At 64.9% G+C, this 41,491-nt stretch carries 40 protein-coding genes and 2 pseudogenes; 14 read left to right on the plus strand and 28 right to left on the minus strand.

Features of this window, described 5'->3' with window-relative positions:
• From GNZ21_RS04285 to GNZ21_RS04305, 5 genes and pseudogenes are all read right to left on the minus strand, one after another.
• A pseudogene (locus GNZ21_RS04285) lies at positions 1–321 on the minus strand (threonine/serine exporter family protein); the annotation flags it as partial.
• Positions 322–507: 186 nt separating this feature from the next.
• A complete protein-coding gene (locus GNZ21_RS04290; RefSeq protein WP_373868355.1) occupies positions 508–1,278 on the minus strand; it encodes an iron ABC transporter ATP-binding protein in 771 nt (256 codons plus the stop codon).
• Positions 1,275–2,306, minus strand: a complete 1,032-nt coding sequence (locus GNZ21_RS04295) for an iron chelate uptake ABC transporter family permease subunit (RefSeq protein WP_157321661.1) — start codon at positions 2,304–2,306, stop codon at positions 1,275–1,277. The genes GNZ21_RS04290 and GNZ21_RS04295 overlap by 4 nt, the downstream gene beginning before the upstream one ends.
• Positions 2,306–3,343: an ABC transporter permease gene (locus tag GNZ21_RS04300; RefSeq protein WP_373868356.1), complete on the minus strand. Its 1,038-nt coding sequence runs from the start codon at positions 3,341–3,343 to the stop codon at positions 2,306–2,308. The genes GNZ21_RS04295 and GNZ21_RS04300 overlap by 1 nt, the downstream gene beginning before the upstream one ends.
• Before the next feature lie 120 nt (positions 3,344–3,463).
• Positions 3,464–4,528, minus strand: coding sequence for a siderophore ABC transporter substrate-binding protein (locus tag GNZ21_RS04305; RefSeq protein ID WP_157321663.1), 1,065 nt, complete (start codon positions 4,526–4,528; stop codon positions 3,464–3,466).
• A gap of 139 nt (positions 4,529–4,667) precedes the next feature.
• Between GNZ21_RS04305 and GNZ21_RS04310 the strand changes: the two genes are divergently transcribed.
• Complete coding sequence (locus tag GNZ21_RS04310) at positions 4,668–6,083, plus strand: THUMP-like domain-containing protein (protein WP_229659328.1); 1,416 nt, start codon at positions 4,668–4,670, stop codon at positions 6,081–6,083.
• Here the strand turns inward: GNZ21_RS04310 and GNZ21_RS04315 are convergent.
• From GNZ21_RS04315 to GNZ21_RS04325, 3 genes are all read right to left on the minus strand, one after another.
• A complete protein-coding gene (locus GNZ21_RS04315) occupies positions 6,074–6,793 on the minus strand; it encodes a copper resistance CopC family protein (protein ID WP_157321665.1) in 720 nt (239 codons plus the stop codon). The two genes, GNZ21_RS04310 and GNZ21_RS04315, sit on opposite strands and share 10 nt — an antisense overlap.
• A gap of 66 nt (positions 6,794–6,859) precedes the next feature.
• On the minus strand, positions 6,860–7,546 hold the full coding sequence (locus GNZ21_RS04320; protein WP_157321667.1) for a hypothetical protein: 687 nt from the start codon (positions 7,544–7,546) through the stop codon (positions 6,860–6,862).
• A gap of 66 nt (positions 7,547–7,612) precedes the next feature.
• On the minus strand, positions 7,613–9,508 hold the full coding sequence (locus tag GNZ21_RS04325) for a glycoside hydrolase family 3 protein (protein ID WP_229659329.1): 1,896 nt from the start codon (positions 9,506–9,508) through the stop codon (positions 7,613–7,615).
• Between the two features lie 122 nt (positions 9,509–9,630).
• Here GNZ21_RS04325 and GNZ21_RS04330 point away from each other — a divergent pair, with 122 nt between their 5' ends.
• Entirely contained in the window at positions 9,631–10,782 is a 1,152-nt protein-coding gene (locus GNZ21_RS04330; protein ID WP_157321669.1) for a glutamate--cysteine ligase, read from the plus strand.
• Between the two features lie 116 nt (positions 10,783–10,898).
• Here GNZ21_RS04330 and tsaD read toward each other — a convergent pair whose 3' ends face one another.
• From tsaD to glmS, 19 genes are all read right to left on the minus strand, one after another.
• Positions 10,899–11,975, minus strand: a complete 1,077-nt coding sequence (gene tsaD / locus GNZ21_RS04335) for a tRNA (adenosine(37)-N6)-threonylcarbamoyltransferase complex transferase subunit TsaD (RefSeq protein WP_157321671.1) — start codon at positions 11,973–11,975, stop codon at positions 10,899–10,901.
• Positions 11,972–12,496 carry a ribosomal protein S18-alanine N-acetyltransferase gene (gene rimI / locus GNZ21_RS04340; protein WP_157321673.1) on the minus strand — a complete coding sequence of 175 codons (525 nt, stop codon included), beginning with the start codon at positions 12,494–12,496 and terminating at the stop codon, positions 11,972–11,974. Before rimI ends, tsaD begins: the two co-directional genes overlap by 4 nt.
• A gap of 141 nt (positions 12,497–12,637) precedes the next feature.
• Positions 12,638–13,339 (minus strand): tRNA (adenosine(37)-N6)-threonylcarbamoyltransferase complex dimerization subunit type 1 TsaB, encoded by a 702-nt coding sequence (gene tsaB, locus GNZ21_RS04345; RefSeq protein WP_188503381.1) that lies wholly within the window; start codon positions 13,337–13,339, stop codon positions 12,638–12,640.
• Positions 13,340–13,370: 31 nt separating this feature from the next.
• Complete coding sequence (locus GNZ21_RS04350) at positions 13,371–14,615, minus strand: alpha-D-ribose 1-methylphosphonate 5-triphosphate diphosphatase (protein ID WP_198345965.1); 1,245 nt, start codon at positions 14,613–14,615, stop codon at positions 13,371–13,373.
• Positions 14,612–15,331: a phosphonate C-P lyase system protein PhnL gene (gene phnL / locus GNZ21_RS04355; protein WP_157321675.1), complete on the minus strand. Its 720-nt coding sequence runs from the start codon at positions 15,329–15,331 to the stop codon at positions 14,612–14,614. The genes GNZ21_RS04350 and phnL overlap by 4 nt, the downstream gene beginning before the upstream one ends.
• Before the next feature lie 22 nt (positions 15,332–15,353).
• Positions 15,354–16,259, minus strand: coding sequence for a phosphonate C-P lyase system protein PhnK (phnK, locus tag GNZ21_RS04360; protein WP_229659330.1), 906 nt, complete (start codon positions 16,257–16,259; stop codon positions 15,354–15,356).
• Positions 16,256–17,143 (minus strand): alpha-D-ribose 1-methylphosphonate 5-phosphate C-P-lyase PhnJ, encoded by an 888-nt coding sequence (locus tag GNZ21_RS04365; RefSeq protein ID WP_157321677.1) that lies wholly within the window; start codon positions 17,141–17,143, stop codon positions 16,256–16,258. Before GNZ21_RS04365 ends, phnK begins: the two co-directional genes overlap by 4 nt.
• Positions 17,130–18,215 (minus strand): carbon-phosphorus lyase complex subunit, encoded by a 1,086-nt coding sequence (locus GNZ21_RS04370; RefSeq protein ID WP_157321679.1) that lies wholly within the window; start codon positions 18,213–18,215, stop codon positions 17,130–17,132. Before GNZ21_RS04370 ends, GNZ21_RS04365 begins: the two co-directional genes overlap by 14 nt.
• Entirely contained in the window at positions 18,215–18,826 is a 612-nt protein-coding gene (gene phnH / locus GNZ21_RS04375; RefSeq protein WP_157321680.1) for a phosphonate C-P lyase system protein PhnH, read from the minus strand. Before phnH ends, GNZ21_RS04370 begins: the two co-directional genes overlap by 1 nt.
• Positions 18,823–19,314, minus strand: a complete 492-nt coding sequence (phnG, locus tag GNZ21_RS04380; protein ID WP_157321682.1) for a phosphonate C-P lyase system protein PhnG — start codon at positions 19,312–19,314, stop codon at positions 18,823–18,825. The genes phnH and phnG overlap by 4 nt, the downstream gene beginning before the upstream one ends.
• Positions 19,315–19,460: 146 nt before the next feature.
• The gene (locus GNZ21_RS04385) at positions 19,461–20,171 is read right to left on the minus strand and encodes a GntR family transcriptional regulator (protein WP_157321684.1); all 711 of its coding nucleotides are present in this window, start codon (positions 20,169–20,171) and stop codon (positions 19,461–19,463) included.
• A gap of 14 nt (positions 20,172–20,185) precedes the next feature.
• Positions 20,186–21,931, minus strand: coding sequence for a phosphonate ABC transporter, permease protein PhnE (phnE, locus tag GNZ21_RS04390; protein ID WP_157321686.1), 1,746 nt, complete (start codon positions 21,929–21,931; stop codon positions 20,186–20,188).
• Positions 21,932–21,956: 25 nt separating this feature from the next.
• The gene (phnC, locus tag GNZ21_RS04395) at positions 21,957–22,817 is read right to left on the minus strand and encodes a phosphonate ABC transporter ATP-binding protein (RefSeq protein WP_157321688.1); all 861 of its coding nucleotides are present in this window, start codon (positions 22,815–22,817) and stop codon (positions 21,957–21,959) included.
• A 98-nt stretch (positions 22,818–22,915) separates the two neighbouring features.
• Positions 22,916–23,959, minus strand: coding sequence for a phosphate/phosphite/phosphonate ABC transporter substrate-binding protein (locus tag GNZ21_RS04400; RefSeq protein ID WP_157321690.1), 1,044 nt, complete (start codon positions 23,957–23,959; stop codon positions 22,916–22,918).
• A gap of 255 nt (positions 23,960–24,214) precedes the next feature.
• On the minus strand, positions 24,215–24,841 hold the full coding sequence (tsaE, locus tag GNZ21_RS04405) for a tRNA (adenosine(37)-N6)-threonylcarbamoyltransferase complex ATPase subunit type 1 TsaE (protein ID WP_229659331.1): 627 nt from the start codon (positions 24,839–24,841) through the stop codon (positions 24,215–24,217).
• Positions 24,838–25,968: an alanine racemase gene (gene alr / locus GNZ21_RS04410; RefSeq protein ID WP_157321692.1), complete on the minus strand. Its 1,131-nt coding sequence runs from the start codon at positions 25,966–25,968 to the stop codon at positions 24,838–24,840. The genes tsaE and alr overlap by 4 nt, the downstream gene beginning before the upstream one ends.
• A gap of 46 nt (positions 25,969–26,014) precedes the next feature.
• A complete protein-coding gene (locus GNZ21_RS04415) occupies positions 26,015–27,553 on the minus strand; it encodes an NAD(P)H-hydrate dehydratase (RefSeq protein ID WP_188503382.1) in 1,539 nt (512 codons plus the stop codon).
• A 57-nt stretch (positions 27,554–27,610) separates the two neighbouring features.
• Positions 27,611–27,961, minus strand: coding sequence for a holo-ACP synthase (locus tag GNZ21_RS04420; RefSeq protein ID WP_188503383.1), 351 nt, complete (start codon positions 27,959–27,961; stop codon positions 27,611–27,613).
• A 25-nt stretch (positions 27,962–27,986) separates the two neighbouring features.
• On the minus strand, positions 27,987–29,852 hold the full coding sequence (gene glmS, locus GNZ21_RS04425) for a glutamine--fructose-6-phosphate transaminase (isomerizing) (protein WP_157321699.1): 1,866 nt from the start codon (positions 29,850–29,852) through the stop codon (positions 27,987–27,989).
• A gap of 97 nt (positions 29,853–29,949) precedes the next feature.
• Between glmS and GNZ21_RS04430 the strand changes: the two genes are divergently transcribed.
• The 5 genes from GNZ21_RS04430 to GNZ21_RS04450 all read left to right on the plus strand — a co-directional run bounded on the left by GNZ21_RS04430 (position 29,950) and on the right by GNZ21_RS04450 (position 34,984).
• Positions 29,950–30,324: a nuclear transport factor 2 family protein gene (locus tag GNZ21_RS04430; RefSeq protein ID WP_157321701.1), complete on the plus strand. Its 375-nt coding sequence runs from the start codon at positions 29,950–29,952 to the stop codon at positions 30,322–30,324.
• A gap of 181 nt (positions 30,325–30,505) precedes the next feature.
• A complete protein-coding gene (coaA, locus tag GNZ21_RS04435; protein WP_188503398.1) occupies positions 30,506–31,492 on the plus strand; it encodes a type I pantothenate kinase in 987 nt (328 codons plus the stop codon).
• On the plus strand, positions 31,492–32,346 hold the full coding sequence (locus tag GNZ21_RS04440) for a M15 family metallopeptidase (protein ID WP_157321703.1): 855 nt from the start codon (positions 31,492–31,494) through the stop codon (positions 32,344–32,346). The genes coaA and GNZ21_RS04440 overlap by 1 nt, the downstream gene beginning before the upstream one ends.
• Positions 32,347–32,421: 75 nt before the next feature.
• Positions 32,422–33,828 carry an adenylosuccinate lyase gene (gene purB, locus GNZ21_RS04445; protein ID WP_157321705.1) on the plus strand — a complete coding sequence of 469 codons (1,407 nt, stop codon included), beginning with the start codon at positions 32,422–32,424 and terminating at the stop codon, positions 33,826–33,828.
• Positions 33,829–34,024: 196 nt separating this feature from the next.
• On the plus strand, positions 34,025–34,984 hold the full coding sequence (locus tag GNZ21_RS04450) for a restriction endonuclease (protein ID WP_157321708.1): 960 nt from the start codon (positions 34,025–34,027) through the stop codon (positions 34,982–34,984).
• A gap of 31 nt (positions 34,985–35,015) precedes the next feature.
• On the opposite strand, the gene GNZ21_RS04455 is transcribed toward GNZ21_RS04450, so the two are convergent.
• Positions 35,016–35,264 carry a DUF433 domain-containing protein gene (locus tag GNZ21_RS04455; protein WP_157321710.1) on the minus strand — a complete coding sequence of 83 codons (249 nt, stop codon included), beginning with the start codon at positions 35,262–35,264 and terminating at the stop codon, positions 35,016–35,018.
• A gap of 63 nt (positions 35,265–35,327) precedes the next feature.
• Between GNZ21_RS04455 and GNZ21_RS04460 the strand changes: the two genes are divergently transcribed.
• The 7 genes and pseudogenes from GNZ21_RS04460 (at position 35,328) to GNZ21_RS04485 (ending at position 41,447) form a co-directional block, all read left to right on the plus strand.
• Positions 35,328–36,860 (plus strand): type I restriction-modification system subunit M, encoded by a 1,533-nt coding sequence (locus GNZ21_RS04460; protein WP_157321712.1) that lies wholly within the window; start codon positions 35,328–35,330, stop codon positions 36,858–36,860.
• A complete protein-coding gene (locus GNZ21_RS04465; protein WP_157321714.1) occupies positions 36,857–38,011 on the plus strand; it encodes a restriction endonuclease subunit S in 1,155 nt (384 codons plus the stop codon). Before GNZ21_RS04460 ends, GNZ21_RS04465 begins: the two co-directional genes overlap by 4 nt.
• Positions 38,012–38,148: 137 nt before the next feature.
• Positions 38,149–38,610 carry a hypothetical protein gene (locus GNZ21_RS04470; RefSeq protein WP_157321716.1) on the plus strand — a complete coding sequence of 154 codons (462 nt, stop codon included), beginning with the start codon at positions 38,149–38,151 and terminating at the stop codon, positions 38,608–38,610.
• Positions 38,607–39,413: a HipA family kinase gene (locus tag GNZ21_RS04475; RefSeq protein WP_308805441.1), complete on the plus strand. Its 807-nt coding sequence runs from the start codon at positions 38,607–38,609 to the stop codon at positions 39,411–39,413. Before GNZ21_RS04470 ends, GNZ21_RS04475 begins: the two co-directional genes overlap by 4 nt.
• A gap of 14 nt (positions 39,414–39,427) precedes the next feature.
• A pseudogene (locus tag GNZ21_RS16275) lies at positions 39,428–39,547 on the plus strand (DUF3037 domain-containing protein); the annotation flags it as partial.
• Positions 39,548–39,952: 405 nt separating this feature from the next.
• Positions 39,953–40,321: a hypothetical protein gene (locus GNZ21_RS15850; RefSeq protein ID WP_229659332.1), complete on the plus strand. Its 369-nt coding sequence runs from the start codon at positions 39,953–39,955 to the stop codon at positions 40,319–40,321.
• A 328-nt stretch (positions 40,322–40,649) separates the two neighbouring features.
• Complete coding sequence (locus tag GNZ21_RS04485) at positions 40,650–41,447, plus strand: HD domain-containing protein (RefSeq protein WP_157321722.1); 798 nt, start codon at positions 40,650–40,652, stop codon at positions 41,445–41,447.
• The last annotated feature ends 44 nt before the right edge of the window (positions 41,448–41,491 follow it).

Genomic DNA, 41,491 nt, shown 5'->3' on the forward strand with positions numbered 1-41,491 from the left:
GACCGCGATGATCGAGGTCTCCACCTCCAGGGCACCGGCACCGTACCGGAACAGCGCCTCACCCAGGTCCAGCACAAAACTGATGGACACCAGCTCCTCTGTCTCAGCGGGCTCGCCGATCAGCTGAGGGTTCTCATACGGACTGCCGGTTAGCCAGTCAAGGATGGGTATCTGCCCGGTGGCCGGGGAGCTGTGGTGAATCACCCGGCGGAAGACGTGGCGGACAGCTCCGGGACGCTCCTGCTCAATACTCTGCGCCGGGGCCTCACCCCGATCCCGCTTGCGGCGGCGGCTGGGCCTGACCACAGACTTATCGGGCATATCCGGCCCTCCCCTGAACCCGTGGGCCACTGATCAGCCCTGTCCGGCAATTTTTCCACGCCGGCAAGACCTCCCACAATAGGAAGTACCCGCTGGTCAGCGGCGGAGAAGTGGGTCCTGGACCGGCGGCTCAGAGGTGACCTGGGACCTCGGCCTGAGACATGCCCCTCGAGCGGCACACGCGGTTCAGTAATAGACGGCCAGCGGACCGTTGGGCCCCTCGATGACCTGCACCTCGGTGTTGAAGATATCGCTGAGCACTTTGTCCTGCATGATCTCAGCAGGGCGGCCGTGCTTGACCACCTGGCCGTTCTTCATCGCCAGGATCCTGTCCGAGTAGTGTGCGGCGAAGTTGATGTCATGCAGCACGATCACGATGGTGCGGCCGAGCTCGTCGGCGGCCCGGCGCAGCTGCTGCATCATCTGTACCGCATGCTGCATATCCAGGTTGTTCAGCGGTTCGTCCAGCAGCACGTAGTCAGTCTGCTGGGCCAGCACCATCGCCACATAGGCCCGCTGCCGCTGCCCGCCGGAGAGCTGGTCCAAGTACCGGTTCTCCAGATCGGTCAGGTCCAGGAAGTCGATGGCCTCGGAGATGTACTTCTCATCCCCCAGAGTCAGCCGACCCCCGGAGTGGGGGAACCTGCCGAATCCCACCAGCTGGCGCACGGTCAGCCGGGTGACAAAGTGGTTCTCCTGGCGCAGCACCGAGAGGATCTTGGCAATTGCCTTGGACGGGGTGGACACCACGTCATGGCCGGCCACGGTGATCTGCCCGTGGTCGATCTCCAGCAGCCTGCCGATCATAGTCAGGATGGTGGACTTTCCAGCCCCGTTGGGCCCCACCAGGGCGGTGATGCCGCCGGCCTCGATCTCAGTGGTCACTGGGCCGATCTGCACCGAATCCCGGGATCCGGCGCTGTAGTCCTTCTGCACTTCGCTCAGCGAGATGCTCACAGGCGCCCCTTTCGCATCAGAACTATCAGGAACACGAGCCCGCCGATGAGCTCAACGATCACGGTCACCGCTCCCCCGGCGTCCCAGACGTGGCGGAGGATGAAGTAGCTTCCGGCCAGGATGGTGTAGCCGAAGAGGAACGCCATCGGCAGCAGCAGCCGGTGGCTGTAGGTGTCGGCGAACTGATAGGCCAGGATGGCTGACAGAAAACCCAGGAACATCATCGGGCCCACCAGGGCAGTGGCGGTAGCCACCAGCACCGAGACCAGCGCCATGATGATGATCAGTTCGCGCTTATAGCTCACCCCCAGGTTCAGGGCTGCCGTCTTGCCCAGGGCCATCACGTTGAGGGTATTGGCCCGCCACCACAGCAGGGCGGTGACCAGCAGCACGATCGGCACGGCGTAGGGCAGGTACTCAGCACGGGCGTTGGAGATGTTGCCGAAGAGCCGGGCGGTAAGCACATCGAAGGTGGAGGGGTCCAGCATCCGCTGCATGAAGTTGGACAGCGAGCCCAGCACCCCGCCGATCACCACACCCACCAGCAGCATGATGTGGATATTGGAGAACCTGCCCGAGAGCAGCCAGGTGTAGAGGATCGTGGCCAGCACCATCATGGCCAGCAGTTGCAGCAGGAACGGCCCCACCCCGACCAGAGCGACGACGCCGCCCACCCCGAACAGATAGGCCGCAGCAGTCTGGATCACGGTATAGAGAGACCCGAAGCCCATGATTCCGGGAGTCAGGATCCTGTTGTTCACTGCGGTCTGGAAGGCCACGGTGGCCACCGCATGCGCCAGGGCCACCACTGCGATGGTCAGCAGGGAGTCCCTGCGCATTCCGGCGATCAGCCACCAGCGCTCGTCGCAGCACGCCACGGGGATGTTATAGCTCATCACCGCCACGGTGAAGCCCACAGCGAGGGTGACCAGGACGGCCATTACCAGCACATAATTGCGCATGTGCTTACTGCTGGTGATGGGCTTGGAGTGCCGCCGGAGGCTCTGGTGCTCTGCTGTCTTGAACATCACCGCGCCAGTCCGCCCTTCCTGCGCTGGCGCAGCAGCAGGGCCAGGAACACTGAGCCTCCGACCAGTCCGAGCACCATGCCAACCGGGATCTCGAAGGGTGCGATGATCAGCCGGCCGATCAGGTCGCAGACCGTGACCGTGCAGATGCCCACCAATACCACCCAGGGCAGGTTGGAGCGCAGGTCATCACCGCGCATCAGAGCTACGATATTCGGCACCACCAGCCCCAGGAACGGCAGGGTCCCGATCACTGTGGCGGTGACTCCGGTGGCCACTGCGACCATGGTGGTGCCCAGGAAGAGGACCACTGCGTAGTTCAGACCCACGTTGGTAGCCATGTCCTTGCCCAGGCCGGCCACGGTGAACTGATCAGCCACCAGGAAGACCAGCACGGCCACCCCGAGCACAATCCACAGCAGCTCATAGCGGCCCTGGACCACTCCGGTGAAGGAGCCCTGGAACCAGATGCCGAGGGTCTGCAGCTTATCGGTCATCAGCGCCAGGTATGTGCTGAAGGAGCTGACCACGGCCCCGAGCATGATGCCGATGATCGGAACGATCAGACTGGACTTCAGCGAGACCCGGCGCAGGAAGGCGAAGAACACCATAGTGCCCACGAAGCTCATGATCACCGCACCGATCATTCGCTCGAAGAGACTCGCATAGGGGAAGAGCCACATCACCAGAATCAGGCCCAGCCCAGCCCATTCGGTCGTGCCCATCGTGGAGGGCTCCACGAACCGGTTCTGGGTCAGCAGCTGCATGATCACCCCGCACAGCGCCATGGCTGCCCCAGCCAGGATCAGGGCGATGGTCCGCGGCAGGCGGGTGACCCAAAACATCCAGAAGTTCTCTGAGTCGCCGAAGATGTCGAATTGGCCCACCAGCAGCGAGAGCGCCACCAAGGCCACGGTGATCAGAATGGCCACCACAAAGGCCGGGGTCCAGAGCCTGCGGTGCCGGCGGGACCGAGGGTCCTCGACCATGATCTCGCGGCTCGTCTGGGCGAGATCCTGCCGCAGGGTGGTGGACATGGGGCTCTTCCGGTGGATTGGAAACGGGCGAGTGCGCTAATTCGGCTCAGTCAATGCTAAGCGAGGCGGACGGTGAGGCCAATTCGTCTCCGTCCGCCTCGCTGCGCGTGCTGCTGGCTGCTACTGAGCTGCCTCCAGAGCTTCCGCGAAGCTCTCGAGGAACTCTGTGTAGGCCTGGATGTCCTCGGTGATGTACATGTCCTGCGGCATGTAGACGATCCGCTCCTCCTGCACAGCGGTGACCTGTTGGAGGGCCGGGGAATCGGCGATGAGCTCCTGTGCCGGGGTGTACTCGGGGTCCTGGGGAGCCATCCCGTCGCGGTCCAGGACGATGATCCAGTCGGGGTTGGAATCGGCGATTGCCTCCACCGAGATATCGTCGCCCTGGTGATCACTGGACTCGTCTTCGACCTCCAGGGCGGGCACCAGCCCGAACTCCTGGAACACCGGGGCCACACCGCGCCCTTCGAGGGGTCCGGCATAGTTGATGTCGCCTCCGGAGGTGACCAGCCCCATCACAGTGTCCTCACCGTTATAGGCGGCCTCCACCCGGTCCAGAGCGGCGTCCAGTTCCGCCACGAGCTGCTGGGCGGTCTCCTCCTCACCGAAGATCTCGCCGAGCTTCTCGGTCTGGGCCTTCATGTTTTCGAAGAAGGTGCTCGGGTCACGGTACCCCTCGTCGAACTGCAGGAGGACCGCGTCATCGCTGAGCAGCCCGGCGATGTCCTCGTAATACTGGGCGTAGCGCTGACCGTTGATCACCAGGTCGGGATCGGCGGCCACAATGAGCTCCAGGTTCGGCTCCCGGTGGTTGCCGGTGTCCAGGATGTCCTCATCCTCGGCGTAGACCTCATGGACATGGGGCTGCATCAGCGACCTGGGGGCTACCGAGAGTTCCACGCCGAACTCCTCCAGAAGCCGGAAGGTCCGGTTGTCGAAGGCACCTACGCTTTGGATCTCCTCGGGGTCGATCTCATGGGTACCAAAGTCATCCTCGACGCTGATGGTGTCCCCGGCGGCCTCAGCGCCGCCGGCCCCACCCTCTCCGGCTGCCGAACCGGCATCCGCGTCATCGGCACTGCCCCCGTTGCAGGCGCTCAGCGCCAGGGCGGCGATTGCTGCCACGGAGAGCAAGTGCAGGGCGCGGGGCTTCTGGGCCCCCGCAGTGCTGGTGTCGAGTGTCATTGAAGGGTTACCTTCCTAAGCGTTATTGAACTTAGCCTGTCCTAAGCGGATATGAAACTACAGTGTTATCTATTGTCCTGCAAGGCCTCAGCGCTGTGTTACATGACTGTTTCACCGGCTTCTGGGTTAGCGTGGACGGGTGCCCGACCCGCTCAAGCCCCTGCTCTCTCCTGAGGTCTGGGAGCTGCTGAACTCACTGCCGGAGTACAGCCGCCGGAGGGCGGATGAGATGAACATCACACTGCGCAGACAGGGCTGGCCGGCAGATACCGTGGCGGCTGTGCTGACCCAGCTCCGGCTGCGGGCAAGGGCCAAGAGCAAGTTCGGCGAGTTCGCTCAGCGGATGCTGTTCACCGAGTCCGGACTGCAGCAGTCCACGCGTCTGCCGGTGGCGGTCCGGCATGCCGGCCGCTTCCGCGCCGCGAGGGTGGACCATGTAGTGGACCTGGGCTGCGGGCTGGGTGCTGACTCCCTGGCCTTCGCCTCAGCGGGGCTGGGCGTCACAGCGGTGGAGGCCGATGAGACTACGGCCGCAGCGGCCTACCTGAATCTGCGGCCCTTCCCAGAGGCTGAGGTGGTGCACGGCACCGCAGAAACCTGGGCTGACGAACACGCCGATTTGTTGACTGCGCACGTTGGGCAACATCCCGGGGTCGAATCTCCCGAGAGTGCTGCACCGACTGCGCAGTCGCCGGAGGCGATAGGAATCTGGCTGGATCCGGCGCGGCGGAACGAACGCTCCCGGATCTGGGACCCTGAGGAGTTCTCTCCTCCGCTGAGCTTTGTCACCGATCTTGCCGCCACCGGAGTGCCCTTAGGGGTCAAGTTGGGCCCGGGGATCCCGCATGAACTGATCCCGCCTGACTGTGAGGCGGAATGGACCTCGGTGAACGGGGAGCTGGTGGAGGTCACGCTCTGGTTCAATGCGCTGACCCGCCGGGATGCTCGGGGCAGCTTGCTGCGCCGCTGCGCCACTGTACTGACAACCTCAGGGAACGACACCTCAGGGCACGACGACGCCCCACCCCAGTCACACCCCGCTTCGCAGCCCACTGCCGCTGAGATCACCTCCACTGCAGACTTCGGGTCGGGGGTTGAGCTGGACCCAGCAGGACCGCAGGGTCTAGCAGGTGTGCTCTGGGAGCCGGATCCCGCGGTGATCCGGGCCGGGCTGGTCGCTGAGCTGTGCGAACAGCTGGGGGGCCGGCTGCTCGACGAGCACATTGCGTACTTCAGCACGGGAACCCCGCTCGGCTCGTCACGGGAGCCTCAGGCGGCGCCAACACCGTTGGCACGGGGGTACCGGGTCATCGAGGTGATGGACTTCTCTGCTAAGCGGCTCAGACGTTGGTGCGCTGAGCAGGGCATCACCAGCCTGGAGATCAAGAAGCGCGGGGTGGACCTGGTGCCTGAGCAGCTGCGTGAGCAGATACTGCCCAAGAAGAAGGCCCGGGGCCCGGCCAAGCACGCCACACTGGTGATCACCCGACTGGGCGATACCCGCCTGGCTGCTGTGGCCGAGCCCCTGGGCAGAGCAGGAGATGCTCAGTCCTGACCAGCCGGTCCGTTCTGCGCTGAGCGCCGGCGCCGGCTTGCGGCGTAGCCCACTGCCCCTGCCAGTACCAGCACCGCTGCAGCCAGCAGGCCCCAGCCGATGATGCCGCCCCAGCCGCCGGAGTCCTGCTCCTCACTGTCGGTCGGGGCCGTGGGAGACTCGTTCTCGGCCTGCTCGGGCTCCTCGGCCGGGACGCTGGTCTCATCCTCGGTCAGCTCGGCCTCGGGCACCTCGGCGCCGTCGTCTTCCTCGGCAGATCCCTCGGGAGTGGCCAGGGCGGCGTCCTCCTCATCCTCGGTCAGCGGGGAGTCCACCTCAAAGTTGAAGCTGCCCTCCTCACTGTGCCCGTCGGAGTAGACCACCCGGTACTGCACCTGATAGTCCCCGTTGGGCAGGGGCTCGGGGATCTCGGTACGCATAGTGGACCCCTCCACCTCGGCCGGCTCCTCGGAGGCCCAGTTCTCATCCTCGGCGTCCAGCAGCCAGATGTCGTTGGTGATGGCCTCCCCTGTGGTGAGACCGGCCCCGGAGAACTCCAGCACCACCTCTGCGGGCGGCTCGGTGAGAGTTTCACCCTCCTCCGGACTGGAGCTGATGAGCGTGTCGTGGGCTTGGGCTTCAGCTGCGATGAGCGCTCCCAGGGCCAGTGCCGCGGCACCGGCCAGGACGGCCGGACGCAGGCGGGCAGGGGCAGTTGATGTGTTGTGCATAGTGATATGAGTGCTTTCTGTCTTGTGAAGGATGGCACCGCAGAGCAGATGCGGCGAATGACGCTGCTACTTCACAAGAGCGGGCGGGCCGCGCAGACTGCGTGGGCCTGCGCCCAGCCAGGAGTCCGTGCCGTTCTCCGGCCCGGCGCAGCTCAGCAGGATCTCTCGCGGCTCCGTACTGGCGGCCGGCTGAGCAGCCAGCAGCCCCCACACCGGGGCGATCCCGAGCTGACCAGCAATGGCCTGAAGCAGCGTCTCGCCGCGTCGCAGCAGCGCATAGGCGAAGACTGCTGCCCCCAGGTGGGCCGCGATCATCGCCGCATCGGTCTGACCGGCCACACTATGCGTGGAGTGCGCAGCGGCTTCCAGCACGCCGGGCGGCAGCGCGACCTCATAGGATATGACCTGCTCGCGGACCGGCATGATCTGCGGTTCCCCGTGATGGTGGTGTGCCCCTGCGGGCAGTCCGGAGTCTCCGGCGGCGGTGGCGGGGAAAAGCGCGAACAGCCCGTGCAGCGCCGCTTGGCTGCTGAGCACCGCTGCGGCTAGGCGCAGGCGGCTGAGCAGCACAGCCGAGAGCTGCACGCACACGGGGATGCTGAACGTAAGAGCAAGCAGGATCACCAGCGGGTGCGGGGCGTGGTGCCCAGCGACAGTATGGGCCAGGGCGGCTGAACCTACGGCGACCAGGGCAGCCAGTCCTCCGCGGATCAGCTTCGCGGGGCCGGCCACCCGGCGCTGCTCAACGGCCATGCCGAAATTCTACAGCTTGTCGAAGTCCTGCCCACGCCGCAGACGGCGTGCCGGCATCAGCCGGAGTCAGCAAGCAGAGTGACCGATGGGGTGCGGGCCCACCTCCACTGGGAGGGCACCGGGAGCTTCAGCGCCGGTGAGCACCTCGACCAGTGCGGAGAAGGACTCTGGGGTGCGGCCGTAGAGGGCGATGGTGGTCCCCGCCGAGGAGTCTGCGAGCGCCTCGGGGCGGTCCAGGGCCACCACGACGTCGCCCGAGCCCGGGGAGCTGCCGCCCAGCAGGGTGACCACCGGCCCCCAGCCGGTCTCCAGGCCGGCCTGCTGGGCCGCGGCGGCCAGCCGGTCTCTGTCCTGCTGGGTACCGCCTTGGATCTGGACCGCCTCGGTGACCAGCTCTGCCTGACACTGGCCCTCCACAAGGGTGATCGCCTGGGCGGCCACCTGCTCAGCGAGCTCTGCTGCAGCCAGCGGCCTCCCCGGTTCACCACCCTCGAGCTGATCCTCGGTGCCCGCCGCCGCTGAGTCCAGCTCGGGCGGCCCGTAGAGCAGCCGGGCTGTCAGCTCCTCCGGAACCTCCACCTCCGGACCTGCTGCCAGCTCTCCGGCGGCCAGCTCCTGCTGCCAGAGCACCAGTGCCACCACCCGTTGGGCGGCCTCGTCCAGCCGGGACTCTGCCAGCTCTCCGGACTCCACTGCGGAGACAATGGCGCTGTGCGCACCTGGTGCGCTGGCCGGCATCAGGATCAGGTCCGCCCCAGCCGCCAGGGCGGTCACCGGTGCCTGGTCCCCGCCGTAGCGGTGGGCGATCGCCGCCATGTTCATGGCATCGGTAACAATCACCCCGTGATGGCCCATCTCCCGAACCTCGGCATATGCCGCCGGGGACAGCGAAGACGGCACGCCCGCCTCCAGAGCGGGCACCTCGATATGGCCCATCATGACCATGGGTGCTCCGGCCTCGATCACCTGGGCGAAGGGCAGCCAGTCACGCTGCCGCAGCTGCTCCACTGAGGCCTGCTGCACCGGCAGAGTGTAGTGCGAATCCTCAGTCACTGAGCCGTGCCCCGGGAAATGCTTGGCCGAGCCGGCAACTCCCGCATCGGCCAGCCCGCGCAGGCTCTGCAGGGCCAGTCCGCCCACCGCATCCGGATCAGCGCCGAAGGTGCGCGAGCCCATAGTGGGGTCCGCTGCACCGATCGTTGTATCAGCGTTCGGGGCGAAGGCAACGGTGAATCCCAGCTCAGCCAGGTCCTGCCCCATCAGCCGGTGCAGCTGACCGGCACGGTGTAATCCAGAACCGTGCAATCCAGAACCGTGTAATCCGGGATCATTCAGTCCGGAACCGTCTGATCCGGCCTCGTCCAGTCCGGCACTGCCCTGCTGCACAGCCCCGAGGGCCATCGGGGTGGGCCATTCGGTCAGTGGTGCCCCGACCCGGGTGACCAGCCCACCCTCCTGGTCCACCGAGATGATTGGGGGCACGGCGCGGTCCTGGCCCCCAGCGCCGCTGAGCGTGCTGATCTGCTCGGTGAGCGCCGCCAAGTCCACAGTGCCTTCGCCGCCGGGGATGTTGTGGCCCATCAGGATCACCCCGGCCAGATGATGCTCCTGGAGCAATGCGACGGCGGAATCGACGTCGGTACCCTGGTATTCGCCGATGATCACCTGGCCGGCACGTTCCTCCAGGCTCATCTCCGCGACCAGCTCGGCGGCTCGCTGCCGGTGCTGCTCCCCCGGTCCGGCCAGCGCGGCCTCCTGCTCCTGCACTGCCGCTGCCCGGGCCGCCTCGGCCTGCGCCCGTTCCTGCTCGGCGATCTCCTCGGCATTCAGCTCAGTGCCCTCCGTGCCGGGCTGTTCAGTGGTACCGGGGCCGGCGTCGTCGTTATCGGGGCTGCCGCAGGAGGCCAGCATCAGGGCAGTACTCAGTGCCACCGCGAGCAGGGGCTGGGTGTAGCGAAACATCCCTATCAGGGTACGGTCTCTGCGCCCGAGTGAGCGTCAAGCAAGCCTGCAGGGATCGTTCAGTCTCGGTCGGTTAAGGTTGAGGCACGTTGCACCGAAGCCTTCCTCACAAGGAGAGACACATGGGACTGCCTTTTGCAGAGTCGGAACGCTCCACGCTGGGCATTGAGTGGGAGCTGGCCCTGGTGGACCGGCAGACCGGGGACCTGCGGAGTGTGGCCGAACGAATCCTGGAGGCCACCCGCGCCGAGCACCCTGAGCTCTCCGGCGAGGATGAGCATCCGTATGTGAAGCAGGAGCTGCTGCTGAACACTGTGGAGCTGGTGACCGATGTCTGCCACAGTGTGGAGGAAGGGGTGGAGCAGCTGCGCGAGACCGCCCGGAATGTGATGAAGCACTGCGAGCCCCTGGACGTGGATCTCTACTGTCAGGGCAGCCATCCGTTCGCCCCGCCCACTAAGCAGCCGGTCACTGATAAGGAGCGCTACAACGAGCTGATCGAGCGCACCCAGTGGTGGGGCCGGCAGATGGTCATCTACGGAATTCACGTGCATGTGGGCCTGGAGGACGTGAAGTACGCGATGCCGGTGGTCAATGCGCTGTGCAACTACAACGCGCATTTCCAGGCACTCTCGGCCTCCTCACCCTACTGGTCCGGGGAGAACACCGGGTATGCCTCCAACCGGGCACTGATGTTCCAGCAGCTGCCCACCGCAGGCCAGTCCTACCAGTTTGAGGAATGGTCCGGTTATGAGAAGGCGGTGGCGGATCTGGAGCACACCGGGGTGATCCGGGATGTCACCGAGGTGCGCTGGGACGTCCGGGCCGTACCGCGGCTGGGCACAGTGGAGCTGCGCATCTGTGACGGAGTGGCCACCCTGGAGGAGATTGGCGCGATCACCGCCCTGTCCCAGTGCCTGGTGGAAGACACTGTCCGGCACCTGGAGAACGGCGGGTCAGTGACTTCCATGCCGCCCTGGTACGTCAAGGAGAATAAGTGGCGTGCCGCCCGCTACGGCATGGACGCGATCATCATCCTCAATGAGCAGGGCGATGAGGAGCTGGTCACCGAGCATCTGGCCAAGGAGCTTCAGCGGCTGGAACCACTGGCCCAGGAGCTGGGCTGCGCCAAGGAGCTGGCGCACCTGGAGACCATGATGGACAAGGGCACCGGCTACCAGCGGCAGCGGCGGGTGGCGGAGACCCATGACGGCGATCTGCGCCAGGTGGTGCTGGACTCCGCCGCGCGGACTCGGACCTCCATCAACGGCTGAGCTGTTCCGGGCGGCGGGCCCGCCACGACCTGGCCCACCTCAACGCTTACGCGTTTACGCGGGGCCCGGAGACCGCGGTTCCCGTCCCGTGCGGGCCACGTCAGGGAGCACTCCGCTCATACGCTGATGCGGTGCACCGGCAGGCTCGAGTCGGCGGGGATCGCCAACGACGACGCCGGCACCCCGGCTGCCACCAGCTGGGCTCCTAGGGCAGCCACCATGGCCCCGTTGTCAGTGCACAGCGGGATGGGCGGGACGGTGAGCTCGATGCCGGCCTGCGCGCAGCGCTGGGCGAGCAGCTCACGCAGCCGGGAGTTGGCGGCCACTCCCCCGCCCAGCAGCAGATTGGTCAGTCTGTGCTCCTGACAGGCGCGCACCGCTTTGGCCGTGAGCACATCCACCACCGCCTCCTGGAAGCTGGCCGCGATGTCTGCGACCGGAATCTCCAATCCCTGGGCCTGGAACTGTTCGGCAGCCCGGGCCACCGCAGTCTTCAGCCCGGAGAACGACCAATTGTGCCGGTGCTTACCAGGGGCTTCCGCAGTGCCCTCGAACTTCGGCATGGTCAGCCCGCGCGGGAAGCGGAACGCTGCCGGGTCCCCGCCCCGGGCAGCCCGGTCGATGGCGGGCCCGCCGGGATAGCCCAGCCCCAGCAGCCGGGCGGTCTTGTCATAGGCCTCCCCGGCGGCGTCGTCGATCGTTGAGCCGAGCAGCTGCACATCATCGGTGAGCGAACCGACCCGCAGAATCTCGGTATGGCCGCCGGAGACCAGCAGAGCGGCTGTATTGGGCGCCAGGGCGGGGCCGGTGGTGTCCGCGCGATCCAGCAGCCCCACCGCCACGTGGGCCACCAGATGGTTGATGCCGTAGAGCGGCTTGCCCGTGGCCAGAGCCAGGCCTTTGGCGGCGGAGAGGCCCACCATCAGTGCTCCGGCCAGGCCCGGACCGGCGGTGACCGCGATCGCGTCGACGTCTTTGAGCTGTACCCCGGCGGTCTCCAGCGCCCGGCGCAGGGTGGGAGTGAAGGCCTCCAGATGCGCCCGGGCGGCGATCTCCGGGATCACCCCGCCGAAACGGACATGGAGGTCCATGGAGCTGGCCACCTCATTGGCCAGCAGCTGTGTGCCGCGGACGATCCCGATTCCGGTCTCATCACAGGAGGTTTCGATGCCCAGGATCAGAGGTTCGCTCATCGGGTACCTCCTGAGCTGGTCTGCTCGCTGCCCACCGGGCCCACCGCCTCGGCGGGCTCCGCCAGGGTTTTGCGCATGATCAGAGCGTGGCCTCCGTCCGGGTAGTAGCTGCGGCGCAGGTGAATCTGTTGAAAGCCGCTGCGCAGGTAGAGCCGCTGGGCCCCTGGGTTATCCCCCCGGACCTCCAGCAGCAGGTCCTCAGCCCCGCGCCGGCGTGCCTCCTCCTCGATCAGACCCAGCAGCCGGCTGCCCAGGCCTCTGCCTTGGGCCTGGGGGGCCACCGCCAAGGTCTGCACATCGGCCAGCGGCAGTACGCACATCATGCCGGCGTAGCCGAGAAGAGCCGCGGGGGCGCCGTCGCGCTCACTCTCCGCCACCCAGTACTTATGCGTGGCACGGTGGGCCGGCACATTCAGCTCGGTCTGGGCGAGCTCATCGTAGAAGAACCGTTCAGGCCAGGCGTCATGCGGGAAGAGCTCCCGCTCCAGGGCCAGTACCCCGGGGACGTCCGCTGCGGTCATCGGCCGAATCCTCAGGTCCGGGGCAGTGAAAGTCTCAGCCACCCGTGCCCCTCCGGAGATTATGTAGCGAAACTGTGGGAACTGCGGCCCTCAAAGCCCGAGTTTCCACAGTTTCGCTACACGATCCTCGCGCCCACAGCATCACAGGCCCACCTTCCGGCTGCCGGCCTGCATCTGGGCAGGCACTTTGGCATCCGAGTCGCGCAGGTAGAGCGGACGGGGGGCGCAGAGCACCCCCTGCAGCTGACCGGTCAGCGCCCCGTGTGCCAGCCGGCCCAGCTCAGCGGCATGCGGTGTCCAGGCCGCGCTGCCGGAGCCGAGTTCCGCCGAACGCAGCTGCTCAGGGTAGAGCCCCACCCCGGCGCCCACAGCGGCCAGCGCGGGAAGCTCAGCGGCGCCGCCCACGAACGGGCCTCCCACCAGCCGGGAGCCCTCCTGATCACTCTCATAGTGCGCCCAGTAAACCTCGCGGCGCCGGGCATCGGTGGTGACCAGGAACTCCCCGGTGATACCGGCATCGACCGCACGCAGGGCCAGCGAGTCCAGGCTGCACGCCCCGTGCAGCGGAATCCCCCAGCCCTCTGCGAGCGCATGGGCAAGGGCTAGCCCCACCCGCAGCCCGGTGAACGGCCCGGGACCGGCCCCGACGACGACGCCGTCCACCTCGGCACCGTCCACCCCCGCCTCGCTCAGTGCTTCAGTAACTGCCGGTGCTAACCATTCGGCATGGGCGTTGGGCTCCTGAGTCTCAGCGGAGTGGAGGACGACGGGGGCGTCGTCGTTATCGGTGCGCAGCAGTGCCAGGGAGGCACCGGCGGAGGTGTCAAGAGCGAGCAGGAGCACCCCACCAGTCTAAGCGGCAGCTGCAGCCCGGTCAGAGATCAGACTTCAGGGTGGCCACTGCCCGGGGCCATTCGCCGGTGGAGTCATCGATCAGAGCGAAGTCGGCGCGCAGTCCCTCGCCGAGGGTTCCGCGGTCATCGAGACCGGCCACACGGGCCGGACCTGAGGTGATCAGGCCCACGGCCTCAGGGAGCGGGAGAATGCCGTGTTTGGCGAGCAGGGCGGCTGCCGCCAACAGACCGGTGGGCAGGTAGTCGGAGGCCAGAGCATCCACCAGTCCAGCCTCGACCAGCTCCCGGGCTGAGATGTTCCCGGAGTGGGAGACTCCGCGCAGGATATTGGGCGCCCCCGCCACAATGGTCAGCCCCTGTTCGCGGGCCGCCTGGGCTGCAGCGCGGGTGGTGGGGAACTCGGCAACGGATCCGCCGCGGGCCGCCAGTGCGGTGATCTCCTCAGGCGAGTCGGGGTCGTGCCCCAGCAGCCGGATTCGTCCCCGTGCAGCTTCCTCGGCGAGCCAGGCCAGATTCGCCTCGCGGATGGGGAGGTTCTGCTCGCGCTCGCGAATCAGACGCTGAACCTGTTCCTGGGCATCAGCCAGATTCAGTCCGTCCGCGTCCATCAGCGAGCGCAGCATCACCTGCGGATCGGCGTACTGGCCCTGCCCGGGGGTGTGATCCTCATGGGAGACCAGCTGGGCAGGCGCGTCCTCGGGCAGTGCGTCCAGCCTGCGCTTCAGGGTCCGGGCTCCCTCCTCTGAGAGCAGGTCCAGACGGTGCAGCACCCGGTGGTCCACCCGGTAGGAGAGGTGTTCCTCCACCGCCAGGCACATCTCCAGGGCCAGATGGGCGCGGCGGGTCAGGCCGCGGGCGGTCTGGTGCTGGAAGGCAGCGCCGTGGAACATCGTGGTGGTGCCTGCCGAGGCGATGCGCCCCTCATAGGATGCCAGCGCGAACTCCAGCGGCACCTCGGCGTGGGCGCGGGGCATCCGCTCACCCTCCAAGGCGTCGCTGTGCACATCGATGAACCCTGGGGTCAGCAGCAGGTTCGCACCGTCGAGGTCGGCGAGGGTGTCGCTGCGGCCGGTGAGGATGCCTGCAATGCGGCCCTCGCGCACCACCACTGTGGCATGGCGGATGATCTGATCGGGGAGCACAGCACGAATATTTCGCACGGCATAGTCAGCCGGTGCTCTGCCCATCTGCCAGGGCCCGGGCACGGGTGCCGGTGCCGCAGGCGGTCTCTGGTGCGGGGCAAATCCGGTGAGCGGCATGGTCATGGGGCTTCCTCTCGGGGTGGGGCGAATCCGGCGACGTCAACAATGTGGTCGGCCACCGCCTGGCGCACCTGGGCGTCGTGGCAGATGGCGAGCATGCCCGTTCCGGCGCTCAACCGTTCGCGGATCATCTCTATGACCACGCCGCGGTTGCGGGCGTCCAGGGATGCGGTGGGCTCATCGAGCAGCAGCAGGGGGGTAAAGGTGGCGAAACCGCGGGCGATGTTGACCCGCTGCTGCTCACCTCCGGAGAAGGTGGCCGGTGGCAGCTCCCAGAGCCGCTCAGGGATGCTGAGCCGGCTGAGCAGCGCACCGGCCTGCTCCCGGGCCTGGGATCGGGAGGCGCCATTGTCCAGCAGGGGCTCGGCCACCACATCGATGGCCGGGACCCGCGGCACAGCTCGGAGGAACTGGCTGACATAGCCCATCGACTCCCGGCGGGCAGCCAATACCTGGCGGGGCGGCGCTGTGGCCAGATCGAGCAGACCCTCACGGTGGGCCAGCAGGATGCTGCCGCTGTCCGTCAGGTAGCTGCCGTAGACCATCTTCATAATGGTGGATTTGCCGGCACCGGAGTCTCCGCCGAGCACCACACACCTACCTGCCGGCACGTCGAAGCTCACCCCCTGCAGCACGGGCAGCTGCAGGGAGCCCTGCAGATGCAGGGTGAAGGTCTTGGCCACGTCTCGGGCGGAGAGCACCGGGGGGCTGTGTGTCATCGAGCAGGTCAGCCTTTCAGGATCAGCCTTTGAGGATGGATGAGACGAGCAGCTGGGTATAGGCCGCCTGCGGGTCCTCCAGCACACGGTCGGTCAGCCCGTGCTCAATCACCTGCCCGTCTTTCATGACCAGTGTGCGGTGGGAGATCAGCCGGGCCACAGCCAGATCGTGGGTCACGATCACCACGGCCAGCCCCAGATCGGCAACCAGGGAGCGGATCAGATCCAGCAGGCGGGCCTGCACTGAGACGTCGAGGCCGGAGGTGGGCTCGTCCATGAACACCAGGCGAGGTCCGAACACCAGGTTGCGGGCGATCTGCACCCGCTGGCGCATGCCCCCGGAGAAGGTCGCGGGGGTCTCATCCATTCGGTGGGCGGGGATCTCCACCCGCTCCAACCACTCGGCGGCGCGGGCTCGGATCTGCCCGTAGTGCCGCCAGCCGTTGGCCATCAGCGGTTCCCCGACGTTTCCGCCGGCGGAGACATGCATGCGCAGGCCATCGGCGGCGTTCTGGTGTACGAACCCCCAGTCGGTGCGCCACAGGCGGCGCACCTCGCGTTCGCTGAGCGTGGCCAGCTCGGTGAGCTCACCGCCGGAGGTCTGGCAGCGCACAGACCCCTCATCAGTGCTCAACCGTGCCGACAGGAGGCCTAACAGGGTGGACTTTCCGGAGCCGGACTCGCCGACTACTGCAAGCACCTCCCCGGGCCAGAGGTCGAAGCTGACCCCGCGGCAGCCGAAGCGGTCCCCGTAGCGGTGTCCTGCCTCGCGTACGCTCAGAACTTTCCCGCTGGCGGCGCACATGTCGCCGCCGCTCTCGTCGGCGTGGCCGCCGACTTCACGCCTAAAGTCGTCGCTGGGCTCCTCACCCGCTGCAGCGGCACGGGCCATCACACCTGGAGCCCCGGCAGTGATCTCCCCGTTCATTGAGGGGCTCCTTCCGTACTGGTCCCTGAGCTGGTGCGGGCGCAGTAGTCAGTATCACTACAGACGAACATGGCTCCCCCGGCGTCGTCGGTAATCACCTCATCCAGATAGACCCCCTCGGAACCGCAGATCTGGCAGGGCCGTTCGAAGGACTGCGGCTCGAACGGATGATCCTCGAAGCCCAGGCTCTCCACCGAGGTGAAGGGGGGTACTGCGTAGATCCGCTTCTCGCGGCCGGCCCCGAAGAGCTGCAGGGCCGGGCTCATATGCATCTTGGGGTTGTCGAAGCTGGGGATCGGTGAAGGTGCCATGATGTAGCGCCCATTGACCCGCACCGGATAGTCATAGGTCTTGGCGATATGACCGTAGCGGGCGATGTCCTCGTAGAGCTTCACGTACATCAGGCCGTACTCCTCCAGGGCGTGCAGTCGCCGGGTTTCAGTCTCCCGCGGCTCCAGGAACCGCAGCGGCTCAGGGATCGGCACCTGATAGACGATGGTCTGACCCGCCGCCAACGGGGTCTCCGGTATCCGGTGGCGGGTCTGGATGATGGTGGCCTGCTCGGTGTGGGTAGTGGACGCCGAGCCCGCCACCCGTTCGAAGAACTGGCGGATAGAGACCGCATTGGTGGTGTCATCGGCACCCTGGTCGATGACTTTGAGCAGATCCTCAGGGCCGATGATCGAGGCCGTGACCTGCACCCCTCCAGTTCCCCAGCCCCTCGGCATGGGCACTTCTCGGGAGGCGAAGGGCACCTGAAAGCCGGGGATGGCCACCCCTTTGAGCAGCGCCCGGCGGATGGCCCGCTTGGTCTGCTCGTCCAGGTAGCCCTCGTTGTAGACGATGCGGGGCTCACTGGCCGGCCGCTGATCAGTCAGGGTCATTGCTTGCCCGCCCATCTGTGCTCTGGCCGAACTCGGCCCCCAACTGCCGCAGCAGCACCAGCTCTGCTTGGAAGTCCACATAGTGCGGAAGCTTCAGATGTTCTACGAACCCGGTGGCCTGCACGTTGTCACAGTGTGAGATGACAAACTCCTCGTCCTGGGCCGGGGAGACTGCGCGCTCGCCGAACTCTGCGGCCCTCAGTGCACGGTCCACCAGTGCCATGGACATCGCTTTCCGCTCTGCGCGCCCGAAGGAGAGCCCGTAGCCTCGGGTGAACTGTGGCGGCTTCTCTGCCGAGCCCACGAACTGGTTGACCATCTGGCATTCGGTCACCTCGATCCGGCCGATGGGCACCTCATGGCCGATCTCGGGGGCCTCGAAGAGCACCTCAATCTCCCCGATCCGCACCTCTCCCGCAAAGGGGTGGGTGTTGCCGAAGCCGCGCTGGGTCGAATATCCCAGAGAAAGCAGGAAGCCTTCGTCCCCTCGGGCAAGTGCCTGGAGCCGCTCAGCTCGGCTCATCGGGAAGGTGGCCGGTTCCCTGGTCAGGTCCCCCGGCTCCGGGTCCGCCCAGTCCTGCGGATGATCCGGCTCCACCAGCGCCGATCGGCCCAGCAGGTCGGTGACCCGGGGCATCGCCTCCGCCGCCTCACCCTGGGCGGCAGGGACCTCCGGGGTGTGAAGCTCCTCAGCCAACAGCCGGTGCGTGTAGTCAAAGGTTGCGCCCAGCTGCTGTCCGCCGGGAATGTCCTTGAAGGTCGCGGAGATGCGCCGTTCCGGAGGCAGCGCTCCGGTGTCCAGGGCCGCGGTCACTCCGAACCGGGGAAGTGTGGTCCGGTAGGAGCGCAGCAGCGTAATTGCCTCAAGCACATCGCCCTGAGCCTGCAGCAGCGCCTTGGCGGCCAGCTCCGGGTCGTAGAGGGAGCCCTCGTTCATCACCCTGGAGACCAGCACGCCCATCTGCTCACTGATCTGCTGAGCGGTGACGCGCTCCTGACCGGAACCGCGCTTTGCCAGCAGAGCGTGGGCGTTCTCAATCGCCTTCTCTCCGCCTTTGACTGCCACATACATCAGATGTCTCCGATCAGGCTCAGCCGGGTGGTGCGCGGCAGGCCGCTGACCGCCCCGGGAGTCAGGAACAGCAGATCAACGCCGCGGGGGAAGGCTTCGGTGAGCCGCTGGCGGTCCTTCAGGAAGCGGGGCGGCAACCCGGCCCCGTTCCACGTGAGGCTCTCCCTGATCCCAGGCCCTGCGGCTGTGCAGCTGCCCTCAGCACCCTCGGCTGCCTCGATGATCACCGTGGCTGAGTGGTGCGGCTCCTGGTCGGTGCCCAGGTTCAGCGTGTCCAGGGGTGGGGCGGAATGCGGTGAGGAGGCCAGGCAGAACAGTGCCTGCGCGGCGTCGTCGACCAGGGGCGCTCCGGTGTGGAACCGGATCCACGTGGTGACCTCGGTGCTGCCGCGGAGGGCCTCGTCCAGCCACAGCGGCGTCTGCTCATCACAGAGAGTCAGTACGACGACGCCGGCTTCGGCAGTCAGCGGGGCAGGGGGTGTCAGCGGTACCCCCAATGGCTGTGGCGTCAGCGGGCGTGCCATGGCCTCAAGCACGGCGCGGAAGGTGCGCTGGGCATCGTGCACTGGGTGGGCGAACCCGGGGGTGAGGGCTGCTGTGGGCTGGCTCATTCCTCATCCTCCTCGTCGCCGTCGTTCTCCCGGGCCACGGTGAAGAAGTCCACCACTGTGCTGCGGGCTTCGGCCCGGCGCGCCGCATCCTGGGCATTCTGGCGCTGCTCGAGCGCCGTAATGACCTCGGTGAGCACCTGTTCTCGCTGGCCGGAGTTCAGCAGGGCGTCAAAGATGGCTGCCAGTCCGGCATGTTCGGGGTGGCTGCCCAGGACATAGGCGGTGCCAACCGCCTGCTCCGCTCCGGTGTGCAGAGCCACTGTGGCCCGGGTGACGGTGGCCTCCCCCAGATTGAAGCGGTCACCGGTGCCGCCGGCCCGTCCCTGCACCATAACCAGTCCGGATTCGGGCGCGCGGAGGTACTCCACCTCGGGCCGATTGGGCCAGTTGCGCCAGAGCTCAGCCAGTTCGGCTGCCGAGGCGCCGGCGAGCACCCGGGCTGTGCGCTGCCGCTGCTCGGGAGGCACTGCTGTGTGGGAGTCTGCCATGCCAGCTATGTTGTGCCGCCGGCATGAATCGGCCGGCACCGTTGGGTGAACTCAGAGTGAATGCTCCGGCAACCTTCCCGTCACCTGTCGGGCGGGCGCCCCGAGTGTGTCAGCCGGGTGAACAGCGGCTGAACCGGGCCGGCCGCTCAGCACTCCACGGTCACCCGGACCACGTCCTGACGGTGCCAGGTGTGCGAGACCATCAGCGGGGTGGCGGTCTCAGCGTCCACGCTCAGCGTCTGCACCGTCCAGGCGGTGCTGGGCCGGGGAAGCTCCAGCTGCGCTGCGATCTCCGCGGGGGGATAGTCTGCCGATACGGTGCTACGCGCCCGGGTGGGGTGGTGCCGGCCCATCAGCAGCACCTCGTGCAGGGACTCCACCGCGCCCAGGGCCACGCCCACCTCGGTAACCAGATGCGGCAGGATCCACTCATATGAGCAGCAGGCGAGTCTGTCATCCACCCAGCCGAGCCGGGTCAGCCGGATCACAGTGAGGTCCTCCGCTCGGCCCAGCATCCGTGCCACCTGCGCCGGGGGCCGGGCCTGCTGCTCGATGTCTACGCGTTTGGTGCGGGCCCGGTGTCCGGCGGCCTCCACTATCGCGTGGAAGGAGGGTGGCTGCTGTCTGGAGATCACGACGTCGACAGGCCGGCTCACATAGGTTCCCACCCCTGGGACTCGCCGCACCAGACCCTGGTGGATGAGTGTCTCCACAGCGGTGCGCAGCTGGAACCTGCTGGTGCCGAACCGCTGGGCCAGCTGGTGTTCACCGGGCAGCAGGGCACCGTCCGGCATACTGCTGATCTCCTCCTGCAGGGCAGCGGCGATCAGCTCCGCCTGTTGCCGCTGCTGCACCACTGGGCTGAGGTCCGCTATCTGACAACCTTGCGGACGTACATGGAGATCAGCTCCAGCACGACCACCACTGCCAGGATGTTGAGGATGATCAGGCTGAGGATGTCATAGCGGTTACGGGTGGAGGCCTCCAGCAGGTCGAAGCCGATTCCCAGTCCCAGCACACCCAGCAGGGTGGCGGCACGGATATTGACGTCGAGCTGGTAGAGGATATGGGCGATCGTCGCCGGGGCGGTCTGCCGCACTGTGGCGGCAAAGAATGTCTGGAGCCGATTGGCGCCGCTGGCCCGTACGGCGTCCTGCACCCGGGTGTCGGACTCCTCCAGGGAGTCGGCCACCAGTTTGGAGAGCAGTCCGATGGAGCCGAAGGCCAGGGCGAGCACACCAGCGGTGGCGTTGAAGCCGAGGATCACCACCAGGATGATGGCCAGCACCAGCTCAGGGAAGGCGCGGCAGACCACGATGACGATCCGGAAAAACTTGGCGATCCCGGGGGTCGGTGCGACGTTGCGGGCAGCCATCGCGCCGATCGGCAGAGCGATGAACAGGCCCAGCAGCAGGGAGGCGAACCCGATCTGGACGGTTTCGACCAGAGCCGGGAAGAAACGGTCCCAGTAGAGGCCGCGGCCATCGGGCGGGAAGAACCGGCTGACCACCTCAGGGAAGTTGGTCACCGTGTTGGTCAGGACCTGCCAGTTGATCTGGATATCCCATACCGCGGCGACCACCAGGCCGATCAGCACCAGCCAGCCGAAGAACCGCTGGATGCGCCCCGCGTCCCACTGGGGGGAGGTGCGGACTGCTCCGTTTCTGGTGCGCTGGACCTGGTGGGTCTCTGTGGGGGCGGTCACCCAGTTGTTATGGGCAATCCGGTCAATCACGCCGAGGATTCCGCGCCGCCGGCCGCTGCCGTCCCGGCCCATCAGCTGGGTGCGAATGGCGCCGGAGAGCAGCTCCATGAAGATGCACAGCACCGTGATGATAATGGCCAGGCCCATCACCAGCTGCCATTGGCGGGTGTTCATCGCGGTGCTCAGGGCGGCCCCAATGCCGGGGACTCCCACGAAGCCCAGTAGCACCGAGTTGCGCAGGTTGATGTCCATCCGGTGCAGGCCGTGGGCGATGATCTGCGGCAGGATCTGCGGGATAACCGTGGAGTGGATCCACTGCCAGCGCGCACCGCCGGCGGCCTGGATCGCCTCGCTGGGCCCGCGGTTCACGTCTTCGATATTGTCTGCCAGGAGTTTGCCCACCATGCCGATGGAGCTCAGGCCCATGGCGATGATGCCGATCAGTGCACCGTTGGCCGGTCCGAAAACGCGAATCAGGATGATCGCGAAGACCAGGTCCGGGGCGGCGCGGCAGAAGATCATGATGATCCGGGCGGTCTGCCGGGAGACCATCCCGGTGGTGGTGTTGACCGCGGCGAAGATCGCGATCGGAACCGAAGTGACCACAGAGAACAGAGTGGCCAGGAACACGATCGCCAAAGTAGTCAGCGTCAGTTCGATGAGCCGGCCGGGCTCGGGGAACTCCGGCGGGACCAGGCGGGAGAGGAAGTCCACCCCGTTGGCGAGGCGCTCGAAGATGGTGACCGGATTGATGCCGAGGTCATAGGCCGACCAGACGCACATGGCCAGCAGGCCGATGAAGATGGCCCAGGTGGCCACCACATGGGGATGCGGGGCGGGGCGGGGCGGCACCGGGTGCCTGCCGGAGGTGCTGCGCGGGGCCTCCGGCGCTTCGGGTGTCAGAGTTGCCATGAGTGTCTTCCCTCAGAGTCCCGGCTCAGGATTGCTGCTCTGTGGTGATCCCGGCCAGCTCAGGGACCTGCTGCTCGATCTCCTCATCGGTGACCACGGCGACTGCGCTGTAGATCTCGTGGGCTTCCTTCAGGCTCAGTGTGGAGGCGTCGCGGTCCATCACCAGCTCTCCGCCGCGCAGTCCGATGATCCGGTCGGAGAACTCCAGGGCCAGCTCCACCTGGTGCAGGGAGCAGACCACGGTGAGGTTGTCCTCTTTCGCGATTTTGCCGATCAGATTCATCACGGTGGCCGAGGAGACCGGGTCCAGGGCCGCCACCGGCTCATCGGCCAGCAGCACCTTGGGCTCCTGGATGAGTGCACGGGCAATGGCCACCCGCTGCATCTGTCCGCCGGAGAGCGCATCGGCCCGGTTGAAGGCCTTATCGGCTAGACCCACCCGGGCCAGCTGCTCCATGGCCTGCTCCTTGACCTCTTTGGGGTACATGAACAGTCCCAGCCGAGGGCCGCCCAGGGAGCCGAGCTTTCCGGTGCAGACGTTCTCCAGCACGGACATGGACTCCACCAGGTGGAAGTGCTGGAAGATCATGCCGACCTCGCGGCGCAGCATGCGCAGCTTCCTGGCGCCGGCGCGGTGGACTTCGGTGCCCAGTGTGACCACCTCACCGGAGGTGGGCTTATGCAGCCCGTTGATATGGCGCAGCAGAGTGGACTTTCCGGAGCCGGAGAGGCCCAGCAGCACGTTGATCTTCTGCGGTGCGAAGTCAATGTTGATGTCGTTGAGCGCCGTCACCTCGCCGAACTGCTTGGTGACATTGCGCAGCTGGATGGAACGCTCTTCGGAGCTGGTGAAACTGGCATCGGTCGCCATCATGCTCTGGGCCATGGTCCTTGGTCTTCCTGTCGGAACTTCTCAATGGTGGATGAGGGCGGGTCCGCACCCTGCCCGGCGTGCGGCAGGGTGCGGACCCGGGGTGTCAGCGATCAGCCTTCGCAGGCAGTTGCCTGAGTGACTTCGCAGACTGCGCGGATTCCGTCGAAGACGGAGTCAGTTGCCTCGGTGTAGCCCCAGTCGTTGGTGGGGACCAGGTGGCGGCAGTCACCGGTCTCAGTGTCGGTGTCCTCGCAGTAGCCGTTCTCGGCCAGCCACTCAACGTTGAGGTAGTCGATGAGGATCTCCCGCATGGCCTCGATCATGTCATCGGGCAGGTTGCCGGAGGCTGCGAACGGCGATGAGGGGATGTCCTCGGACTCCCAGACCACCTTCACCTGACCCTCTTCCAGGTCACCGGCTGCGATCATCTGCTCGTCGACGATGTTGTCGTAGGCGAAGCCGGCATCGCAGGTGCCGTCCAGGACGGCAAGCACGGAGTTGTCGTGAGCGCCCGCGAGGTAGGGGTCAATGTACTCTTCCTCGTTCTCCACGCCTTCTTCACCCTGGGGGAGAACGCCTGCGTCCATCAGACCGGCGAGGGGGTAGAGGCGGCCGGAGGTGGAGACCTCATCCACAAAGCAGACCGTCTTGCCGGCCACGTCCTCGATGCCGTTGATCTCATCGTTGTCGGAGAGTGTCACCAGGTAGGAGACGTAGGAAGGCTCCTCGTCCTGCTCACTTACGGCCACGGCCACCGACTGGGCGCCAGCGGTATCGGCGGCCACCACGTAGGAGAAGGGACCAAAGTTGGCGATATCGGCGGTGCCGGCGCCCAGAGCCTCAATGGCTGCAGCATAGGCAGTCACCTCATCGGATTCGATGGTGACATCGAGTGCTTCTTCGAACATCTCGATGAGGACCTCGTACTGGACCGCCAGCTCCACCTGGTCCTCAGAAGGGATGGAGACGAACTGCAGCTCGGTGGGCCAGTCGTCTCCGCCGTACTCCTCGCGCAGGTCAGGGAGAGAGCTGGCGTCCCCGCCGTTGCCGTTGTCATCGCTGTTGTCACCATTATCGCCGTTATCGCCGTTGCAGGCGGTGAGCGCTAGGGTCATTGCCGCGATTGCCGCGGGAAGTGCAAGTTTCCGTGCCATATGAGCTGTTCAGTTCCTTCGCATCAGGGTGATCCGGGTGATTTCGGCAGGCGGCGCAGGGCCCTGATCAGGGCCGGCCGGTACCTCGACAAGGTTGCTCACCCAAGGTTGATCCTGAGAGACAAGCAGCATACGAATAGAAGAAGCACCGGTGAACTATAGGCAAACGGGGGTGAGAATACTGCACTGCAGAACGCCTAACGTGATACAGATCACGACCTCCCAGAAATGGAACGTTCCAGCTGTTTATATCGTTTACTGGTCCCGCAACGGGTCCGCCCACCGTGCCCCATACCCACGGAGTACAGCGCTGCGGGGACTGCCGAGCAGGTCCTCTTCGCTCTCGCTGAAGTCAGTCTGAATCGCGGGCGGGGTTTCCCCGCCGCCGGGACCAGCAGGCGTGAAGGCCGGCCCCGCTGCAGCCGGCTGGGAACCACGAGGTTTGAGCTCCAGGTCCAGCCAGGAACCGTCGGGGCCGGCCAGCACCCGTTCTACAAGCCCACGCCCCCATTCGACCACTGTCACCGACTGCGGCGCAGTGGCCAGCAGGTCCAGTGACTCAATCCCCTCCTCGTCAGTGCGGTAGGCGTCCACGTGGACCAGGTCGGCAGCAGCCTCATTGATGTTCCTGTGAATCCTGGAAAGCACGAAGGTCGGTGAACTGATCGGCTCCTGCACCCCGAGAGCCGCGCCGAGCGCCTGGGTGAATGTGGTCTTGCCTGCACCCAGTCCCCCGGTGAGCACCACGAGGTCACCGGGGCGCAGCTGGGCAGCTAGGCGGCGGGCGAACTCGGCGGTCTCCTCCAGGTCGGCGAGCTGAATCTGGCGCCGCCAGTTCTCCCCGGGAAGCGGTGGTTGGGGGCCGGTGGTGCGCTCGTTCACGCGCCGGGCTCCTGGTTGATCACCACGCGTGGCACCCTGGCACCGATTCGGGTGATGATCTCGTAGTTGATGGTCTGGGCGGCGGCACCCCAGTCTGCGGCTTCGATTCCGGACTTCCCGCCGAAGAGCGTGACCTCATCACCCACCTGAACATCGGTCTGTTCGCCCAGGTCCACCACGAACTGGTCCATGGCCACCCGCCCGGCGGAGTGATACCTGCGGTCGCGGATGAGCACTGGGGCGCCCGCCGCAATCCGGGGAACACCGTCGGCGTAGCCTATCGGGATCAGCCCCAGGTGCGTGGGGGCCTCGACCCGGTGGGTGAGCCCATAGCTGATGCCCTGGCCCGCCGGCACACGTTTGACGTTGGCCACGGTGGTGCGCAGCTCCATAGCGGGGCTGAGCCCCAGCGAGGCAGCGGTGCGGTCGGCGAAGGGGCTCTGCCCATAGATGCCGACCCCTACCCGGACCATATCGAAGTGAGCATCCGGACGCGAGAGCGCCGCCGGGGTATTGGCGGCGTGGCGCAGATCGGGCACCAGGCCGCCGGCTTCAGCAGTTACCAGGGCCTCCCGGAAGACGCTGAGCTGCTGGTCGGTCTCGCGGCGGTCCGGCTCATCGGCCACCGCCAGATGGGTGAAGATGCCCTCCACGCTGATCAGCCCGCGGTTGCGGTGCTCTGCAGCACGGGCCACCAGGGCGGGCCAGTCGGCGACAGTCGCCCCGTTGCGGCCCAGTCCGGTGTCGATCTTCAGGTGGACCCGGGCCGGCTCATGGAGTTCCTGGGCGGCGGCGACCACCCGGTCCAGCTCCCAGCCAGAGATGCCTAGGTCGATGTGCTGCTCAATGGCGGCCCTGAAGCTCGCCCCTGTAGTGTGCAGCCAGGCGAGGATCGGGGCGTCGATTCCGGCTGCCCGCAGCTGGAGCGCCTCCTCGATATGGGCGGTGCCCAACCAGTCTGCACCCCCTGCCAGGGCGGCCCGGGCCGCAGTGATCAAGCCATGTCCGTAACCGTCAGCCTTTACCGCAGCCAGCACTTTGGCCGGGCGCACAAACTCCCCAATCGTCGCCACATTATGGGCTATGGCCGCGGCGTCTATGATCGCTGCCCGCTCCGGAAGACTCATGCCCACCAGATTACCGGCAGATACCCAGGTCAATACGTGAGCTGCATCAGGGCAGACCGGCGAGCAGATCTGAGGCGCCGAAGCGTCCCTGCCCGTGCGGATCGATCCGGTGGGCGGCGGCTGTGTGCAGACTGACGCCCAGCGCTGCCACCTGGAGCCAGTCACCTCCCTGTGTTGCCGCAAGGGCTCCGAGGATTCCGCTGAGCACATCCCCGGTTCCGGCAGTGGCCAGTCCCGGCGCGCCCGCTGCCTGCAGGCCGCCTGCCCTGTGCAGGAGCACCTCCCCCTCGGGTGAGGCAATCACCGTAGTAGGCCCTTTGAGCAGCACCGTACAGTCCAGTCTGCCGGCGATCCGCCGGGCCGCCTCCACCGGATCGGCTTTCGCAGGGCCCTCGGCCAACTGCCCGGTGAGCACACTGTCACGCAGGTCTTTGGCGATCTGCCGAGCCTCACCCAGATGCGGGGTGATCAGCACGTTGTTGCCCAACCCGCCGCGGCGGCGCAGCTGGTCACGGATCAGGCCCAGTCCGGAGGCGTCCAGCACACAGGCCGTCCCAGCTTCCAAGCATTTCTCCAACACTGCTTCTGCCTCGGTCAGCCGGGCCGGGTCATTGCCCAGCCCCGGGCCGAGCACGACGCCGCCGGCTCTGCTCACTGCTGCCGCGGCATCCTCTGTGCCCACTACCTCGGGGTAGGCGCTGAGCACCTGCGAGCGCAGCGCCGCTGGAGCCTGCAGGGTCACCATCCCCACTCCGGTGCCTACCGCCGCCCCGGCGGTGAGTTGTGCAGCTCCGGGATACTGCGCTGAACCCACCACCAGGTGGACCACTCCGCGGGAGTATTTGTGGCCGGCAGGCTCGGGCGGGCGCAGCGGCACCGGAGCAGCAGTGCTGGGGGCGAGAAGCCAGGTGGGTGTCTTCGACAGATGCGCACCGATTCCGATGTCCACCGTGTGCACCCTGCCGCTGAGCAGCCCGCCCCGGCCGGCGATCAGCCCCTGCTTGACTCCGCCGAAGGTCACCGTATGGTTCGCTGGAATCACGCCGTGCCCCGCAGCTCCGGTATCGGCGTTGACCCCGGAAGGCAGATCACAGGCAACCACTGTGGGAGACCAGGAGCCGGCGTCGTCCACTGCTCTGAGGGCCTGTGTCAGCCCCGGCACCTCCGGCCGGGTGAACTCACTGCGGTATCCGGTGCCGAGTATAGCGTCGATGAGCACCTGGGTCTGCTCCGGCACCGCGCGGAGCACCCTGCCGCCGGCCGCTCGGAAGGCTTCCAGCGCCTCCGGGTGCGCCCGGTCCCTGATCAACACGGCACAGGCCTCAGCTCCGCGCCGGGCCAAGAATGCCAGGGCGTAGAGTCCGTCCCCGCCGTTGTTGCCGGGCCCAATGAGCCCAGTGACACAGGCACCGTAGGCACCCTGGGGACGTTTCTGGCCGAGCAGATCAGCTATGGTCTTGGCCAGCCCATAGGCGGCCCGGCGCATCAGGAGCCGGCCCTGGCCGGAATCCAGCAGGGGCTTTTCGGCCGCGCGGATCTGCTCCCCGGTGTAGACCGGTATCTGCTCCAGCTGCTGTGCGGTCACCTCAGCTCCTCCCCCACCGGTCTGTGGTCTCATCACCAGACTAGCGGGTGGCCCGCCTCAGGACTCGGCGATCACCAAGGCGGTGGCTATATCGCCGTCATGGGAGAGTGACAGGTGCCAGTGCTGCACCCCTTTGACGGCAGCCACGGCCGCCACGGAATCTCTGACCTGGATCTGCGGATTTCCCGAGGAGTCACAGATGACCTCACAGTCCTGGAAGTTCATTCCCGCCGGGGCGCCGAGTGCTTTGGCCACGGCTTCCTTCGCGGCGAAGCGCGCCGCCAACGAACGCAGTCTCAGCTCCCGCTCGGCGGGGGTGAACAGCCGATCACGCAGGGCCGGAGTGCGCTCCAACTGCTGGGCGAACCGGGGCACATCCACCACGTCGATTCCGATGCCGACGATCACCGCAGGCTCACTCCTGGTACACCCCTCACTCAACGGTGACGGATTTGGCGAGGTTGCGGGGCTGGTCTACGTCATAGCCCTTCTCTGTGGCTAGGGCGCAGGCGAAGATCTGCAGCGGCACAGTGGTCAGCAGCGGCATCAGCAGCGGCTGGGTCTCGGGGACGAAGAACACGTTCTCGGAGTACTCGGTGACGGCTGCATCGCCTTGTTCAGCCACAGTGATGGTCTTCGCCCCGCGGGCGCGGACTTCCTGGATATTGGAGACCACTTTTGAGTGCAGGGAGTCCCGGCCCCGCGGTGAGGGCACCACCACAAACACCGGCTGGCCCTCCTCGATCAGCGCGATCGGCCCGTGCTTGAGCTCCCCGGCAGCGAATCCTTCAGCGTGGATATAGGCCAGCTCTTTGAGCTTCAAGGCACCTTCCATCGCGACCGGGAACCCCACATGCCGGCCCAGGAACAGCACACTGGGGGTCTGGGCCATATCCCTGGCCAGTGCCTTGATCGGCTCAGCGCCATCGAGGATGGTCTGGATCTTCGCCGGGATCTTATGCAGATCCGCCAGGATGTCACTGATTTGCCCGGAGAAGAGCTGACCCCGAAGCTGCGCCAAATACAGCCCCAACAGGTACGAGGCAGTGATCATCGCCAAGAACGCCTTAGTGGAGGCCACCGCGATCTCCGGGCCGGCATGCAGATACAGCACCGCATCGGACTCCCGCGGGATCGTAGACCCATTGGTGTTACAGATACTCAGGGTGCGCGCGCCTTGTTCCTTGGCATAGCGGACCGCCATCAGGGTGTCCATAGTCTCCCCGGACTGAGAGATCGAGACCACCAGCGTGGTCTGATCAATAATCGGGTCCCGGTACCGGAACTCATGGGCCAGCTCCACCTCCACCGGGATCCTGGTCCAATGCTCAATGGCGTACTTGGCCACTGTGCCGGCATAGGCGGCAGTACCGCAGGCCAGCACAATAATCTTTGAGGTCTCCTTCAGCTGCTCAGGGCTGATCCGCAGCTCATCCAGAGTCAACCGGCCCTGCGCGTCAGTGCGCCCCAGCAAGGTGTCCTCCACCGCTTTGGGCTGTTCATTGATCTCCTTCTCCATGAAGGAGTCATACCCGCCCTTCTCCGCAGCAGAGGCATCCCAATCAATATGGAACCGCTTACCCTGGGCCGGCACCCCGTCAAATCCGATAATAGAGACCTCACCAGCAGTGATCGTCACAATCTGATCCTGCTCCAGCTCCACCGCCTCACGGGTGAAATCAATAAACCCGGAAACATCACTGCCCAAGAAGTTCTCACCCTCACCCAGACCCACCACCAGAGGCGAGTTCCTGCGAGCGGCGACCACCCGGTCCGGGGCCTGGGCATGAACAGCCAGCAGGGTGAATGCACCCTCGAGCTCATTGACCGCGATCCGCATCGCCTCAGTCAGATCCCCGGTGGCCCGATACGCCTGACCGATCAGCTTCGCAGCCACCTCAGTATCAGTAGCCGAGTCAAAGACATGACCAGCAGCAACCAGCTTCTGCTTCAACTCCGCGAAGTTCTCAATGATCCCGTTATGGATCACCGCCAGCCGGCCCTCATCGCCATAATGCGGATGCGCATTCACATCAGTCGGACCGCCATGTGTTGCCCACCGGGTATGCCCAATCCCCACCGAAGCCGGCACCAAAGGAGCCGCCTCGATCTCACCGATCAGATTCGCCAGCTTCCCCGACTTCTTCCGCACCTGAACCGTGCCGCCGGAAACAGTGGCCACACCAGCAGAGTCATAACCGCGATACTCCAACCGGCGCAGCCCCTCCAGCAGCACATCCAGGGCCTGGTGCTCAGCGATCTTCTCCGGCACCCCGATATAACCAACAATTCCACACATGCCGGTCAGAATACCGTGAACTGCTCACCACGCCCTCCATCCAGAAGCGACCCCGCCGTGCCCAGTGTCGCACCCCACACTCCACTAAGCTGAACCCATGAGCATTTCATCCGAACAGGCAGAGGCTTTGGTCCGCCGGTACTACCAACTGGTGGATGCCCAGGACCTGGCCCTGCTGGAGACCTTCCACCAGGACGCCACCTATAAGCGCCCCGGCTATCCGGAGTTCCGCGGTCAGGATCAGCTGCGGGAGTTTTACTCCGGGGAGCGCATCATCGATTCCGGCAGTCACACCATCGGCCGGTTGTTCGTTCAGGACTCATATGTTGCCGTGGAAGGCCGGTTCAGCGGCACACTGAAGGACGGGCGCACGGTGGAACTGGCGTTCAGCGACTTCTTTGATCTTCAGGACCGCGGGGGCGAGGTCCGCATCGCAGCCCGGCGCACCTACTTCGACGATCAGCAGGTCTGAGCTTCTCCCGCCAGCGGGTAGCCCACCCATTCACCCCCTGAGGCGGCCTGCCCCAGCGCCGCCCGGCCCTGCGGGTCCACATGTCAGGGCCCCTGCTGTGCTGGTGCCGCACGGTACAGTGGCAGCTGTGCACTCGCAGCCTCACACCACCCCCACCTCGCCTGTGCCGGTGCCTCCGGAGATTTCCGGAACGGCTCCCTGGGCGGGCTCTCCCCCCGCAGATAACCAGGCGGCCTCGTACTCCCCGTTCGTGGAACTGGGCAGGTCCGACTGGGCCCGGCTGGCAGAGTCCATCGAGCAGCCGCTGAACCAGGATGACGTGGACCGCCTGCGCGGCATCGGTGACCATCTCTCCCTGGACGAGGTGGCACAGGTCTACCTGCCGCTCTCCCGGCTGTTGAACATCTACGTGGAGAATGCCGCCCGGCTGCGCGCAGCCACCAATGACTTCCTGGGCGAGTCCACCCGCCGCACCCCGTTCATCATCGGGGTGGCAGGCTCGGTGGCCGTGGGCAAATCCACCACCGCCCGCGTGCTGCAGGAGATGCTGCGCCGTTGGCCCTCCACCCCACGGGTGGAACTGGTGACCACCGATGGCTTCCTCTACCCCAATGCAGAGCTGCGCCGACGCGGGATCATGGACCGCAAAGGTTTCCCTGAAGCCTACGACCGGCGCCGGCTGCTGCGGTTCGTCTCCGAGGTGAAATCCGGCCAACCCGAGGTCACCGCCCCGGTCTACTCCCATCTGAAGTACGACATCATGCCCGGGGAGGAGCATGTGGTGCGCCGCCCCGATGTGCTGATCCTGGAGGGGCTGAACGTTCTGCAGCCGGCCCGGGTCCGCGCCGACGGCACTGCTGGCCTGGCACTGAGCGACTTCTTCGACTTCTCCATCTATGTGGACGCCCGCCAGGCCCATATCCAGCAGTGGTACGTGGAGCGGTTCATGCGATGGCGGCACGGAGCTTTCGCGGACCCGGAGGCCTATTTCCACCAGTACTCCCGGCTTACCGACGAGGAGGCGGTCACCCGCGCCACCGATATCTGGAACCGGATCAACGGGCCCAACCTGCGGGAGAACATCCAACCCACCCGTTCCCGCGCCCGTCTGGTGATGTCCAAGGACGAGGACCACGGCGTCTCCCGGGTGCTGCTGCGGAAGGTCTGATGCGCACTGGTGGGCTGTGGGCACTGTGCTTGGCAGGCGGCGTCGTGCTTTCCGGCTGTACCGGCCCCGAGGACGGCCGCGCCGTACCGGAGCCGAGCTTCACCGATGCTGCCTCGGCGCAGCAGGGTACGACGCCGCCCCCAGACTCCCGTACTCAGAGCACAGCTGAAGTGCCCGATCCCACCCCTGAGCCGCCTGCGCCGCCGGAGCCGAGCCGGGCCTCGCAGGCCAGCAGTGACCCGGAGTCGATCCATGTGCTGGTGAACCGGCAGAACCCCCTGGAACCGATGGATTTTGCCCCGCGGGATCTGACGGAGCTTCAGGTCCGTACCACAGTGGAGGGACCGCTGTACCTGCGCGCCGAGCCTGCCCAGGCACTGGAGCAGATGTTCAGTGATGCCGCAGATGAGGCAGTGGTGCTGGCGGTGACCAGCGCCTACCGCTCCTTCAGCGGGCAGGCCCGGGTCTATTCCGCCCGGCATCAGCAGCTGGGCACTGAGGCCACCGATGAGTTCGCGGCCCGCCCGGGGTACTCCGAGCACCAGACCGGGCTGGCGGTGGACGTGATCGGCATCGAGAACCCGGTGTGCATCCGGGGGGACTGCTTCGATCAGACCCCGGAGTTCGCCTGGGTCGCGGCCAACGCCCACGAATACGGGTTCCTCATCCGGTACCCGCAGGGGGCGGAGGCGATCACCGGCTTCGGCTACGAACCCTGGCACCTGCGCTATGTGGGTCCGGAGACTGCGGCAGAGGTGGTGGCGGAGGACCTCACCCTCGAGGAGTACTGGGATCTTCCCGCCGCTCCTGACTATGACGAGCCTGAGCCCGACTCTGTTCATCTGCTGTACTGAGCTGCCGGTCCCGGTACGCCACCTGCATCAATAGGCGGCCTGCACGCATGCAACCTGCATGAAAGAATCACCAGTATGACCCGCGTATCTCTTGCTGCTGCTGAACCTGCCATCGCCCTGGGCGCCCTGGACGGCCGCTACCGCTCGGCGGTGGCTCCGCTGGTGGACCATCTTTCGGAGGCTGCGCTGAACCGCAACCGCATCCATGTGGAGGTGGAGTGGTTCATCCACCTGTGCGAGTCCCAGGTGCTGCCCGGGCTGCCGCAGCTGGATGCTGAGCAGGTACAGGGCCTGCGCGGAATCGTGGCGGGCTTCGGGCCGGAGCAGATCGCTGAGCTGGGCGCCATCGAGGCCGAGACCGTGCATGATGTCAAGGCCGTGGAGTACTTCATCGCCCGGCGTCTGGAGCCGTTGGGGCTGGGTGAGCTGAAGCCGCTGGTGCACTTTGCCTGCACCTCCGAGGACATCAACAATCTGGCCTATGCGGTGGGGATCCGCGACGCCGTGGAGCAGGTTTGGCTGCCCGCGGCGCGCCAAATGCTGGCCGGGCTGGGTGAGTTGGCGGAGTCCGCCGCCGAGGTGGCGATGCTCTCACGCACCCACGGTCAGCCTGCCACCCCGACCACCCTGGGCAAGGAGATCACGGTGTTCGTGCACCGGCTGAACCGGCAGCTGCGCCGGGTGGAGTCCCAGGAGTTCCTGGGCAAGATCAACGGGGCCACCGGCACCTATGCCGCGCATCTGGCTGCTGCCCCGGAGGTCGACTGGCCGGGCATTGCACGCAAATTTGTGGAGAAGCTGGGGCTGACCTTCAACCCGCTGACCACCCAAATCGAATCCCATGACTTCCAGGCCGAGCTCTATGCCGATGTGGCCCGGTTCAACCGGATCCTGCACGGGCTGTGCGTGGATGTCTGGAGCTACATCAGCATCGGGTTCTTCAAGCAGATCCCGGTGGCGGGTGCTACCGGCTCGTCCACCATGCCGCATAAGGTCAACCCGATCCGGTTCGAGAACGCCGAGGCGAACCTGGAGATCTCTAACGCCCTGCTGGATGCCCTGGGCGCCACCCTGGTGGAGTCCCGCTGGCAGCGCGATCTCACCGATTCTTCCGGACAGCGGAACATCGGCACCGCCCTGGGGCACTCAGTACTGGCGCTTTCCAATGTGACCAAGGGGCTCAAGCAGCTGGATGTCGCCCAGGAGGTGATCGCCGCCGATCTGGATGCCAACTGGGAGGTGCTCGGCGAGGCAATCCAGACCGTGATGCGCGCCGAGGCCATCGCCGGGGTGGAGGGCATGGACAACCCCTACGAGCGGCTCAAGGAGCTGACCCGCGGCCGGCGCGTGGATGCCCAGAAGCTCAAGGAGTTCGTCTCCGGCCTGGGGCTATCCGCCGAGGCAGCGGAACGGCTGAAGAACCTGACCCCGGCCGGCTACACCGGCCTGGCCGCCACCCTGGCCACGCAGCACCTGCCGTAATCCACCCCGCCCGCTGACTCCCAGCACTGCAGCTGACCGTCGACTTCCCACTCCCGCTCGCAGGCTCCCAGCACTTGTTGCACTCTCAGGCGCCGCCGACTCTGCAACATTCCCTGGGAGTACAGCGCCGAAGACGCCGTCCAACCACAACGACGCGGCCGCGGTACCTCCGTGCCCTTGGATAAAGTGGTTCACCATGAGGGGCACGACAGAACACCCAGAAGCGGCGAAAGCAGAAGTTCCTAAGTGGAATGAGTTCATGACACCGGTGCTCCGTGTCCTTCAGAATGGAGAGATCTACTCCCGGCGCCAGCTATACGCAACCGTGATCGAGAACCTCGAGTTACCAGAAGAGCAGCTCGCGCTCGTCCACAGCTCCGGTAATCCGGTCGTCGAGAACCGCATAGGCTGGGCTGTCTCGGCCCTCACTGTTGCTGAAGCGATCATCCGTCCTGCTCGTGGGCAGTACCGCATTACTGAAACCGGTCAAGAGGCACTCAAGCGATATCCCCAAGGAATGCAACGCAGGGACCTCTTCTCGTTCCCGGCCTGGGCGGCGCATGAGGAGGCAAAGGCCTCGCGCAAGGCCGAACCTAGCCAGCCTACCCATGCTGCATCGCAAGTTGAGAACGATAGTGAAGAAACCCCGGAGGACCGCATCTCCTCCGGTATCCAAGAACTCCATGACGCCGTAGCAGACGAGTTACTCAGCCGCCTCCAACAGGGCACCCCTCAGTTCTTTGAAAGTGCCGTGGTGAGGCTGCTCATCTCCATGGGCTACGGAGGGGCGGAACAAAAGGGCATGCGCGTCGGAGGGACTGCCGACGGCGGAATAGATGGCTTCGTGGACCAGGATCCTCTGGGTCTTGAGCGCGTGTACGTCCAGGCCAAGCGCTATCAAACGGGGAACGGAGTGGGCCGCGAAACCCTACAGGCATTCATCGGAGCCCTCCATGGCCGTGGGGCCAGCAAAGGCGTATTCATCACCACCAGCCATTTCAGCCGTCACGCCCAGGAATATGCAGAGAACATCCCTACTCGAATCATCCTCATCGATGGCCAACGCCTGACCAGCCTCCTCATCAAATACCGGGTCGGGGTCCAGGTTCAGAGTACTTACGACGTGGTTGCCATTGACGAGGACTTCTTTGAGTAGAGGTTTGAACGGCATACTGGAAGGGACTTCGTCAAATCACCATCCGGTGCCTTCGAGCTGAGGAATCGAGGGCTGCGAACTCTAAAGCCGCGAGAACATCCTCCTGCTCCAGCTCCTCATAGTCATCAAGGATCTCCTGCTGAGTCATATGAGTCATACCAGAAGCCAGCAGCTCCAGCACATCCTGCACTCGCAGCCGCATGCCACGAATCGTCGGAGCGCCGTGACAAATACCCGGATTCACCGAAATCCGGTCCAGGCTGCTCTTGCTGGGGCTCATACATCAACTCTACGCCTCTGATCTACGACCCGATCTCCGAACCCCTGGGTAGGCTTAGATGCCATGGTGACTGGAGAGCTCAAATCGAAGATCGACCGGCTGTGGGACGCGTTCTGGACCGGCGGGATGTCCAATCCGCTGACGATCATCGAGCAGATCACGTACCTGCTGTTCATTCGTCGACTGGACGACCTCCAGACCACCCAAGAGAAGCAGGCCAAGCTGGGTAAGCCGATGGAGAACCCGCTCTTCAGTCCGGAGCAGGATCACCTGCGCTGGAAGCACCTGCGGCATCTGGGCGCTGCCGAGATGCACCGCACCCTGGACCAGGAGGTCTTCCCCTTCCTGCGGAACCTGGGCAATGAGCGCTCCACCTACTCGGACCATATGGCCAATGCGCGGTTCGAGATCAACGCAGAGAAGGCCGGCATCCTCACCCGAGTGGTGGACCTGGTGGATTCGATCCCCATGGACAATCGGGACACCAACGGGGACATCTACGAGTACATGCTCTCCAAGCTGAGCACCTCAGGTCAGAACGGCCAGTTCCGCACCCCGCGGCACATCATCCAGACCATGGTGGCCATGACCGATCCGAAACCCGGGGACCGCATCATCGACCCGGCCTGCGGCACCGCCGGGTTCCTGGTGGCTGCCAGCGAGCATATCCGTGAACACTATGAGCAGGAACTGTTCAAGCAGGAGGTGCGCGAGCAGTTCCACCAGGACATGTTCCACGGCTATGACTTCGACTCCACCATGCTGCGCATCGGCTCGATGAACATGATGATGCACGGCGTGGAGGCCCCGGATATCCGCTACCGAGACTCGCTCTCGGAGGGCGCACACGGGGAGGCTGATGAGTTCTCCCTGGTGCTGGCCAACCCGCCCTTCGCCGGCAGCCTGGACTATGAGTCAGTGTCCAAGGATCTGCTCAATGTGGTGAAGACCAAAAAGACCGAGCTGCTGTTCCTTGCGCTGTTCCTCCGCCTTCTGGAGCCGGGCGGCCGGGCTGCGGTGATCGTGCCCGACGGCGTGCTCTTCGGCTCGTCCAAGGCGCATAAGGATCTGCGCAAGACCCTGGTGGAGAACCAGAAGCTGGATGCGGTGGTGAAACTGCCCTCCGGGGTGTTCAAGCCCTATGCCGGGGTCTCCACGGCGGTCCTGTTCTTCACTAAGACCAACGCCCAGACCGGTGGTGCGGGCGCGACTGATGAGGTCTGGTTCTACGATGTGCAGGCTGACGGCTTCAGCCTGGACGATAAGCGCACTCCCCTGCTGGATGCCGAGAAACTGGGTCCGGTTCCTGAGGAGCTGAGCGAGGAGGAGCACGCCACGAACAATCTGCCGGACCTGGTTCGCCGGTGGAAGAACCGCGACGACACCGAACGCTCTCGTCCCCGCACCGAGCAGAGTTTCACTGCGCCCCGGGAAGAGATCGCGGAGAACGACTACGACCTGAGCATCAACCGCTACAAGGAGATCGTTTTCGCGGAGGAGGACCACCAGGACCCCCTGGAGATCATCGAAGAGTTAGAAAAACTCGACGACGAGATCCGCCAGGGCCTCACCGGTCTCAAGGAGATGCTGAAGTGAGCGAGCTGCCGAAGGGGTGGACCGAAGTTCCTCTAGGAAAGGTAGTCCAGTTTCAGAATGGCGGAACACCCAAGAAGGACGAACCCAGTTACTGGCATGGCACTATCCCCTGGATCACCAGTGCCGACATCACAGAGAGCAACATCGCGGTGCGCTCCCATGTCTCCCACGAAGGCGTCCGACGGTCGGCCACAAACGTTGTGCCCGCCGGAACTACACTGCTTGTCACCCGAACTGGCATTGGGAAGGTAGCGGCCGCCCCATTCGATCTTGCCTTCAGCCAGGACATCACAGCGATTCACTCCAGCACCGAAGTGGTCCCGGAGTATCTTCGTGCCTTCCTTCGAAGCCAGTCAGAATACTTCGCAAACAATGCTCGCGGAGCCACTATCAAGGGAATTACGCGTCGAATTGTTGAGACTTTGAGGATCCCCCTCCCACCCCTAGAAGAACAACGCCGCATCGCCACCATCCTCGACCGCGTAACAGCCATTCAAGACGCGGCAGACCGCTATAGCCACATCCTGCGCGATAATCGCCGAGCAGCGTTCCTCAAAGTACTCGCTGACTCACCGGTTTCCCATCTCCCAGTCGAAGCCGTCAGCGCGGCCATAATTGACTGCCCTCACTCCACGCCTCGCTGGCAGGAAAGTGGTGTCACGTGCCTACGCACCACCAACCTGGGATACGGCGAGTGGAACTGGGACGATCATAGGTTCGTGGACGAAGCACAACATGCAGAGCGCACTAAACGTGCTGACCTGCTCCCAGGAGACATTGTCCTCAGCAGAGAAGGCACAGTCGGTGTGATGGCTATGGTTACACCAGGCATGAAGGCTTCCCTGGGGCAGCGCCTTGTTCAGGTGCGCCCTTCGGACGAGATCAATGGTGAGTACCTCATGGAGGCCCTCATGTATGAATTACATCCGACACGAGTCGAACACCGCATGATCGGCGCTACTGCCAAACGAATCAACGTCAAAGCCCTCAAAAACCTGCAGTTGCCAGTCCCTCCACGGGAAGCCCAGGACCACTTCGCCGCCCTCGCCACACAGACCCGGCATATTCAGACTCACGTCGATGCCCGTTTAACAACTCTCCGACGCCTCACCCAGTCCCTCCAGTCCCGCGCCTTCCGAGGGGATCTATGATGACTCGATTAACTCCCACTGGCCTCCTGACAGCGCTGAGCTTCGTCACACTCCTGGCCGGAGCAATTATTCTAGCGCGGGGGGTCTGCTTAACATGGGATGGTGAGTCCTCTGATTTGCTAGGATCCGGTGCCACCGTGGTTGCTGCCGCTACCGCAGGAGTCATCTCGGCACAGTCAATCAAGACTTGGAAGCAGCAACGGCAACTGGACCGCGACAAAGCTAATTTCCAAATGAAACAGCAAGTTTATGGAGCTATCGCTCAGGACTTAGTCAATACGTTCCCTTCTGGGTCGGCGAGTGGGGAACTCCGGAGAATTCGTGCTAACGCTGCTGTATGGGCGTCAACCGAGACTATCCAAGAACTTTCACAATGGCAGGCAGCCAAGCAAAGAGCCATCGCGGGCGGGCGGCGCTTAAACGGAAACACCTACGAGCTAAGTTCGACATCTCAAGATGAGATGAAAACCCACCTTGGCCGAGTCATCATTGCCATGCGCTCGGACCTTTTCGACGAAGACTCTCTTTCTCGTGACGAAATCATCAAATCGATCTTCGACGACAGCCACAAGAACCACTCGGAGCATGAAGATCAGTGACGGGCAATGCACTTGGCTTGGATTGGTGGAGGGGAAGAATCTCCCGCCCTAAGTCCACCGATCTCGCCGCCCTCCCCATTGTCGCTGCCAAACTCCGGCAAGCTGCTACAGGTTGTGCACCTTTCCAGGCACCTCTACAAGACGGACGCGTTGTGTGGGTAAAAACCATGGGCAATCCGCAGGGCAACCAGGCCCTGACGACTGAATTCGTCGTCGCCTCCGTAGGACGACGCCTCGGACTCTCGGTCGCAGAGCCCATCATCGTTCATCTCCCTGCAGTCTTAGCCGGCATGGTGCGTGACCATCCAGAAGCGCCAATACTGCAGCCCGGACCAGCTTTCGCCTCCGCTCATATTGCAGATGCAGAGGAGAAGTATGAGTTCACAGCCGCGCTCAAGGACGATAACCCCAGGCGCCACGTGGGAATATGGGCGCTCTGGGAGCTCTTCCTCGGTGATGACGCCCAGTGGATCTATTCCATGTCAAATGACGAAGCTACCTACAGCTTCGATCACAGCCTATGGCTGGCGCGACATGAAGCAGATTGGAACAGAGAACTCCTAACCCAAGAAGTTGGCAACACCTGGGACAGATTTACTACAGACACGTCCTACTTCGATCCCACGGAGGTCCGACGCCTTGCCCTGGCGCTGCGCGCCTTAGCCCCAGAAGAGATCCTTGAGATCCTGGTTCAGGTACCAGTCGAATGGGAGACTAGCACCAGTGATCTTGAGGCCTTAGGCTGGTTTCTCGCCACTCGACGCTTCCACGTTGCCGATCGTCTCGATGCGCTGAACCCATGACAGCAACATATGACATGCCTCAGTCCACTTTGACTGGTACGGAGACCCCGTACCAGTACTGGATACTGCGTTACGTCCCGAACACTGTTCGCCAAGAGTTCGTGAACGTAGGAGTAGTTGTCGGCCGAGATGACGATTGGGCAGTCCACGCAATTTCCAACTGGGACCATGCTGGCCGACTGGGCGGTGATCCCACCCAGGCTGCAACCTGGGTGGAGCGACTGACCGAAGAAGCCGAAGCCTCGCAATGCCCGCCCCTTCCGGAGATCACTGCTGCTACGGGACTTTCCACAAGCGAGATCTCTCGCCGTCAGGCACTGCACAATAACCACGTCCAGATTGCGGCAGGCGGCCCCCTGGTCACCACGGACGCACGCTCAGGCGCAGCCATGATGTTCGACCTGTTGGTTCATGACCCTGATCCCCAACCTCGGCGGATCCGAGCAGGCACCCGGCTCAGGCGTCAGCTGGGCGATACCCTCCGCCAGTGGGCTTCTCAGTCTTTCTCCGCAAGTCGTTCTGTTGAATCTAACCCCAGCGTGAGCGCTGCCACTATGCGACGCCCTGCGAGGTTTAATTTCTTAGCAGCTAACGGGCATCTCTCTCTGCACCATGCTTGGGCCTTCGAAAGCGGGACGACAGCTACTGACCTTCTAGTGCGATTCAGGGCTTGGGAAGTTCCAGTTCGAGATCTCCGCGAAAGCGGCGGGGCGGTCACGCTGCCCGGCACCGAGGAATCACAGGCACTGGATCAGGATGTGCCCCTCACCGTGCTCTTCAGTGAACCGGACCCTGCAGAAACTGATCGGGTCGAGGTGCTGGAAGAAGCGCGGGCATTCTGCCGTCAGTACGAGATCGAGATGATCCCGGAGAACGAGCCGGAGAGACTTCTCCGCATCCTCAGCTGAGAGAAATTAATTCCGAGGGCTCCGCCTGAGCGGAGCCCTCTAACCGGTAGCCGAAGCGTCCGGGGAGTACTGCAAGTATAGCGAGAGCCGACTATCTGGTTCCCCAGAAGCGGTCCCTTGGACCTCTTATCACCGGCTCTGTATCAGCATGCCACACCGCACGGACACGGTCCGTGCCAGCGATCGCTCAATGATCTCTCCACAGGCGTACCTCCCATGACGCCTGCCCGCATGGAATGGCGTCGCGCACTGCACAACAACAACCTCCGCATCGGCCCACCCACTCCCGTCTGAAACCATGTCCGAGGCTGGCGCTACCGTTGAAAGCATGACGGAGGACTATGTGAGGACAGCTGAAGAAATCGCGCGGAGAGCCCACACAGGGCAGACCGACAAGCTCGGAATCGACTACATTGAGCACCCTGCACGCGTCGCTGAACGTGTACGGAAGTACAACGACTCTGCCGAAGCGGTCGCAGCTGCCTGGTTGCACGACGTCCTGGAAGACACCCCTGTCACCGCTGAGAACCTCCGAGCAGCCCGCCTCCCCGAAGAGGTCATCACCGTCGTCGAGCTTCTGACCAAGAGACCCGGCCAGCGCCTGGCAGACTATTGCAACGGCGTACGTCAAAACCCCATCGCATTAGCGGTTAAGCATGCTGACATAGACGACAATACTGACCCCACCCGCACCTCACAGCTCCCCCAAGAGATTCAGGACCGGCTGAGGAAGAAATACGAACGAACCCGACACTTCCTCCAGAACAGCCCCCACTGGAAAGGGCGCGCACACCCCGGCACATCACATGCCGCCCGTTCGAACGGCTACGTCTTCGGCGGCACCGCGATTGCCCCCATGCCCTCCGCCGCTGAAACTGCTCAAGCCAAGCAGAGCCTCCGCTTCACCGCGGAAAAGTTCTCGACGCCCTCTCTTAGCGAATACAACTCAATCCTTGAAGCCTGCGACTTCGACATCACCACCGTGACCCTCCGTCTGACATCCTGGGACGAGGCCGCAGACTGGTATCTCACCAGCAACAACTTCGAACGCCTTGGATTCATTGAAACCGCACTCCACTCTGAAGCCCTAGCCACCCACCTCCCGGAACTAGTGGTCCGTCTCTGATTTAGCTTGCCATTTCGGTGAGTTTCGCTCGTGCTCGGCGGGTT

It is taken from the genome of Nesterenkonia alkaliphila, from assembly GCF_009758175.1.
In the GTDB taxonomy this organism is placed as follows: Bacteria; Actinomycetota; Actinomycetes; order Actinomycetales; family Micrococcaceae; genus Nesterenkonia; species Nesterenkonia alkaliphila.

What these genes read in the sequence shown, in the direction of transcription:
- GNZ21_RS04485 (WP_157321722.1), top strand. Translation starts at nt 40,650, where the DNA reads ATGACGGAGGACTATGTGAGGACAGCTGAAGAAATCGCGCGGAGAGCC.
- GNZ21_RS04295 (WP_157321661.1), bottom strand. Translation starts at nt 2,306, where the DNA reads ATGTTCAAGACAGCAGAGCACCAGAGCCTCCGGCGGCACTCCAAGCCC.
- GNZ21_RS04370 (WP_157321679.1), bottom strand. Translation starts at nt 18,215, where the DNA reads ATGTATGTGGCAGTCAAAGGCGGAGAGAAGGCGATTGAGAACGCCCAC.
- GNZ21_RS04330 (WP_157321669.1), top strand. Translation starts at nt 9,631, where the DNA reads ATGGGACTGCCTTTTGCAGAGTCGGAACGCTCCACGCTGGGCATTGAG.
- purB (WP_157321705.1), top strand. Translation starts at nt 32,422, where the DNA reads ATGACCCGCGTATCTCTTGCTGCTGCTGAACCTGCCATCGCCCTGGGC.
- GNZ21_RS04305 (WP_157321663.1), bottom strand. Translation starts at nt 4,528, where the DNA reads ATGACACTCGACACCAGCACTGCGGGGGCCCAGAAGCCCCGCGCCCTG.
- GNZ21_RS04300 (WP_373868356.1), bottom strand. Translation starts at nt 3,343, where the DNA reads ATGTCCACCACCCTGCGGCAGGATCTCGCCCAGACGAGCCGCGAGATC.
- GNZ21_RS04455 (WP_157321710.1), bottom strand. Translation starts at nt 35,264, where the DNA reads ATGAGCCCCAGCAAGAGCAGCCTGGACCGGATTTCGGTGAATCCGGGT.
- GNZ21_RS04325 (WP_229659329.1), bottom strand. Translation starts at nt 9,508, where the DNA reads ATGTTTCGCTACACCCAGCCCCTGCTCGCGGTGGCACTGAGTACTGCC.
- GNZ21_RS04400 (WP_157321690.1), bottom strand. Translation starts at nt 23,959, where the DNA reads ATGGCACGGAAACTTGCACTTCCCGCGGCAATCGCGGCAATGACCCTA.
- rimI (WP_157321673.1), bottom strand. Translation starts at nt 12,496, where the DNA reads ATGACCGCAGCGGACGTCCCCGGGGTACTGGCCCTGGAGCGGGAGCTC.
- GNZ21_RS04440 (WP_157321703.1), top strand. Translation starts at nt 31,492, where the DNA reads ATGCGCACTGGTGGGCTGTGGGCACTGTGCTTGGCAGGCGGCGTCGTG.
- GNZ21_RS04460 (WP_157321712.1), top strand. Translation starts at nt 35,328, where the DNA reads ATGGTGACTGGAGAGCTCAAATCGAAGATCGACCGGCTGTGGGACGCG.
- phnE (WP_157321686.1), bottom strand. Translation starts at nt 21,931, where the DNA reads ATGGCAACTCTGACACCCGAAGCGCCGGAGGCCCCGCGCAGCACCTCC.
- tsaD (WP_157321671.1), bottom strand. Translation starts at nt 11,975, where the DNA reads ATGAGCGAACCTCTGATCCTGGGCATCGAAACCTCCTGTGATGAGACC.
- GNZ21_RS04430 (WP_157321701.1), top strand. Translation starts at nt 29,950, where the DNA reads ATGAGCATTTCATCCGAACAGGCAGAGGCTTTGGTCCGCCGGTACTAC.
- GNZ21_RS04450 (WP_157321708.1), top strand. Translation starts at nt 34,025, where the DNA reads ATGAGGGGCACGACAGAACACCCAGAAGCGGCGAAAGCAGAAGTTCCT.
- phnG (WP_157321682.1), bottom strand. Translation starts at nt 19,314, where the DNA reads ATGGCAGACTCCCACACAGCAGTGCCTCCCGAGCAGCGGCAGCGCACA.
- phnC (WP_157321688.1), bottom strand. Translation starts at nt 22,817, where the DNA reads ATGGCCCAGAGCATGATGGCGACCGATGCCAGTTTCACCAGCTCCGAA.
- GNZ21_RS04320 (WP_157321667.1), bottom strand. Translation starts at nt 7,546, where the DNA reads ATGGCCGTTGAGCAGCGCCGGGTGGCCGGCCCCGCGAAGCTGATCCGC.
- GNZ21_RS04365 (WP_157321677.1), bottom strand. Translation starts at nt 17,143, where the DNA reads ATGACCCTGACTGATCAGCGGCCGGCCAGTGAGCCCCGCATCGTCTAC.
- phnL (WP_157321675.1), bottom strand. Translation starts at nt 15,331, where the DNA reads ATGACACACAGCCCCCCGGTGCTCTCCGCCCGAGACGTGGCCAAGACC.
- phnK (WP_229659330.1), bottom strand. Translation starts at nt 16,259, where the DNA reads ATGAACGGGGAGATCACTGCCGGGGCTCCAGGTGTGATGGCCCGTGCC.
- GNZ21_RS04315 (WP_157321665.1), bottom strand. Translation starts at nt 6,793, where the DNA reads ATGCACAACACATCAACTGCCCCTGCCCGCCTGCGTCCGGCCGTCCTG.
- phnH (WP_157321680.1), bottom strand. Translation starts at nt 18,826, where the DNA reads ATGAGCCAGCCCACAGCAGCCCTCACCCCCGGGTTCGCCCACCCAGTG.
- glmS (WP_157321699.1), bottom strand. Translation starts at nt 29,852, where the DNA reads ATGTGTGGAATTGTTGGTTATATCGGGGTGCCGGAGAAGATCGCTGAG.
- alr (WP_157321692.1), bottom strand. Translation starts at nt 25,968, where the DNA reads ATGAGTCTTCCGGAGCGGGCAGCGATCATAGACGCCGCGGCCATAGCC.
- GNZ21_RS04350 (WP_198345965.1), bottom strand. Translation starts at nt 14,615, where the DNA reads ATGACCATGCCGCTCACCGGATTTGCCCCGCACCAGAGACCGCCTGCG.